Origin of the sequence: Enterobacter asburiae, from assembly GCF_008080435.1 — a bacterium.
In the GTDB taxonomy this organism is placed as follows: domain Bacteria; phylum Pseudomonadota; class Gammaproteobacteria; order Enterobacterales; family Enterobacteriaceae; genus Enterobacter; species Enterobacter asburiae_C.
Map to the genome: position 1 here is coordinate 571,340 of NZ_VRKN01000001.1, position 55,692 is coordinate 627,031.

The window sequence follows — 55,692 nt, forward strand, 5'->3', positions numbered from 1 at the left end:
TCCGGCAACTTTCTTGAACAGTTCGATTTCTTTCTTTTCGGCTTCTATGCCACCTACATCGCCCACACGTTCTTCCCGGCGAGCAGTGAATTTGCGTCGCTGATGATGACCTTCGCCGTCTTCGGCGCGGGCTTTTTGATGCGGCCCATCGGGGCCATTGTGCTTGGTGCGTATATCGACAAGGTGGGGCGCAGAAAGGGGCTGATCGTCACGCTTTCCATCATGGCGGCGGGGACGTTCCTGATTGTGCTTATCCCCTCTTATCAAAGCATCGGCCTGTGGGCGCCGCTGCTGGTGCTGACGGGCCGTCTGCTGCAGGGCTTTTCCGCCGGGGCAGAACTGGGCGGCGTCTCTGTTTATCTGGCTGAAATCGCCACGCCGGGCCGCAAAGGGTTTTACACCAGCTGGCAGTCCGGCAGCCAGCAGGTTGCGATTATGGTCGCGGCGGCAATGGGCTTTGCCCTAAATGCCCTGATGGAGGAGAGCGTCATTCGCGAATGGGGCTGGCGCATCCCGTTCCTGTTCGGCTGTTTAATCGTACCGTTTATCTTTTTCCTGCGCCGCAAGCTGGAGGAGACGGAAGAGTTCAGCGCGCGCCGCCAGCATCTGGAGATGCGTCAGGTCTTTAAAACGCTGCTTGGCAACTGGCAGGTGGTGGTCGCGGGCATGCTGATGGTGGCGATGACCACCACCGCGTTCTACCTGATCACCGTCTACGCCCCCACCTTTGGCAAAAAGGTGCTGATGCTCAGCGCCTCGGACAGCCTGCTGGTCACGCTGCTGGTGGCGATTTCTAACTTTATCTGGCTGCCGGTGGGCGGCGCGCTGTCGGATCGCTTCGGGCGCAAGCCGGTGCTGATTGCCATGGCCCTGCTGGCGCTGGCGACCAGCTACCCCGCCCTGACGCTGCTGGCGAGCGCCCCCAGCTTCTCGATGATGCTGAGCGTGCTGCTGTGGCTCTCCTTCCTCTACGGCCTGTATAACGGCGCGATGATCCCGGCCCTGACGGAGATTATGCCTGCTGAAGTGCGCGTGGCAGGGTTCTCTCTGGCTTACAGCCTGGCAACGGCGGTCTTTGGCGGCTTTACCCCGGTAATGTCCACCGCGCTGATTGAATATACCGGTGACAAAGCTTCGCCTGGCTACTGGATGAGTTTCGCTGCCGTGTGTGCCCTGCTGGCGACGCTCTACCTCTACCGCCGCCGCGCGGTATCGCTGCAAAACACCGTCAAGTCACAGGGGGCAGTATGAAACGCACTTATCGCTATACCGCCAGCGCGCTGGTGCTGACGTTCCTGAGCGTCAATGCCTGTGCCCAGGACGTGAAGGTCATGATTTCAGGCGGCTTCAAAGCCGCCCTTGAAAAGCTGGCCCCGGAATATGAACGCCGGACCGGGGATAAAATTGTGATCATCCCCGGCCCCTCAATGGGCACGACGCCGCAGGCGATCCCAAACCGACTGGCGCGCGGCGAAAAAGCCGACGTGGTGATTATGGTGGGCGATGCGCTGGAGAAGCTCGAAAAAGCCAGCCAGACCCAGCCGGGTTCACGAACTGAACTCGCGGACTCTCCCGTTGGCATGGTGGTGAAAAAAGGTGCGGATGTCCCTGATATCAGCAGCGAAGCGACTCTGCGTAACACGCTGCTGCAGGCCAGCTCCATCGCCTACTCTGACAGCGCCAGCGGCAGGTATGTCAGCCAGGCGTTGTTTAAAAAGCTGGGGATTGAAAAGGAAGTGGCGGGCAAAGCGACAATGGTCGAGCGTATTCCGGTCGCCTCAGAAGTGGCGAAAGGAAAATACGCCGTCGGTTTCCAGCAGGTCAGCGAGCTGCTGCCGGTTCAGGGCGTCACCTTTATCGGGAAAATCCCTGATAATCTGCAATACATCACACGCTTCGCGGGTGCGGTCACCCGCCATGCAGAACATCCCGCGGAGGGGAAAGCGCTGCTGGCCTATCTCGCTTCACCGCCCTCAAGGGCCGTCATCCAGGAGACGGGGATGATCCCCGTCACGTCCGGCGATACTGCTCGGTAATCTGTTTTTCCAGTTCAGCCGCAATATAGGACTGGATGCGCCCCCGGCGCCGGATAAGCCCCACGGTGCGTTTCACTTCCGGCGCCATCAGCGGCAGATGCGTCAGCAGCGTGTGCTCTGACGTCGGCATCGACATGGCGGGAACGGCAGCAATGCCGATCCCCGCCTCTACCATGCCGAGCATCGTGGTAACGTGGCGCGTTTCGCAGACGCTGGGGCGTTCAGGAATGATATTCCCTAGCATCCGATCGAGCAGGTTACGGTTACCTGATGTTTTATCGAGGGAGATATAATCCTGCTGATAAAATGCCTGCCACGTCAGATGACTCTTCTGCGCCAGCGGGTGATCCTTTCGGCACGCCGCAACATAGACATCCTCCACCAGCGGGAAAAATTCGATTTCAGACGGCAAGTTTCCCGCGAAGCAGATGCCAAAATCCGCCTGGCTTCGGGCCACGGCGTCAATCACATTCCCCGCGCTGCTGTCGATGAGCTTAATGCGAACGCGCGGATAGCGAGACTGAAAACGACGGATCACATCAGGCATAAAGTAACAGGCGGCGGAAGGTACCGTGGCAACCGCGATCAGCCCCGTCCGCTCTTCACTGACTTTATCAACATCCGCCAGCATTGACTCAACGTTGTCGAGCAGCTGCGCGGAGCGTTCAGCAAAGTTTTGCCCGTATAACGTTAAGGCCACGCGACGGGTAGTACGGTCAAACAGCCGGTTTCCCAGCGCCGCCTCCAGCTTTTCAATCCTGCGGCTCAATGCCGACTGGGAAAGGCAGATAGACTCGGCGGCAAGACGGAAGTTACCGTATTCCAGCAGCGCTCTGAAAGCGTAGAGATCGTTGAGGTCAAAATTGACAGGCATAGTATCTGGCACACCTTAGCGCGTTCTGAATACAGGAGGATTCATAATAGCGGCTTATGAATTAGCGGCAACCTCCGCAGGGGGGTCACCGCCGGTGTGCGCGTTGCAACCTCAATGGCTGTCGATATAAGACTCCGTAACCGAATCCACCAGCTCCATCTCTTCCCGGCTCAGCAGCATCTCGATATTCACCAGAATAATCATTCGACGGTCGAGAACCCCCAGTCCCAGCAGGTAGCGGGAAGAGAGTACAGAGGCCACGTCCGGCGTCGGTTTGATCTGCTCCGCATTCATTGACAGCACATCCTCCACGCCGTCGACCACGATCCCCACAACGCGATCGTTAAGATTGAGCACAATCACCACCGTGTTGTCATCCTGCGACGGGTTGGGAAGGTCAAAGCGCACCCGTAAATCGACAATCGGCACAATCACGCCGCGCAGGTTGGTCACACCGGTAATAAAATTCGGTGCGTTGGGAATGCGGGTCAGGCTATCGCAGCCGCGGATTTCCTGCACTTTCAAAATATCGATGCCGTACTCTTCGTTGCCCAGGCGGAATACCAGGTATTCCTGCGCGATAGCGTCGGTTGCGGCGAGTTTACTGGCGGTTGCTACAGTCATGCGTTTACCCCCTCCCTCCGGGGTTGTGGAGCGTTGAGCGTCGACAGCTCAACCACATCAAGGATCAGCGCCACGCTGCCATCCCCGAGGATGGTCGCTGCAGAGACGCCAGGAACTTTGCGGTAGTTATGTTCAAGGTTCTTGACCACCACCTGCTGCTGACCGATAAGCTGATCGACCCACAGCGCATAGCGACAGCCCGCGCTTTGCACAATAACCACGATGCCGTCGTCGGCAGGAGCATCACCCGCCACCGAGAGACGCTGACGCAGCAGCACCAGCGGCAGATATTCACCGCGCACCTGCAGCAGCCGCTCTTCGCCGACAAAGCGACACAGCATCTCTTCGGTTGGCCGCAGCGATTCCATCACCGCGCCCAGCGGCAGGACGTAAATCTCGTCTCCGGTTTTCACCAGCATGCCGTCGAGGATCGCCAGCGTCAGCGGCAGAATAATCCGGATGGTCGTCCCGGTACCCGGTGTCGAAAGCACATCCACGTGCCCGCCCATCGCCAGAATATTGCGTCGAACCACGTCCATGCCCACACCGCGCCCGGAGACGTCCGTCACGCTCTCAGCGGTGGAGAAACCGGCGGCGAAGATCAGCATCCACACGTCTTCATCGCTCATGGTGTCGCTGATGGTCATCCCCTGAGAACGGGCTTTCGCGAGGATTTTCTCCCGGTTCAGCCCCGCACCGTCGTCGCTCACTTCAATCACGATATTGCCGCCGTGGTGTTCGGCCGAGAGCGTCAGGTTGCCGGTCACCGGTTTGCCTTTTGCGACGCGCACCTCTTTCTCTTCGATGCCGTGGTCAAGGCTGTTACGCACCAGGTGAGTCAGCGGGTCGATAATGCGCTCGATCAGGCTCTTATCCAGTTCGGCTGACCCCCCTTTAAGGGTCAGTTCGACCTCTTTATTCAGGCGAGAGCCCAGATCGTGCACCAGCCGCGGGAAGCGGCTAAAGACGTAATCCATCGGCATCATGCGAATGGACATCACCGACTCCTGCAGCTCGCGGGTGTTACGCTCCATCTGCGCCACGCAGCCAGAAAACAGATCGTAGCTGGCAGGGTCAAGGGTGCGCGACAGCTGGGAGAGCATCGCCTGGGTGATAATCAGCTCGCCAACCTGGTTGATGATCTGATCGACTTTACTCACCGCCACGCGAATGCTGCCCGATTCCTGACCGGCCGCGCGCGCTGGCGAAGCGACGGCTTTAGGGGCAGCCACAGGTGCGCTTTCGGCCACCACGGTCGGCGGCAGTTCAGCGGGCGTGACCGCAATCTGAGTGGCATTCAGGACGAAACAGAGCACGGCGGTAATATCGTCCGCGGTGGCGCTGGTCAGCAGCGTCACCTTCATGCTTTCAGCCGTCGTTTCAACGTCAGCAATGCTGCCCATATGCGACAGCTCTTCCCGCAGCATCGTCTGTTCACGCGCGTCAACGTTCGAAAGCGTGACCAGAAGGCGCACCTCATCGGCGGCATTTTTCGCCTGAACCGGCGCAGGTTCGGGTTTTGCGACGGATTCAGGCTGCTGCCCTTCAAGGGCAATGGCTCTCAGGGCCTCGCAGATATAGCGGAAACTGGCTTCATCTGGCTCCTGCGACGACTGATAAGCCTCCAGTTGCGCTTGCATAATGTCCTTACATTCCAGAAAAAGATTAACGATGGTGCGGCTGAGCGCACGTTCTCCTGCTCGCGCCTGATCGAGCAGATTTTCAAGCAGATGGGTCGTCTCCTGAAGGGCGGTGAAGCCGAAGGTCGCCGCGCCGCCTTTCAGCGAATGCGCCGCACGAAAAATCGCGTTGAGCTGCTCCTGGTCCGGCGTCGTCACATCAAGCTGAAGCAGCTGCTGCTCCATTTCGGCCAGCAGTTCTTCCGCTTCGGTAAAGAAGATCTGCGAAAAATCATTCATGTCCATCGGTATAACCCTGCACGTTTTGCAGATTGATCTCACTCAACACGCTTTGCGCACGCTGAGCCTGGGTGTCCTCCAGGCGGATCTCCTGTTCTTTCGTTTTGCTCAGCACCAGGATGCTTATCCGGCGGTTAACCGCGCTCTCCGGGGGCGTATTTTCCAGCGGCATCCGGCTGGCGGTGCCAATCACGCGTAAGAAACGCTCATCGTGAAGTCCGGCCCGCACCAGCACCCGGCGCGCGGCGTTTGCGCGTCCGGCGGAGAGTTCCCAGTTGCTGTAACCCCCGTCGCCGCCCGCATAGGGCAGCGAGTCGGTATGTCCGGTCAGACTAAGTGCATTCGGAAGCTCCTGAAGCAGCGGCACCAGCGCCTGCAAAATGCCGTTCATGTAAGATTCCGGCAGCTCGCTGCCCACGCGGAACATCGGGCGATCCTGAGAATCGGTGATCTGGATCAGCAGGCCATCGTTGGTGAGGTTCAGCAGAATGTTGGATTTAAAGTTGTTCAGCCGCGGATCGGCTTCGATCATTTTTTGCAGCTTCTCTTTTGCCTGCTTCAGGCTTTCAACGCGCTTGTGTCGGTCCACCGCGTTGACCTGACTCTTCAGCACCTCACCCTGCTGCTTGAGAATGTCATCCCCACCGCCGGGAATGACGCTGTCGCTGAGGCTGGTTTTGTTGCCGTTTGCCATGGACGGTTTAAGCGGCATGCGGAAGTAATCGGCAATCAGCTCCCTTTCCATATCCGTCGACTGGGAAAGCAGCCACATGACCAGGAAGAAAGCCATCATTGCCGTCATAAAATCGGCATAGGCAATCTTCCACGTCCCACCGTGATGCGCGTGCTTTTTCTTTTTGCGCTTACGCGAAATGATGACAGGCGTGACGTTTTTCATGCAGCAGTGTCCGCCGATTTGGTTTTCAGCGTGGCGTTGGACTTCACTTCGCGGACATGCTCTTCCAGCTCTTCAAATGAAGGGCGCTCGCTGGTAAAGATGGTTTTACGTCCGAATTCGACGGCAATCTGCGGGGCATAGCCGTTCAGGCTGGAGAGCAGCGTGACTTTAATACACTGAAGAATTTTAACCTGATCGGAGCTTTTCTGACGCAGCAGGGTCGCCAGTGGCAGAACGAAGCCGTACGCGATCAGAATGCCGAGGAAGGTTCCCACCAGCGCGTGGCCAATCAACATGCCCAACTCCGCCGCCGGGCGGTCAGCCGCGCCCAGCGCGTTCACCACGCCCATGACCGCCGCCACAATACCGAAAGCCGGAAACGCATCCCCCACCGTATTGAGGCTATGGGCAGGGACTTCCAGCTCTTCTTCGCAGGTTTCGATCTCTTCATCCATCAGGGCTTCGATTTCATGGGAATTCATGCTGCCGCCGATCATCAGGCGGAAATAGTCGAGGATGAAGTTGGCGAGCATGGGGTCGCTCATCAGGCGGGGATAGGCGCTAAAAATATCGCTGTTTTGCGGATCTTCAATGTCTTTTTCCAGCGACATGAGTCCGTGCACGCGGCTTTGAGACAGCAGCAGAAACATCAGCGCCATCAGATCCATATAAACCGCTTTGTTATAACGCTTACCAATGAAGACTTTGACCAACGCTTTCCCGGTGGCCTTCAGGGATTTAACGTTGTTACCAACAATAAACGCCCCTACCCCGGCGCCGCCGATAATCAGCAATTCCAGCGGCTGGAACAGTGCCATCAGATTCCCGCCGGACAGAATAAAACCACCAAAAACGGTCAGGATGACAACAAGATAGCCAACAATAACTAACACACACTCTCCTTTTACTTTATCTGACCGATGCCGGTTCTCCCGGCATCAGGTAAACGCCATCTTGCGCACAGCCGTCATCGGGGTTACGCCGTCATAATTTCCGGCGAGACATAGCTTCCCAACAGCCCGGTGTTACTCACCTGGGACTTTTTCAGTGCACGCGACGGCGGACTGCACAAACTGCAGGTAAATGGGTTCTTAATAAATTCAGTGGTGACAACAAATCCACCGCCACAGACGTTGCAGGCTTTACGGGAAATAATGCCGCAGTCGATAAATCGTAATAATGTCCAGGCACGCGTCAGCCCCAGCACCGGTTTATCATCGGAACAGGAACTGCACTGCTCCAGATAAAGACGATAGGTTTTCATCAGCATTTCAATGGGACGCCCCTGTTCCGTATTTTTCAGATACAGGTAAATGTTGTAGAACATGGAAGAGTGAATATTCTGCTCCCACGACATAAACCAGTCTTCTGAAAACGGCAGCATCCCTTTCGGCGGTGGACAGCCGCGTAATTCTTTATATAAACGCAGAAGACGGCGACGACTGAGCGATGTTTCCGACTCCAGCACCTGCATTCTCGCCCCGAGTGAAATTAATCCCATGGCGATATTCACTTCTTCAATTTCCTGCAACAGACTTTTTTCACCGCACATATTATGCCTCCTGCGCTGCGACAGCATCTTCTTCGCTCAGCGCGTTCAGAAGATTCGTTGACAAAATAATACCGGTGTGGATCTGCTGCAGGGCTTCAATACGAGAATCCTTGGTCAGATTTTCAATAACCACTTCATCATCGACACGCAGACGACAAATAAGCTGATTAGTCGTTGCCAGCTTCATTAATTGCGGCAGCGAAAGTTCTTTCAGGTTATCAATGGTGCCTTCAGATAATCCGAGGCGAAAACCGGCCGCAAATTTATCCTGGCGAATCAGCTGCTGCGCCAACAGAAGATAAGACAGATTTATGTCATGAATATTTTGCAGGTACTCGTCGAAATTGGACACAGGTGAAAACTCCCAATGTTATTCAGCCAACGATTTGGCATGTCAGTTTAGAGATATAAAACAACCGAACTGATGCAGAGAGTCTTTTGGCATTGATATTCACTGAAGTAAGGTTTCCTTCCCCAGTAAATGAGAAACTGACCGTTCAATGCCAAAGGAGGCTGCATCACAAAACTGGCAAAATCATAAACACTAAGTATTTTCCGAACAAGTGGCGGAAATTTCCGCAAATCCTTCGATTACATACAACTCATTGTTTTGTAATTAAATTAACCATTATTAAACGTTGTTAAACCTTACGGTTAATGGTTAACGCTGCGCGATTTACCTCATTAAAGCTGTGAATGTTAATATGCTGTAATTATTTGCAATCGGCTTCCATGCGGCTTCTTAACCTTTTTACGGCCAGACTGTGTAACTGACTGACGCGCGTTTCAGTAATGTCCAGAATCAGGCCAATCTCTTTCATGTTCATATCCTGAAGATAATATAACTGCAGTAAAAGCTGCTCTCTTTCGGGAATAAACGCAAAATGCCGGGTGATCTGTGCGATCAGATCCTGCCGGATAGCATCATGAACAGGATTAAGCTGCTCGTTTTCGTCATCAATATTTTCCCAACTGTCGGCATAGTTCTCCTGTAACTCATCCACGGAATACATCTGGCTGCTGTTATTATCCGCGAGCATCTGCTGAAATTCTTTCAGCGATACGCCCATCCGCTGCGAAATATCGGACTCGGTGGCTTCGCCGCCTTTCTCCTGTTCGATCTGCTGGATAATGGCCACAATTTCACGCGAATGGGTTCTGACCCGGCGGGGTACCCAGTCACTTTCCCGCAATTCATCCAGAAGCGCCCATTTCACCCGCTGGGTTATCCAGGCGCTGAGCGCCACGCCTTTTTTCGGATCAAAGGTCTCTACTGCACTTAAAAAACCCATCGATCCGGCCTGAATTAAATCATCAAGTTCGACGCTGGCAGGAAGTCGCTTATGTAAACGCAATGCTTCCTGCCGCACAATATAATGATATTTCGACCAGACTACCGATTTATCTTCCAGCCCTTCGGCCGTATAAATACCATCCACGATTACATTCCACCTGACATTCTCTGTGAGAATTATCCGGTGAAACGGCGCATTCAAATAGTGCGATAAGCCTTTATAAAAATGCGCATTCTGTTACTTCATTTTAGCTGGCGTCCCGTTACATTATAAGACGCCATGAATGACGCTAATTAACAGAATTAAAACGTTTCCCACTGTGCAAGGGCATTTTCTTTCTGGTGCTGCGGCTTATTCGATACGGCGGCGACATTCACCACCGCACTTTCCTGATTGAGCCTGAACTGCGCGACCAGTTTTTCCAGCGCATCGGACTGGGCTTCCAGTTCACCCGCCGCCAGCGCAGCCTCTTCAACCATCGCCGCGTTCTGCTGGGTCACCAGATCCATTTCGTTAACCGCCTGCGAAATCTGGTTGATGCCCGCACTCTGCTCGTCCGATGCCGACGTGATTTCGCCCATGATCTGCGTCACCTGCGACACGGAGGTAACAATGTCCTGCATCACGGTGCTGGCCTGCCCTACCTGACGCGAACCGATATCAATATTGCTCACGCTGGTGTTGATAAGCTGGTTGATCTCTTTGGCCGCATCGGCGCTACGTTTTGCCAGGTTACGCACCTCTTCCGCGACGACCGCGAAGCCGCGTCCTTGTTCACCGGCACGCGCCGCTTCCACCGCCGCGTTCAGCGCCAGGATGTTGGTCTGGTTGGCGATGCTGTCAATCACGCCGTTAATGTCCGCAATCTGGCGTGAACTGGTGGTGATCTGCGCCATGATCTGCTCCAGGCTCTGCATCACTTCCCCGCCGTTATGCGCGTTGTGGCTTGCGCTTTCCGCCAGTTCCCGCGCCGCGTGGGCGTTGTCGGCGTTCTGGCGAACGGTGGTTTTGATCTGCTCCATGCTGGCTGCCGTTTCCTGGAGGGCTGCCGCCTGCTCTTCCGTACGGGAGGAGAGATCGTTATTGCCGTGAGCGATTTCCTGGGCGTTGGTATGGATGCGCTGGACGCTTTCACGGATCCCCAGAATGGTGCCGGTCAGGGAGGTACGCATGGTTTCCAGCTCGGTCAGCATATTGCCAATTTCATTCTGGCTCCCGCTTTCAATCTCCTGACTGAGATCGCCCGCCGCCACACGACGCAGCATCTCTACCGTGGTTTCCATACGACGCACAAGGGTATGACGCAGCCAGAAACGAATGGCGAACAGCAGACCGATGGCCAGAATCATCACCACAATCCCGACAGCCAGCATGATCTGGTAGCCGCGTTCGGAGGCAAGAATATAGCTCTCGCTCAGGCGGGCGCTGGCATCGCTGTACTGATCCACCTTGTTACGCAGCGCGGTGCGCAGCTCCATATCGTGTTCCAGCGACCCGGAATACCCTGCCGGGTTTTGCAGGTAGCCCAGTTTCACTTCAGCAACCTTATATACCTCGTTAAATGCCGTATTGACCTCGGCAGCCAGACGGCTCTCTTCCGGGGTATTAAACGGCGAGGCCATAAACGCATCCATATTGCGGCGCGCAATTTTCACCACGTTCTGCGTGTGTTTGGCAACATTTTCCGAGACCGGGTTACCCAGCGCCGCCTGCAGCATCAGTCCGTTGGTATTGGCCATCACCGCGCTGATGTTATAGGCCGCATCGCGCATATGATCGTTATTATCAGCGGCGACGACAATACGTTTAAAATTATTGTTATTGGAGACGGCATCATAAACAGAGTAAACGGTGACGCCGAACAGCATGAACGCGAACAGGCCAATAATCAGGCTGATTGCGCTGTAAATTTTGAGTTTCGTTAACATAGTTTTTACCCGCCGCGAACGGCGGGTTCCGGCAGGGGTTAATTGGAAGACATATTAAAGAGGTTCATCGACTGCATTTTTTTGTAGACGAACATCGAGGCATTAAAGGCCAGCTCTGACATCTGTGATTCAGACACCAGCGACACCAGCTTGCTGGTATCGGAGCCAATCGCGTTCTGCACTTTGACAATGGTGTCATTGATCAACACATCGCCGGACAGATCCAGCGCATCAAGCTGCTGCAGGTTGGTGCCGAGCTCGGCCTGCGCTTCGCCCAGACGGTTAATCCCCTCATCTATCTCCACAATGGCGGCACTGAGTGCGGCATCCAGGTTAGCCTCATAATCTGGATCGGCAGGATCGGCGGTTAACGCGGCGACGGCCGCATCGAGCACCGTAAAGATGTCACCGAAGACGGTATTACCCAGATGGCCAACCTGCATTTCAGTGCCGTCGGCCACGGTTTGTCTGCGGGCTTCATCGCCCCCCTGGTAAACGCCGGCGTCATCAAATGCAGGAGTCGCGGTTTGAAAACCTGAGAAAATATAGTTACCACTGGCGTCACGGTTATTGGCCAGGTCCAGCAGATTGGCACGGATGCCCTCGATCTCCTTCCCCAGTGCCCGACGATCCTCTGCGGAATACGTGTCACTTTTCGCCGCGACAATTTTTTCCTTCAGCGTGGTGGTTAATAAATTTCCCACGCCGTTGAGAATATTGTCCTGGTGCTCCAGCGCACCACGGGTGCGGGAACGCACGTTGCTATACATCTCCAGCTTTGCCAGCGCGTCCTGCTGCTTTACCGCGTCGGTTGCCGCCGCCGGGTCATCCGACGCTTTCAGCAACGTTTTGCCTGCCGACATCCGAAGGTAGACGTCGTTGCTCTGGCTCATGCGCTTCGTCATGGTCTCCGCGCTATTTTTATACATATACAGCGTACTTAATCGCATCATCGGTTCCTTATCGGATTGACAGCAGGGCGTCAAACATATCGGTAGCGGTTTTCAGCAGCTGCGCGTTGGCGTTGTAATACTGCTTGAACATATCCATGTTGATGTACTCTTCGTCCATATTGACGCCGGAGAGGGCCTGTTTGGTGTCGTACTTGGTCTGGAAGTCGGTTTCGGCGCTGGCCAGCGCCGATTTTGCGCTGCGCGCGTTGTCACCGATGGTTCCCACCAGGCTGGCATAGGCTTCGGTGAGCGTGTTATTACCGATCAGCTTCTCATCCTGGATTTTCAGCATCTCTTCCAGGTTTTTGTTGTCGCCAGGCCCACCGTCTCTATCACCTGCAGCGGCAAAATCCTGGGCGCTGGTGATGGCCCGGGTCATACCTTCCGCTGCACCCGCCATCGGGTTGAGGGTGAAGCTGTCGCCATTGGCAAATCCTCCCCCTGAAATATCGATCTCAATCCCGTCAAATTTCAGTTTTCCAGTAGTACCGGTATCGACAGGTACAGTGCGTCCATCTTCCCCCGTGACCGTCCAGCCCCCCGCGCCATCGCTGGTGACGGTGTAGTTTTCCGATTTCACATTTTTGTAGTCGGTGACGGCAATTGCCTCCAGCTTGCCGGTCCCAGCGTTCTTCGCATTGGCATAAGCTTTAATATCCGCCAGGGAGAAGAGATCTTCGCCAGGATCTCCTTCCGACGTAAAGCCTGCCCTATTCTGCTCGTTCATGCGGTTCGCCATCGTAAAGGCGATCTGATCCAGCTCCTGTCGGGCAACGGTCAGGTCTTCATTGCGGAATTTAAACAGCCCGCCCAGACGGCCTTTGGTAATGCTGCTCTCATCCAGCGGCGAGGCTTTGCCGTTGGCATCCACATAGGAAACGATGGTTTTATTCGGATCGGAGTCCGACGGGGAGGTTTGCAACGTATACGATTTGTCACCGGAGACCAGAGGACGACCGTCAGACAGCAGCACATCAACACGGCCGGTCGTTTGGTCTTCCGTAACGGTGATGCCGATATGCTCGCTCATCTTTTCCAGCAGCGCATCGCGCTGGTCGAGCAGATCGGCTGGCGGCGCTCCATTACCCTGCGCGCGCTCCAGCTGTTTATTCAGTTCAGCCAGCTGCTGGGTATAGCTGTTGATATCTTTGGCACTCAATTCAATCTGCGTATTCGTGCTCTTTTCCAGCGCGGTCAGGCGCTTAGCGCTGGCGTTAAAACGGTTTGCCAGCGTACCGAGAGAGTTATACACCGCCGCGCGTGCCGGGCCATCCGCCGGGTCACCGCTCAGCGTCGCCATCGCTTTAAACATGTCGTTTAACGAAACCGAGACGTTATCTGACTCATCTGCCAGCATGTTATCGATATCCGACAGTTGCTCCATACGCCCCGCAAGCGACGCGTAGTGAGAAAGCGAACCGCGCATTTCGTTATTGGCAAAGGCGCTGTACGCACGCTCCACACCACCGGCGCGGGCGCCGTAGCCGAAAAAGCCCTGCGCGGTAGACATGCCGCCCAGCTCGCCAATGATCAGGCTGCGACGGCTGTAGGTGCCGGACATCCCGTTGGTCAGGTTATCGCCCGTTACGCGTAATGCCGCCTGTGCAACGCTGAGGCCGCCTCTCGCCAGGTTAAATAAGTTATTCATAAGATCCGGATATTCCCTGTTTGCAGGCCCGGGTTCGCATCCGGGCCAGAAAGTTCATGTCTCTGCTTATTTCATCGGTGATGGCAAAATTTTCTAAAAAATTTTGTCGAGATCGTGTTTGTAGGCGTTTATGCCCTGCTGAATGTCGCCTTTCACCTTCTGAATAATGGTGATGAGCTTTTTGGCGTAGGCCGGATCGGTGGCGTAGCCGCCCGCCTGCAGCGCCTTCGCCCCCTGCTCCGGCGAAGCGGACTGCACCACGCCGCGATAGCGCGGGTTTTTGGTCAAAAGCGTCGCGTAGTCAGAAAGGGCATGTTCATAGGAGTCGTAGACGCGGAACGCGGCTTTCACCTTCTGCTTCACGCCGTTGATATATTCCGTGGTGGTGATCTGCGTGGTTTTGCCGCGCCAGTCTCCCGTCGCCTTAATGCCGAACAGGTTGTGGCTCGGGCTGCCGTCAGCCGCCGGGATTTCGCGTTTGCCCCAGCCCGATTCCAGCGCCGCCTGCGCCAGAATCAAATGCGGATGCAGCCCGCTCTGCTGCGCAGCCTCCTGTGCCGGACGCAGCAGGCGCGCAATAAAGGGATGCGCGCCTTCGGCGGGTTTCGCGAACGAGACGGGGGCAGGCAGGCGCAGCGGGCCCGTTGCCGGTGCGGCGGAAAGCCCCGGCCGCAGAAAATCACGCCCCGGCGTGCTCACCACCGGCTCATCGCTGTCACCACCCAGCTGGCGGACGATAAGATCGGCAAAGCCGAGCTGACCACTCCCGGCAATGTTTTGTGCGACCTGCTGGTCGTGCATGGCGGTGTACATTTCGGACGACTGGCTGCTCAGCAAATCATCTTTAAAGGTGGCATCGCGCATGCTCTTCATCATCATCTGCACGAAAATCCCCTCCATCTGCTTCGCCGCCGCCTTCAGTGCGCCGGGCGTTTGCCGCCCGGCCTCCCGCTTCAGCGTGTCCAGCGAGCGGACGTCAAACGCAGGCTGGTCGACTTTATCAAAGGCGTTCATCAGTTCACCTCCAGCTTCGCCCGCAGACAGCCGGCGTTTTTCATCGCCTGCAGGACCGACATTAGCTCGTTTGGCGTGGCGCCCAGGCTGTTCAGGGCGCGGATCACGGCGTTGAGATCGGTGCTGCTGCGCACGTGCTGTAGCGAGCCGCCGCTGTCGCGTACCGAAATATCGGTTTGCGGCACGACTACCGTTTCTCCGCCGCCAAACGGCGTATCCGGCTGGCTGATAATGTTGTTCTGCATCACCTCCACCGTCAGCGAGCCGTGAGCCACCGCGCAGGAATCCAGCGAGACGTGGCGGTTCATCACCACCGAGCCGGTGCGGGAGTTAACGATCACCTTCGCGTCCTGTACGCCGACCTTCAGCGGGATGTCCTGAATATTGGCGAGGAAGCGCACTCGGGACGGGCCGTCCGGCGGCGCGAACAGGCGCACGGTACGGGCATCCTCCGGCACCGCCGCCCCGCCGCTGTAGCGCTGATTAATGGCGTCGCTGATCTGCTGTGCCAGCGAGAAATCGGTCTCGTTAAGCTGCAGCCGCACGATGCTCTGGGTGGCGAAATCGTTCGGCACCTCCCGCTCGACGGTCGCCCCACCGCTGATGCGCCCGCCGTTAAGCTGGTTAACCTGCACGCGGCTGCCCCCCGCCTGCGCGCCTGCGCCGGAAATGAGAATGTTGCCCTGCGCAATGGCGTAGATCTGGTTATCCGCCCCTTTCAGCGGGGTCATTAACAGCGTACCGCCGCGCAGGCTTTTGGCGTTACCGACCGAGGAGACGACAATGTCCAGCTTGTCGCCAGGACGGGCAAACGCGGGCAGCTCAGCGGTTACCATCACCGCCGCGATGTTTTTCAGCTGCATATTGGTGCCCGCCGGAACGGTGATCCCCAGCTGGGAGAGCATGTTATTCAGGCTCTGGCCCGTGAACGGAGCCTGCATGGTCTGGTCGCCGGTACCGTCAAGGCCGACAATGAGGCCGTAGCCCATCAGGGAGTTCGAACGCACGCCCTGCACCGTGGCCAGATCGCGAATGCGTTCCGCGTGTACCGCTTTCGGTACCGCCAGCATCATGCCGTAGAGCAGAATGCTGAGAAAAAACAGGATAGATTCTTTTTTCATGGTCATATCAGAAAGGAGAAAGGTTCAGGAACAGACGCTGCAGCCAGCCCATGTTCTGCGCTTCGTTGATGTAGCCGTTGCCGACGTACTCAATGCGGGCATCCGCCACCTGGGTGGACGGTACGGTGTTACTGCCGCTGATGGTGCGCGGGTTCACCACCCCGGAGAAGCGGATAAACTCGGTGCCCTGGTTGATGGCGATCTGTTTTTCGCCCACCACGCCCAGGTTGCCGTTAGGCAGCAGCTCTTTGACGGTCACGGTGATGGTGCCGGTGAAGGTGTTGCGCGCCGCCGCACCGCCTTTGCCGGTAAAATCATTTTTCCCTTCGGCTTCAAAATCAGCCTTGCCGTCGCCGAGCCAGCTGTTGAGTTTGGTCGGTACCGCAATCAGCCCCATCCCGGCCGATCCATTACGGTTGGCACTGGCGGAGGAACTTTTGCTGGCGCTCACGTTCTCCTGCAGCAGGATCGTCAGCGTATCACCCACGTTACGCGGGCGGCGGTCTTCGAACATTGGCTGATAGCCGTAGTTCATTCCCTGCCCTGCCTGAAACAGTGAGCCGCCGGTCGCTGCCGGTGCCATCGGTAATGGTGTTGCCGTTGTCGGGCCTTCAACAAGGGGCTTTTGCATGATGTGCGCGCAGCCGCCAAGCAGCAGCGTACTCGCCAGCAGCGCGCCACGTAGCGCGACGGCCGGGTTTTGCATAAAAAGTATGTTCATTTCAGTGTCGATAAAAAGTCTGGCCGCGTGAACGGCCAGAGAGAGGACATTACAGCTGAGAGAGGCGCTGCAGCATCTGGTCAGATGCCGAGACCGCTTTGCTGTTGATTTCGTAAGCGCGCTGCACCTGAATCATGGTCACCAGCTCTTCCGCCACGTTGACGTTGGAGATTTCCACGTAGCTCTGCTTGAGCGTACCGGCGCTCTCCATGCCCGGATTCAGCTCGTTCGGCGCCCCGGAGGACTGCGTCTCTTTGTAGAGATTGCCGCCAACGCTTTCGAGCCCGGCGTTATTGACGAAGGTGGTCAGCGTCAGCTGACCAATCTGCTGCTCTTCCGCCTGACTCGGGATTTTCACGCTGACGATACCGTCGCTGCCAATCGTCAGTTTTTGCGCATCCTGAGGAATAACGATACCCGGCTGAATGGGATAGCCTTCGGCATTCACCAGCTGTCCATCCGGGCTTTTGCCGAAATGACCGTCACGGGTGTAGGCCGTGCTGCCGTCCGGCATCTGCACCTGGAAAAAACCTTCCCCTTCGATGGCCACGTCATACTCATCGCCGGTCTGATTCATGCCGCCCTGCGTGTGGACACGCTGCGTGGAAACCGGACGCACGCCGGTCCCGAGCTGCAACCCGCTCGGCAGGGTGTTCTGCTCCGTCGACTGTGCGCCAGGCTGGCGCATGTTCTGATAGAGCAGATCCTGGAACACGGCGCGCTGACGCTTAAAGCCGTTGGTGTTGACGTTCGCCAGGTTGTTGGAGATGACGTCCATATTGAGCTGCTGTGCTTCCAGCCCGGTTTTTGCGATCCATAAAGAACGAATCATGTTGTGACTCCTTGGCGCGGCGTTAGCTCACGCTTAATAGCTGGTTAGCCTTCTGGGCGTTCTCGTCGGCGGTGCGGATCACCTTCATGTTCATGTCGAAGCCGCGAGAGTTGGCAATCATCGCCGTCATGGCCTGCACCGGACTGACGTTGCTGCCTTCGATGGCCTCCGGCGTCAGACGCAGGGTTTCATCCTGCGCCAGCGCGTCGCCGCCCGCCGTGCGAAACAGCCCGTCGTCGCCGTGAATCAGGCTGTTCATGTCGGCATTGACCAGCTTCAGACGACCGACCGGTACCAGCGCCGTGGGGTCATCCCCCATGCCGAGCGCCGAGACGGTACCGTCGCTGCCGATGGTGACATGGGACTGCGGCGGCACTTCCAGCGGCCCGCCGTCGCCCATCAGGGGACGACCGTTGACGCTCAGCGCCCCGTCCTGATCCACCTCAATGGCGCCGTTGCGGGTGTAGCCTTCGCTGCCGTCGTCTATGGACACGGCCAGCCAGCCGTTCTGCGGCAGCGCCACGTCCAGACTGCGGCCGGTGTGGGTGATCGGCCCCATGGTGGTGTCATGAAACGGGGTCGACTCCGCCACCAGGGCGCGGGTACGCAGGGTCTCCCCTTCAATGGGCACCGAGCGGAACGCCGCCAGCTGGGAACGGAAACCTGCCGTAGAGCTGTTCGCCAGATTGTTTGAGGTGACCGCCTGGCGGTTGAGCGCCGCATTCGCGGCACTCATGGCGGTATAAATAGCGCGATCCATCATTCCGCCTTAGCGCAGGTTAACCAGCGTCTGCAGAACTTCAGACTGGGTTTTAATGGTTTGCGAGTTGGACTGATAGTTGCGCTGGTAGACGATCATGTTGACCATTTCGTCGCCCAGGTTAACGTTGGAGGACTCCAGCATCCCGCCGCTGATATCACCGAAGCTGCCGGTGCCGGAGGTGCCGAGGAACGGCTGGCCGGACTGCGCGGTTTCTGCCCACAGGTTGTTGCCCTGCTGCGCCAGACCGCCGACGTTAGCGAAATCTGCCAGCACCACCTGCGCCACGGTCTGACGCTTGCCGTTGCTGTAGATAGCGATCACTTCACCGGTGTCGCTCACTTCATAGTTGTTGAATTTACCCGGCGCCTGACCGTCGATTTCGTCCAGCATCACCTGGGTATCGCTGGCATTTTGGGTAATATCCAGATCCAGATTCATATTCAGCGGCGCAGACCCGTTGTAACCCAACCCTTTGATGTTCAATGACACCGGCGCGGTAAGCTTGCCGTCGGTACCAAATCTAATCGTCGCTGTGGTCCATTCATCATCTGGTGCAGCGCCTGGTGCGGTCGAATCCTGGGCATGCACCTCCCACTCCCCATCACCGGTATGCACGTAGTACACCTTGATAGCATGCTTATTACCCAGGCTGTCGGTGGCGGTCACTTCACTCACATAGTTGTAGGTATCTGCATCGTCAGCATCAAAGTCTTCGGTGATAATTTTGTCATCGGACTTCAGGTTGCCGGTCACGGACCCTTTCGTCGATGCCGCTGGCGGCATATCGTCCTTTGGAATGCGGATCGGCCCCACCTGAGCGCCAGGGTTAATCACCCCGTCCGTCGCCTGATAGCCCGTTAAAAACATGCCGTTTGTTTTGTTGACGATAAACCCGTTCTTGTCCTGCTCGAACTGGCCGTTACGGCCATAGAAGACACTACCCGCTTCGTCGACCATACGGAAAAAGCCCCGTTCAGAGATCCCCATATCCAGTGCGGAGCTGCCGTTCATCAAGCCGCCGTCACCAAAATTCTGGTCAACGCCCGCAACCTGTACCCCCATCCCCGTTGAACCGGCAAAAATGTCGGCGAAGGAGACAGAGCCTGCTTTAAACCCTACCGTCTGAGAGTTGGCGATGTTATTACCCACCACATCCAGCGCTTTTGCAGCGGCACTGAGACCGCTAAGACCTTGTGAAAAACCCATAATTAATTTCCAGAAGTAAGATTATTTTTGAATAACGAACACTTTGCTCATCGGGATTGGATCGTGTTCCGAGAGATGCAGAATCGGCCCGCTCGGATCCATCGTGACGCCCTGTACCTGCTCCTGAACCAGACCAATCACTTCCGGCTTATCACCTTCCGGGTTCGAGGCTTCAAAGCTGATGGTGTATTCCCCGTCGCGCGGCGGCGCAGCCGGTTTGAACTCTTTGAGATCGTCAAGATTGAAGGTATTCATCCCCTGCTTAACGTTCTTCAGCTGGGCGGTGTAGGCATTCCCTTCGCTGTCTTCCAGCGTGACCGTCACCGTCTCGGCATCGCCCGTCAGCGCAAAGTTGAAATCATCCGAATTGCCCGGGATCTCCACCCCTTCCTGCATGATGCCGATACCCGATTCACCGAAGGAGACCTTCGCCTCGCCCTCAATCAGCACGCTGCGCCCTACCCAGGAGGAGGCGCTCATGCTGCCGAGCTGAATCATCATGGCCTGCACGCCCGCCACCGAGGTGTTGAGCTTCTCGACCCCGGCCGCCATGTTGAACTGCGCCAGTTGGGAAGTGAGCTGGTTGTTGTCCATGGGGTTGGTGGGATCCTGGTTTTTCATCTGTGCCACCAGCAGGGTCATAAACTGGTTTGACAGATCGGCCGCACTGCTGCCCGTGCCGTTGCTGCCGGAGCCGTTGTTGTTGTTAATCGAAGAGACCGCCATACGCGTCCTTACTGACCAAGGGTTAATGTTTTCAGCATCAGGCTCTTGGCGGAATTCATCACTTCCACGTTGGCCTGGTAGCTGCGGGAGGCCGAAATGGTATTCACCATCTCGTTCATGACGTTGACGTTTGGCATCCGCACGTAGCCCTGTTCGTCGGCCATGGGATTACCCGGCTCGTAGACCAGACGATCCGGCGCGCTGCTTTCCACCACGTCAGTCACCTGTACACCGCCGATCTCCTGGCCGACCGTGTTGTCGACGCTGAAGACGACCTGACGAGCGCGATACGGCTGACCGTCCGGCCCCGCCACGCTGTCGGCGTTCGCCATATTGCTGGCGCTGACGTTGAGGCGTCGGGACTGGGCGGCCATCGCCGACCCTGAAATATCAAATACGCTAAAAAGCGACATCGCTTATTACCCCTGACTGAGCACAGTCATCATTTTCTTAATATCCGCGCCCAGGAACGTCAGTCCTGACTGATATTTCACGGCGTTATCCGCAAAATTGACGCGCTCACGATCCATATCCACGGTATTACCGTCGGCACTCGGTTGATCCGGTATGCGATAAAGCAGCTGACTGTCGTCCAGCGGCATCGCTTTTCCTTCAATATGTCGGTTTGACGTTAATGACAGGGATACGGGAGATTTCGCCTGAGCATTATTTTCCATAGCGCTTTTTAACTGCTGAGGAAAATCGATATCTCGCGCCTGGTAGCCAGGCGTGTCGGCATTCGCGATATTCGAAGCCAGAATATCCTGACGGCGCGAAAGTAAACCTAACGCTTGCTGTTGAAAGCGAAAGGCGTCATCGAGTTTATTCATGACGTGAGGCTCCTGCCTTGCATAATTTTAAACTGCGATAGTGTAGTCAGCGCGGATGAATTATCACACTGCAAAGACCCGTCACAAATAAGCCTATTTAGGGAAATAGAAAGAGATAATATTTCGTTAAAAAAACGATGAATTTAAATGCCGTCAAAAGTGTCATTATTTAAGACAATAAAACCCCTGCCACTGCGTATATAATTTCGCCATCTCAATTTTTTCTATAAAGGCAATACGATGAAGTTTCCGTTATTCCGCGCGGCGGTTGCCGTATTACTCTGTTCGGCCACGGCTGCCGCCAGCGTACCGTCAACCCCTACGGCAAAGCAGCGCCTGATGCTGAAGCTCGATGCAGTGATTAAGCAGCCAGAAGACGGTAACGACATCGTACGCACCGCCACCCTGCTTGCCACCCCCACCCAACTGGCATCGGTGTGTGATAACCCGGAACTGAGCCTGGTGGGACGCGACAGCCGTCTCACCGGCAAGCGCACGGTGCTGGCCCAGTGCGGCGCCCGTCGTCACTTCCTGCCGGTACGCATCAGCGCCCAGGGCACGTGGTGGATTGCCAGCCAGAGCCTGCCCGGCGGCGCGATTGTCCAGCGCAGCGACATCGAGCCGGTGACCGGGATGCTGGACAACCAGCCTGGCGGCTTAATCTTCAACGCTGACGAGATCGTCGGCCAGCGCCTGACGCGCGCCATTACGGCCGGAAAACCGCTTCTGGAAAACCAGCTCCGCCAGCAGTGGCGGCTGCGCGCCGGGCAGACGGTTGACCTGGTCACCACCGGCGCGGGCTTTCGTATCCGCAGCCAGGGGAAGGCGCTGAACAACGCCGCCATTGATGACACGCTGAAGGTCAAAACCGCGGGCGGGCGCACCGTGAGCGGAAAAGTGGATGCCGACGGCCAGGTCCTGATTATTTCGCAACAATAAATTTTAGGTTTTCTGTGAACCACCGATGAAAGAAACATAGGTCACATAAAACGATTACCTGCGAGGACAACCATGAGCATTAACAGCAGCCAGAACACCGCCCCGATTGCGAAAATCGCCCCGACGCACGAGGTGCGCCACCGTAATCAGGCACAGGAAAACGGCGTTGTAGAAAAACACACCCAAAAGAGCGACACCACCGACGTTACCCTGAGCGCCCTGACGAAAAAGATCCAGACCGACGACAGCCGCGACGTGGATCACGTGCGCGTTGCCGAACTTCGCGCCGCGCTTGCGGCAGGTACCCTGCGCATTGAGCCTGAGAAAATTGCTCAGGCCATGGTGCAGGACATGTTCCAGTTTTAATTGTTGGCAGAACCGTTATGGATAAGCTTTACCCAATACTCACGCAGATGAAAACGTCTCTGGATGAACTGGAGGCGATCATGATTGAAGAGGTCAATCAGCTCAACCGTGCGCAGATCAACCCGGTTTCGCTGCAGGTGCTGGCCGATAACAAAAGCCAGCTGCTGTCGACCATTCAGTATTACGACGACATGCGCCGCCAGCAGGAGCAGCAGTGCTCAACGGAGGCCCCTTATTCTGGCCTGGGTAAGCTGTTTTCAAGCTGGCAGCAGGTCAGCGAAAAAGTGCGCAATTCCAGGGCGCTGAACCAGCAGGTGGAATCCCTGTTGCAGAGCCATATGAAAAAAAATCAGCATATTCAGAAAGCCATCGACCACGTGGGCAACGTGAATTCGCTTTACGGTCCGGCGGGGGAATCCAGCGTGATGCCTTCCGGTCGTAAATACAACATCAGTATCTGATCGTTCCTGTCTGCGTTGTCCTCTTTTGCCCGCCTTTGGCGGGCTTTTTTTTATCGTAATCCCCTCTCCCCAAAGTGTACGGTCCGGGTCGCCAAGGCGGCGGCGATTGAGCCGCCATGGCACGTTCACTGGTCATGTCGTTACAGAGTAGCAAGGAACGTAAAGTGAACGGAATCACCTCCAGAGCCGTATGTTCCCCCTCACCCCAGCCCTCTCCCTCAAGGGAGAGGGGGTCGTCCGTGCTGGCATTAGTCTCAGCCCCAAAAGGGAGAAGGATGAGAAGACGGTTCGGAACAGTCCCCTCTCCCTTTTGGGGAGAGGGTTAGGGTGAGGGGAAGATTTTTAAACCGCGGTATACGCTTTTGCGGAGGCGCTGGATTTGCGCAGGGAGGAAAGTTCGGTGCTGATCGCGTTCAGGCGGTTCTGAATCTCTCCGGTCAATAACGCATCGTGCTCTAACAGTTTTGCCAGCCGGGCGCTGACCTGCTTTTTATTGCGCTGCGCCAGCTGAGGCAAGTCGATCTCACACAGGGTTCTCATCCCCATGGAATAGGCGACAGATTCGTCCAGAAACGCGTCCCACTCCCCGTCTTCGGCCTGCTGGCGCAGTTTGGCATTGCTCGCCAGCAGCTCCTCAATGAGCATCATCACGTCGTTATCCATGTTTCACCTGCTTTTGCTGTGAGCTGATAAGCTGCCAGGTTTCCGACATGTCGGTCATCAGCGAGATAAGATGCGGCAGATGTTCACCCGATTTATTCAGGTTCGCCTCCAGCAGCGTGCGGGAGATGTATTCGTACAGGCTCTCCAGCTCTTCTGCAATCTTCCCGCCTTTTTCGTGATCCAGCCCGGCGCGCAGGCCGTTGTCGATAATGTTAATGGCGCGGGAGATCATCTCGCCGCGGCGCGCGATATTGCCGGTCTGGAAGTAGATTTCGGCACGCTTCATGGCGTTAATCGCCCCGTCATAGAGCAGGACGATCAGCTGGTGCGGCGTTGCGCCGCTTATCTGACTGTCCAGAGAGACAGCGGTGTAGGCACTGTTGCCCGTTTTGGTGTACATCGTCAAATCCTGCCGGGCAGCGACCTGCCCGGATTGTTAAGAATTCATTAACTCCGCCAGCGACTGCTGCAGACGGGTACTCATGTTATTCATATCGTTCATCGCCTTATCGAGACGCTGATACTCTTTTTCCCGGCGCAGCATGGTCTCTTCAATACGTCTTTCGACGGCGGTGATCTGCTTGCCGATGCGCTTTTCCTGTTCACGCAGGGATTCCAGCGCGGTTTCGATCACGCCGTCCTCCTTCTTGACCGCGTCTTTATCGCCAAGATAGGTATTGAAGATCCCTTCCATGCGATCCTTAATTCCCTCTTTGCCAGCCTTACCGAGGAACAACGCCTCCACCGCTTTCGTGTTGTCCTTCAGGGCGGCATCAAGCTTTTTGTTGTCGATCGTAAGCGTGCCCAGCGTGCCGGTACGTTCATCGCCGATTTTGCCATCAAAGGTCACGGTAATACCGATACTCCCCAGAGACTGGATCACCTCATCGGCATCAGGGTATTGACCGCTAACGGTGGCTTTCAACTGGCTCGTCAAACGACGCAAGGTACCGTCGCTAAACAACGAACCGTTGGTCGGATCGGGCTGAGCAATTGCGTCCGAACTGCTGTCACGGTCGGGAGCAGTGTATTTGGTGGCACTGGCCACCGTGCTGAGGTAGCTGTTGTAGTTCTTGACGAACTCTTCAATCAGCGTTTTCACCTTTGAGGTATCTTCGGTGATGGTGAGGGATTCGGTTTTGTAGCTGGCTGGGTCTGTGGGATCAGTAAGTTCCGATACTTCTCGCAGTTCGAGCGTCACGCCAGTGATCAAATCATTTATGGTATTAGAACTTCGGATGATGGGATCCGGTTTCCCATTCAGAAAAATTTCGGCATTTTGGGGAGGCGTTTCATCAACCGCATTTTCGAGCTTATTCTTTAAATCAGCGTTGCCTTCCACTGTGATAGCCATTTCACCGGCGTCACCGGTTTTTTTAGACGTCAGCACCAGCTTGTGCTCCCTGTCCCCAATGGTTATCACTTCCGCAACGACATCGCCTTTCTGCTCATTGATCTTTTTGGCAATCTGATCGAGCGAGGTTTCGTCACTCGCTAAGTTCAATTCCAGTGGTTTTTCACCTTCTTTCAGGGTGATTTTGACTTTTGCGCTACTGGAACCAATCAGGCCATCACGCGAAGTATTCTCCACCGCAAGCTGATGGGCTTTCGCCAGTTGTTTAACCGCAATGGAATAGCTATTGGGAATAGCCCCTTTTCCTGCCGTCGCCTTAAAGGTTTTGTTGTCGCTGACGCTGACGCCGTTAAACCCTTCCTCTTCCAGCTTGCCGAGATTATCTTTTAGCGTGCTGAGCGAGCTGGAAATAGAGCCCCAGGCAGAAATCTGCCCTTTATAGGTGCTCTGTTTCTGCAGATACGGGTTTAATTTTTGGGAAATGCCCTTGCGCTCGTCCGCCAGCCACTGGTCAAACGGCAGCCCGGAGCCGACGCCTAAAAAGTTAGTTGCAGCCATAATCATTGTTCCTGTTGAAATAAGTTAGCCTGACACTCTTTCTATCGGGTAATAGAGAAGGAAGTTTAATTTTTCATATATACGGCAACAACGCTGCGGCATGCACAAATCATTTTTATGCGCTTATTAGCCGATTGCTATGGGCTATTTGTTTAAATGCGCACATAACTGCACGCAATTCATGGCTTGATAAAAAAAATTAAAAAATAATTTAGCCAATATTATTTCCTCCCGATGAAGTAAGTATGCGCATCAACGAACGCATATTACTTACAGTCGTTACAACTTAGAAGGATATAACAATGGCACAGGTCATTAATACCAACGCGCTGAGCCTGATGGCTCAGAACAACCTGAACAAATCTCAGAGCCAGCTGGGTACGGCAATTCAGCGTCTCTCTTCCGGTATGCGTATCAACAGCGCAAAAGACGATGCGGCAGGTCTGGCGATTTCTAACCGCTTCACTTCCTCTATCCGCGGTATGACCCAGGCGGCGCGTAACGCCAACGACGGTATCTCCCTGGCGCAGACCACCGAAGGCGCGCTGGAAGAAGTGACCGAAAACATGCAGCGTATCCGTGAGCTGACGGTGCAGGCGAAAAACGGCACCAACTCCGCAAGCGACCTGGACTCCATCAAGAAAGAGATCGGTACCCGTCTGGAAGAAATTGGCCGCGTAGCGGAAACCACTAACTTCAACGGCGTCAAAGTGTTCGACGGCTCTAAAGAAAATATCACCATTCAGATCGGTGATAAGGACGAAGATACTATCGATATCAAGCTGAGCAAGCTGGATATGGAAACGTTGGGTCTGGACGAGTTCATGGCCGACTTTGCGGGTATTGGTATTACAGTGAGTGGCGCGGGCATTACCGAAGCGAGCCAGTTTGAAGGTCAGGGGAAAGATGCTCCTGCCGATACAGAGTTTGAAGCTACCAAACTTGGTGTTCCTGGTGCTGACGCTTCAACAGCGAAATATAAAATGGTATCAGCAGATCGTGACAAAATCATTGCCGCAGCGGACGATGTTACTGGTACCGCTGCACAGAAGAAAGTCATCACTTACGAAGAAGAGGGAACGATCCGCTTCTTCGTTGCCAATGAAACAACAAATGAAGTACAGGAAGTTACACTTGACTTAAAAATCACTGCTGGTCCTCCTGAAAAAGTTGAATTCAACACCGATCCAGCTAAAGGTGATTTACTGGGCGCCGCAGATGCAGACATGCTTCTGAAGGGCCCAACTAGCCTCGGCGACACTAAGCGTATTAGAGCAGGCGATACCATCAACGCTGACGGCGCAGATATTACCCTTGATAAAGCTATGCTGGAGGCTATTTCTACAGACGTGTTCGGCGCTGACCTCGCGACCTCTGGAATGAAAATGTACTCCGTATCGGGTGCAGCGGCAGACACCTTCTACGCAATGGATAACACTGGTAAGGTTATGGAGTTCCAGCTGGATAACACCGGAGCAGTAACCGGTGTACCTGCTGAAGCCCGTAATGCAGATGCTGATTTCATCGCGAAAGAATCCAGCCGACTGGCTTCCGAAGACCTGCTGGAACGACTGGATAATGCACTGACCACCGTTGCAGACTTCCGTGCCGACCTGGGTGCCGTTCAGAACCGTTTCAGCTCCATCATTGCGAACCTGAACACCAACATCATCAACACCACCGAAGCGCGCTCCCGTATTCAGGACGCCGACTTCTCTGTTGAAGTGTCTGCCATGAGCCGTGCAAACATCCTGCAGCAGGCAGGTGTGTCCGTACTGGCTCAGGCCAACCAGGTTCCGCAGAACGTGCTGTCCCTGCTGCGTTAATCCGTAACAAACCACCTTACATTATCATTACGCGCGTGCCTCACGCGCGGTTGCCCTCCCTGGTGGAGGGCTTTTTTACGTCTGCGGTTTTCTCAGCGTGATGTGAGGTAAGGCTCCTTCACGAACTCTGCAATCAGATACACCATATCGTGCAGTAATCCCCTTAACGATTGAGCCACACTCTGTGGAAGGGTATTCCCCAGTATCGCCTGCGCCAGAGCTTGCGCATAATTAACCGATGTGGCCGTATCCTGCCAGCTATCAGGCATACAGGACTTCGTGGCTTCACCTGCAATAAGTTGTTCTATCAAATGCGGTGGCAGGTCGTCGTCACACAGTCGTTCCAGCACCCCAAGGGCATGGAGTAAGCGTCCGCATAATGCATTGCGTTCGTTCATATCAGCCACCTCAAACAGATCGGCAGTGGCCGGGAGTGGTAGCCCGATGAGGTGTTGAATAAAGTTATCGTGTGAAGATGAATGAGAGAGAGTGGACAGGATTGCGAGGCGCCTTCCAGATCCTCGCCGGGTGGCGGCGATTGAGCTGCCATGGCACGTCCACTGGTCATGTCGTTACTGAGTAGCAAGGGACATAAAGTGAACGGAATGACCACCAGAGCCGTATGTTCCCCCTCACCCCAGCCCTCTCCCTCAAGGGAGAGGGGGTCGTCCGTGCCGGCATTATTTTGTGGGGAACCCGTAGGCCCGTGCAAGCGCAGCGCCGCCGGGCAATTCTCACAGAGGATACCGAATCAAACCTTAAACCGCTTCACCACGCTTTCCAGCTCTGCGGCCTGCTCCTCCATCGCCCTCGCCGTCGTCGACACGTCCGCCACCAGCGTGGCGTTCTGCTGGGTCGCGCCTTCAAGCTGACAGACCGCCACGTTAACCTGCTCAATACCGACGCTCTGCTCGCGGCTGGCGGTTTTGACCTGCTCCATCAGGGCAGAAACCTCGTGTACGGAGCCCACCAGCGTATTCATGGTTTCCCCTGCCTGCTGCACCAGACGGCTACCGTCCTGCACGCCCGTTACCGCGTCGTTAATCAGCTGGCGGATCTCTTTCGCAGAGCTGGCAGAGCGCAGGGCCAGGCTTCGCACCTCGGATGCCACCACGGCGAAGCCGCGTCCCTGCTCGCCTGCGCGCGCGGCTTCAACCGCCGCATTCAGGGCCAGGATATTGGTCTGATACGCAATACCGTCGATCACCCCGACGATGTCGGTAACGCGTAACGATGACGCTTCGATATGATTCATCTTCTCCACCGCGGCATTCATCAGCGTCGCACCCTGTTGCGCCACCGTGGCCGCCTGCGTGGCAAGCCTGTCGGCATGTTCCGCGTTGTCCGCGTTATTACCCACGATGCCGGCAATCTGTTCCATCGACGCCGCCGTCTGCGTCAGGGAGGCGGACTGCTCTTCGGTGCGTGACGAAAGCGCCACATTGCCGTTTGCAATCTCATGGGATGCCGCCGCAATCGTGCGCGTGCTCGCCCCCACCTGCTGTAACAACCCCTGCAGATAACGCATAAACGTATTCACGCTGACGGCGATGGCGTTCAGTTCCCGGGTGCGGCTCTCCGGCAGACGGAGGGTCAGATCGGCCCCGCCAGCAGATAGCGTGGCAAGACGATCGCTCACGGTCAGGAGATTGCGCATCATAAAACGCACGGTCAGGATCATTGCGCCACCCAGTAACAGCAGCAGCGGGATCTGTACCGTCCCCAGGCGCACCAGGATAGAGCGGGACTGCTGGGTTAGCAGGTGACTTGGGGTGTCGGTTGCCACAAACCACGGGCTGCCGGCAATGGGAGAGACAAAGATGGTGTGTTCGCCATCGTCGGCGTCGTAGGTCTGCTCGCTGTAGCCGCCGCTGGACTGCGCCAGCATCGCCTGCAGAATGGCGATCTCGTGTCCGGGCAGGTCATTAATATTTGTCAGTTGCGGCGTGGTGTCGGTGGCGCGGCTGTAACCAATAATTTTGCCATTGGCCTCGACAATCAGCACGCCGCCCTGCAGAGGCTCCGCTATCTTGCGCGCAAGCTCATTAAAGAAGCCCAGCGTGACGTCCAGCGTTGCCACGCCCCACAGCTGACCGTCGCGCCAGAGAGGCATCGCACAGTTGGTTCTCGGCTGCGGGCTGGCGGCGTCCATATAGGCATCAGCCCAGACGCACTCTCCTTTTGCAGCACGCATTCCTGCCTTAAACCACGGTTGTTGCCAGTACGCGGGCGCATCCGGCTGATTCCACGTGGTGTTCAGCTGGAGCTGGTTCTGCTTGTCTCTGGCATAAAAGGTGCTGTGTTTCTCGATTCCCGGCTCGCGCATTCCCGGCAGCGGCCATACGCCGCCGCCAAAAAGGGTGCTGTCACCGTTCTGGTTAACCAGCGCGGGAAGCAGACGGTCTATTTGCGCGCTGTCGAGCTGCGCCACGGTCTCCGTCAGCCCGCGCTGTTGAGCCTGTACGCGCGACATCAGCTGCGTCACGGCGGCGGTTTGCTCGTTGATTTGATAGTGCACGCGCTGGTACTCGTCTTTCAGCAAGGCAGGCGCAATGAAATGCATTACAACCCACAGGGTCAGGGCAGTCAGTAAGATAAAGAAAGCAGAGACCAGCAATATGGCTCTGCTTTGAAGGGACGAAAACATAATAATGAACTCTGTAATAATGTATTAAACGGACGGGCTGCCCGCGCGCTGAAGTAAGGTATTCGCGACCGTATAGACCTCTTCAATCAGCACGCTGTTGTTATGTGCCACCGACGGTGCGCCGCTCTGCGCCTGCATCATGGCGTCTTCAATCAACGCCCGTAGCTCTTTTGAGGAGCGTGCACAGCGGCTGGCCAGGTTACGCGACTCCACGGCAAAGACGCCCTCTTCGTGATGCAACGAATAGCTGTATGCCCGGCTGGCAAGCTGAACCAGCGCCCCGCTGCTGTCGGCAATGCTTAACGCCGCGTCGTGCAGGGTGTTCATCGCCTGGACCACGCCCGTAGCACTTTCGCTCAGGGTTGCCAGCAGGTTCGCGTTGGCCTCCGGGATCCATAACAAGCGTTCGTTCTCCTGGGCAATGGCGGTGGCGGCACGGGCAATCACGCTGACCTGCTCCCCCACCTCCTGCATCAGCGGCGGCAGAAAGGCCCCGTGTTCAGATTTCAGCTGTGACGGGAGTTCTTCGTTAAGGCGGGATAGGTGCAGGTTGAGGCTGCGCAGCAGCGTCAGGGTGGAGACCAGCAGCAGCGCGGCCAGCGGCCACGGTTTATGCAGGAGAATGCCAGGACGTTCACCCATGCGGCGGGTCGGGACGTCAATGGCCAGCAGCCAGGTGGTGGCGGCAATGGGGATCACCACCAGAGTATGCTCGCCGCTGGCGCTGCGAAAACAGGTATGACGCAGCCCCTCGCCCGACTGCGACAGCAGCGAGCGCAGCGGCACCGCCATCGGCAGGTCGGTATCGTTCAGCGACTGCACGTTCGGCGCCCCGGCGGCATCGCCAATGATGCGGCCGGTATCTTCCACAATCCAGACGCGACCGCCGAGACGCTCCCCCATCTCTTTGACCAGCGCATTGAAGAACTGTCGGCTGGACCCGCTCTCCTCCGCGATATCCGTGTCGCCGGGGGCACTTTTATCCAGCGCAAAGCTTTTGAGGGTGACCACGCTTTCGGTCATTGAGCGCTGCTGCGCTTCAACCCGATCGAGCTGCTCCCGCAGCTGAGAGGCCAGGGCATCGACCTGCGAGCGCAGACGCTGCCCCTCGGTGCGAATAAACCAGGGCATTAACCCGGACTGCACCAGAATAAGTAAGGTAATAAAAATAATGACCAGTATGACGGTAAAAACCATGACTTTAGCGCCTGTTCTTTTACGGCAGCACAACGCTGCCACTACAGGACGCTATTTTATTATGCAGGGGTCAGGAAATATGCTCTTCAAACCGTTGATAACCGCGCACTTCTGTTATCCCTCAACAAAAACAATCTTGCGCACGTTCTGCCAGCGTTTAACCAGCCAGCCATCGAGGCTGTAGAGCGTTCCGCCCCAGGTGATGAGCAGCAGGCACAGCACCATATACAGCGTCTCGGGCAGATAAAAGAGCCAGCTCAGCCACGCCATCAGATTCAGCCCCTGAGGAATGGTGTAGATACCGATCGTCACCAGCGCCACGGTGCTGATAATGCACAAAATCAGCGCGCTCAGGCGGGTGAACAGCCCCAGCGTCAGCAGCAAGCCCATGGTGCATTCCAGGAAAGCCACCACCACCGCCATGAGCGCCGGGAACGGGATCCCCGCGTCGGTCATGGTATCCACCATCAGCAGCTGGTTTTCGGGCACAAATAATTTATTAAACCCGGCAGTAAAGAAAAATATGCCGAGCACCAGGCGACAGAGTAAAACCGGAAACATGGCCGGGGCATCAGACGTGTGTAAAAAACCTTTTAGCGTTAACATCAATCTTCCTTGTTAATAAAGACAGTAGAGCAAATTCAATAAGTTGTATTTTAATCAGTATAAATTGCCCTCCCCCGTTGGCAACCGTTCGTACGGCCTCCTCCACAAAATTAATAACTTTATTTACATTAATTTATATTAAGTCGATGTGTTTATTGCGTGTCATTATCAATAACAGACGATAAATAACCTTATTTAATCTGTGGTCGTTATTACTTTATAGTTGCAAAAAGATGAAGTAAGACATAAAAAGCATGTCGCTCTGGTCATCCGCTAGCAATAAAGTGTGTTCGTAACTATTAATTACAAGAGCCAGAAGCGATATCCATTACACCAGAAGAATCATATAATTATGCTTAACAACATCGCGATTGGAACGTCAGTGACGCTGGATCTTCAGGCGCGCATCCTTGCCCGCCAGGACGGAGAAGAAACGGTCACCCTGCCGCAAAGTGCCTGTCTGTGTCTCGCCGCTCTGGTCGAGGCACAGGGCGAGGTGCTTTCACAGGAACAGCTGATGGAGATTGGCTGGCGTAGCGCGGGCGTCGAAGTGACCGAAAACAGCGTGCGTGTGATGATCACCAAACTGCGTCGCGCCCTGGCGCAGCTGGACGTACAGGAGAGCATCACCCTGGTCGCCGTCACGCGCAGCGGCTACCGCCTGCTGGTGCGGGAAGCTGACAGTGAGCCGCCTGCGCTGGAGAAGCCGCAGCCTGAACCGGCAAACGCGTCTCCCGTTACCCCTCCCCGCCCCCGCACCGGGTTAAAACCGAAGGTGTTCGCCGCCCTGGGCGGTCTGCTTACCGGCCTGGTTATCGCCCTGGTGCTGCGCAGCGTGTTGGATTTCAGCCCCCAGCCGCTGCACTTCGTGCGCTGGAGTGGCCCCGGCATCCCACCGGGGTCAGAGGTGATGGTGCAAAGTGACAAGCAGTCACAGCGGGACCTGATTACCGCCACGCTGCAAACCTATACCCGCCACGTGCTGGACAGGCGTCCCGGCGAAAAGCCCGCCGCCGTGCTGTACGTGACCACCGGGTCAGAAAAAATGAGTAAGTTCCAGGGACTTATTGCCTGCCAACAACCCTTTAAGGATGCCGGGAATGACTGCGAATCGTTCTATTTTCGCCATTATTAAATCACCGCTGACCCTGCTGTTTATCGGCGGGCTGGCGGTCGGGCTCGGGGGGATCGCGCTGTACGACTTTTCCACCGCGCCGCATAAAAAGGTCTGCGTTGCGCCGACCTCTTACTACACCATTGAGGACGACAACAACGCCACGCTGACACGCGGGATCTACCGCTCTTATCGCGACGGTCTGTTCAATGGTCACACGACCTACATTGGCGGCATCAGCCACTTTAAAGACGGCATACTGGCGGGACGTCCGACGTCGGTGAACCGCGAGGTACGCTATGACGTGGATTTCTCCGGCAAGCGTGTTCATCTGAACGTCACCAGCCAGCATCGCAAGCTGGGCGATCAAAGCACCGACCAGGACGTCAGGGATTATATCTTCCCGCAGATCGCGCCGGGTGAAGTGGCAACGAGTACCCTTTATCTGCTGGACGACAAAGTGCTGGCATCCGGGACGGAGACCGTCGCCCGCATCGCCTGCATGAACTGAACGGCTATACCAGCGCCTGAATCAGACCCTCCAGGGTGTCAAACCCGAGGGTCATCAGGCGTTCAAAGAACGGAGCCAGCGTCTCGGCGATCAGGAACAGGGCCAGCATGCCAAAGGTGAGCGTCAGCGGGAAGCCAATCACGAAGATGGAAAGCTGCGGCGTCAGGCGGTTTAACAGCCCGAGAATAAAGTTAATGCACAGCAGCAGGGCAATGACCGGTAGACCCAGTAATAACCCCTGACTGAAGATCATCCCCGCATGGGTCACCAGATAGAGAAACCCTCCCGCATGCAGCGGTGTGCCATCAACCGGCAGCGCCTGAAACGTCTCCGCCAGCAGCGCCAGCAGCCAGAGATGACCGTTGAACGCCAGGAACAGCAGGGTCACCAGCAGGTTAAGAAAGCGGGAAATCACCGGGCTGTTGCCCGCACCGGGGTCAAAGAAGGTGGCGAACGATAATCCCATCTGCATGCCGATAATTTCGCCAGACATGCGCACGGCGGCAAACAGCAGTTGCAGCGTCAGCCCCATCGCCGCGCCGATAATCACCTGCTTCGCCAGCACCCAGACGCCTTCCCAGGAATAAAGGCCCACCTGTGCATCGGGCAGCGTACCACCAATCAGGATCGCCGTCAGCAGCGCCAGACAGGCGCGCAGCCGGGCATTCACCGCCTTCTCACCGAATATCGGCGCGACGTGCAGCAGCGCGCCGATGCGTACCATAATAAAAAAATAGTGGCTGACCAGCCCGTAGAGCTGGTCGAGAGGAAGTCCGAAGGCCATCAGCCGATCACGAAAGGAATGCTGGCGAATACCGCACGGGTGTATTCAATAAAAATTTTCATCATCCACGGCCCCAGCGCAACCGCGACGCCGACGATCATCAAAATCTTTGGAATAAAGGTCATGGTCATTTCGTTGACCTGGGTGGCAGCCTGCAAAATACTGATGATCAGACCGGTGACCAGCGCGGCCACCAGCAGCGGGGCTGACACCATCAGCCCTACCTTGATCGCCTGCATGCCAATCACCATTACGCTTTCAGGGGTCATGGGCGTCTCCTAACTGTAAAAGCTCTGGGCCAGCGATCCGACCAGCAGCTGCCAGCCATCCACCAGCACAAACAGCATCAGTTTGAACGGCAGCGCGATGGTCGTGGGCGGCACCATCATCATCCCCAGCGCCATCAGGATGCTCGCCACCACCAGATCGATGATCAGGAACGGGATAAAAATGGTAAAGCCGATCTGGAACGCGGTTTTCAGCTCGCTGGTGATAAACGCAGGCACCAGAATGCTCAGCGGCACCTCTTCCGGCGAGGCGATGTCCGGCGTTTTCGCAATGCGGGCAAACATCGCCAGATCGTTTTCACGCGTCTGGTCGAGCATAAAGGCGCGCAGCGGTTTCACCCCTTCCGTCAGGGCAACCTCCATCGTGATTTTGTTTTCCTGCAGCGGCTGCCAGGCTTTTTCATAGATCTGGCTGAACACCGGGGACATCACAAAAAAGGTTAAAAATAGCGACAGCCCGACCAGCACCTGATTGGGTGGCGCGGTGGGGGTGCCGAGGGCGTTACGCATCAGACCCAGCACGATGATGATGCGGGTAAACCCGGTCATCATCAGCAGGACGGCAGGAATAAAGGTAAACCCGCTCAGCAAGAGCAGGGTTTGCACCGGCAGCGTCCAGCCGCCCTCGCCCGTTGGCTGGCCGAGCGTGATGTCGCCGTTGGCCGCCAGCGCACCGGCGGCAGGCAGCATCAGGAAGAACGCCAGCAGCAGACGACGGCTCACCGTTCACCTCCTGGACGATACTTCTGGCGCAGTTTTTCCAGCATCAGCGGAAAGCTCGCCGCCGGAGCGGACACCTGCGGCGCGTTCTCCGGGCGAGCCTGCGTCGCAAGGCAGGTGATTTGCGTGGCGGTTACGCCCAGCACCAGACGCTGCTCGCCGACGTCGACCAGCACCAGACGTTCACGCGGGCCAAGAGACTGCGTCGCCACCAGGGTCATGTTTCCCTGCGCGTCGTTAAGACGACGGGCAAGACCGCTGCGGCGGGCGGCCCAGGCCATCACCACCAGCAGCAGAACAATCAGCGCCAGCGCGCCGGTGACCGTCATCAGCACCGAGCCGGTAGCCGGGAGGGAGTCCGTCGCGTTCATTAGCGGCTCAGACGATGCATGCGCTCGGACGGCGTAATAATGTCCGTAATGCGGATGCCAAATTTATCGGAGACCACCACCACTTCGCCCTGCGCTATCAGATAGCCGTTGATCAGAATATCCAGCGGTTCCCCCGCCAGCCCGTCCAGCGAAACCACCGAGCCCTGGCTTAAGCGCAGCAGCTCTTTGATGGTCATCTTGGTGCGCCCCAGCTCCACGGTCATTTTCACCGGGATGTCGAGGATCAGGTTCATTTCGTCAGAGAATTGGGGTGCAGCCATTGTGTCGGTAATTCCCGCCGCGTGCTGTTCGGTCATTGCATCACCCCAAAGATTATCGATGGACTGATCGTCAGAACCCGATGAGGTGTTCATATCGCTCATGGGGAAATTACTCCTTGTTTAATGATAGTAATGAAGGCTGAATCATCTGCTCGACCTTCAGGGCATATTGATTGTTAACGGCGCCGTATCTGGCCGTGAAGACCGGAACGCCCCCCACGCTGGCGTCGATAAATTCCTGCTTGTCCAGGGCGATCACATCGCCTTTTTTCATCTGCATGACGCTGGACAGCCGGGTGTCGACATCGGCAAAGCGTGCGGTCAGCTCCAGTTCGGTTTCACGCATCTGGCTTGCCAGCAGGCCGCGCCAGTGGGAGTCCTCATGCCGTGAGTTATCCATCGGCGGGTTACTCAGCAACTCGCGCAGCGGCTCAATGGTGCTGAAGGGAATACAGATATTGAACTCCCCACGGTGTGAGCCAATCTCCACCGAGAACGGCGTGGTCACCACCACGTCGTTCGGTGACGAGGTGATATTGGTGAACTTCACCTGCATTTCTGAACGGATATACTCCGTTTTGATTTTATAGATTGCGCTCCAGGCAAATTCATATGCCTCGCGCGCCATCGACAGCATGCGGTGGATCACGCGCTGTTCGGTGGGCGTAAATTCCCGGCCGTCGGCTTTGGTCGGAAAACGACCATCACCGCCAAACAGGTTATCCACGGCCATAAACACCAGCCCCGGCGAGAACGCCATCAGCGAGGTGCCGCGCAGCGGGTTAAGGTGCAGCAGGTTCAGGTTTGTCGGTACCGGCAGGTTGCGCGCAAACTCGTGATACGGCTGGATCTTGATATTTCCCGCCGTAATATCCGGGCTACGACGCAGCAGGTTAAACAGCCCCATGCGGAACTGACGGGCAAAACGTTCGTTAATAATCTCCAGCGAATGCAGACGTTCGCGGATCACCCGGCGCTGCGTATGCGGGTCGTAGGGTTTTATCCCGGCGTCCGCCCGGCTGTTCTGGAGATCGCTACTGCTCTCAGCATCGGCGTTCAGTAAACGGTCGATCTCATCCTGAGATAAAAAGCTGTCAGCCATAATAATTACCGCAGAATAAATTCATTAATAAGGACGTCAGTGACGCGAATGGACTGGTCAAAGGCCAGTGGTTTATTCAGCTCATTCTGAATCGAATTAATCAGGCGACGTTTTCCCTCATCGGACGATAATGCTTCATAGGTCTGATGGGTCAGCAACATAAATAAACGGCTGCGATATTCAGGTAAATATTTCTCCAGTACGGTAAGGGACTGAGATTCCTCAACCCGTATAGAGAGTCCCAGATAAAGCACGCGATCCGATTCATTCGCCGTCGGCTTCAGGCTGACGGTGAAGGTATTCATCGAGGCGTATAACGGCTCGATCGGCGCGGCGGGCTTCACGGCAGGGGTTTCACCTTCCGCGATCGTCTCTGCCGGTTTCGCAAATTTCATTTCCCAGAACAGGTAACCGGAAATCCCGCACGCCGCAACGGCAGTCAAAAACATGAACGTCATCAGAAGCGAGCGAGATCCTCCACCGCTGGCGACCTTTTTATTTTTATTACTCATTGAACGTATACCTGATAAATAAGCGAGGGCGGCGCGCCACCCTCATGTCAATATGGCGGACATTGTAGTCCATTTGATCACCCTGATAATCAGGCGATAAAATTTCATTCCTGAAGCTAATTCACCACTTCAGGCAAAAGTATTAATTCCGTAAATATTTCCCGGCGTGGTGGTTAATAATGTCGGGACGATATCGTCGTCATCCGGCTGGGTGTCGCCCTCGTGCTGAGCCTGCTGCTCGCCCGGCGCGTTGTCCCCCTGACCACCCGGCGCAGCGTGCTGTTGTCCTTCCGCGCTGACGTTCGCCTGGCCGAGCTGAATGCCCGACTCCGCCATCGCGGCGCGCAGCTGCGGCATTGCCTGCTCCATGGCGTGGCGAATATGGGCATGTTCGCTGACGATATGAATATGCGCCTGATCCTGCTGTACGCGCAGGGAGATCTGCAGGGAACCTAACTCTTCGGGATGTAAACGGATCTCCGCGCTGTGCAGGCCGTTGCGGCTAAACAGCGCAATATGCTGGCTGACCGACTGCTTCCACTCCGGCGTTTCTGGCGGGTGGTTGACGGTGACCACCTGGTGTGGCGCGTGCGCAACGCTGGTGCGCACGGCAGCCGGCAGCGCCACGGCATTCGCCGGTGAGGTGGCGGACATCTCTGGCATGGCGACCGTCTCCGTCGCGACCGGTGCAGGCTGCGCCAGAGCAGAGGTTGTCACCGTCGGCGGTTTCTCTGTCGCACTGAGCGGTGCTAACGTTTTACCGCCCTGCGCGTCGGGTTTGCCGTCCGGCGCAGGCTTACCGGGCTCTGGCCGTGCCGCAGTCTCCGCGCCCGTCACGCTGCGGGTCACCAGCTGTTGAAGTAGCCACTGCGGGCTTTCCTCGACTTCACCTTCACTGAGTGCGACGCCCGTCAGCGCCTCAGCCAGCCCCGGTGTCGCCACAAGCAGCGCGTCGCTGCCCGCGTCATCGCCCTCGTCGGTCATCTCCGCCAGCTGTCCCGGCAGCATACCGATCGGATGCGCCGCCTCCGGCAGGGCGACCAGCGCCTGCGGATCCAGACCGGTAAACAGCTGTGCCAGTTTACCCTCCAGCGCCAGATCGAAATCCTCGTCAGCAAGCAAGCCCGCTTTCGGTTTGCCCTGTGTTCCACCCAGTAGCAGGGTGGCAATATCAATGTTCATAGCCTTTCTCTCTTCTGCCCGGCGCGCTGAGCAAATTCATCCATCAGTTTTTGTTCGTGTCGGCTCTGAACCAACGCCTGCGCCGTCTCCCGGCGGTTAATCAATGTTTCAAACGCATTCAGACGTTGCTTGTTTTGCACCCAGTTTTGTTTGACCTTGTCGACCGCCTGTTCACAGGCGTCGACGTGGCCTTGCTGCTGCTTCACGACCTGTTTCAGCGATAAAATAAACGACTGGTGATTGACCAGATCCGCCACCGACATGCCGTTGCCCATCATTCCCTGGCGCAGGGACTGCTGATACTCCTGCTCGTAGTGCTGGAGCTGTTCATGCTGGGCGACCGCCTGCTGAAGCTGCTGCTGAACGCCACCCAGTGCGCGGGTGGTTTCCGTCAGCGTTTCTTCTGCCATGTCGCGCAGCAGGGTCATAGGGTTGTTTACCTTCATGGCGCCTCCGGATTAGTCCCTGATGTCCGGGAATAGCCCGGACAGCGCGCTTACGGCGTCGTCATAACCGCTGCGTTCGTGGATCGCCTGGTGGAGGAAGGCCTCCAGCGTCGGGTAGCTGTCGATCGCCTGATCAAGCAGCGCGTCGCTGCCTTTGGCGTAAGCCCCGACGCTCACCAGATCGCGGTTACGCTGATACGCAGAAAGCAGCTGTTTGAAGCGTTGCACCTTGCGGTACTGAGCATGCGGGATCAGTTCGGTCATGGCTCGGCTGACAGAGGCTTCAATGTCGATAGCCGGATAGTGCCCCGCCTCGGCGAGACGACGTGACAGCACGATATGCCCGTCGAGGATCGCCCGCGCCGAATCGGCAATCGGATCCTGCTGGTCGTCCCCCTCCGTCAGTACGGTATAAAACGCGGTGATGGAGCCGCCCCCTTTCACCCCGTTACCGGTCCGTTCAACCAGCGCAGGCAGACGGGCAAAGACCGACGGCGGATACCCTTTCGTTGCAGGGGGCTCCCCAATCGCCAGCGCCACTTCACGCTGCGCCATGGCATACCGCGTCAGGGAATCCATGATCAGCAGCACGTTCAGGCCGCGCTCGCGAAAATCTTCGGCAATGCGGGTGGCATAGACCGCCCCCTGCATGCGCAAAACCGGCGAGACGTCGGCCGGAGCAGCCACCACCACCGCACGCGCCAGCCCCTGCTCGCCGAGGATATTCTCAATAAAATCTTTTACTTCACGGCCACGCTCGCCAATCAGCCCCACCACGATCGCATCGGCGGTGGTAAAGCGCGCCATCATGCCCAGCAGCACGCTTTTGCCGACGCCGGAGCCCGCAAACAGGCCCATTCGCTGGCCGCGCCCCACGGTCAACAGACCGTTGATGGCGCGCACGCCCACATCCAGCACGGTTTTAATCGGGTCACGGTGGAGCGGATTGAGCGTCGGGGTAAAGAGACCCGCGGCCGGTTTACCCGGTGCCGGGCGGCCATCCAGAGGACGCCCCTGGGCGTCGAGCACGCGGCCCAGCAGATGCGGGCCAACGGGAAGCTGTTTGCCGGAAGCGCTGGCGGTTTGCAGGGCATAGATTCGCGCCCCCGGCAGGATGCCGTCCACGTGTTCCAGCGGCATCAGAAACAGCGTCTGACCATTGAAGCCGACCACTTCGCTTTCAACCGGCATAATGCCCTGCTCCGTCTGGCGCTCAACGATGCAGAGCGCGCCAATCGGCAGCTTCAGCCCGACGGCTTCCATCACCAGCCCCGTGGCGCGTGTCAGCTTGCCGTACTGGCGAAAATCAGGCACCTGAGCCAGCTTCTCTTCCACCCGGTCAAGGACGGAGAGCCATTTTTTTAGCTGCTCGCTCATTGCGAAAGCTCCTCGCGCGCCAGGTGACAGAGCGCCTGCCAGCGCGTGTCCATGCTGGCATCCACCTCCGCGTCAGGCGACACCACGCGGCAGCCGCCCGCAGCGAGCTGTGCGTCGCGATGCAGCTCCCAGCCCATCGCCGTCAGCGTGTCGCCGAGCGCCTGCTCAACCGTGGCAAACGCCGCCGGACTGACATACAGCTTAAAGGTGCCGTGCAGCAGCACATCCTGCTGCATCAGGGTACGGATCTGGCTCACCAGCCCCTGATTGTCCGCCACGCTGGCGCTACCGTAGAGCTGCTGCACGGCGGTGAGCGCGAACTGTACCAGACGGCCGGGGATCAGGCTTTCGAGGTTCTCCAGCGCAAGCCTGAAGTGGGCGACCCACTGTTCCGCTTCACGCAGAAGCGCCTGCTGCTCCAGCCGCACCTGTTCGAGTCCCTGCGCAAAACCCGCCTCGCGTCCTTCTTTAAGACCCGCTTCGTGGCCCTGCCTGCGTCCCTCTTCCTGGCCCTGCTGCTGCCCCTGCGCAAAACCCTGCTGCTCCGCCTGTTTACGCAGGCGCGCCAGCTCGGCTTTCAGCTGTGCCTCGGACTGGGCGTTATCCAGCGTCGGCAGCGGGGTTTCAGGGGCTTCTCCCAGCAGATTTTCCGGCTGCCAGCTGTGCCACTCGTGGGTGTTGCTTTCCTTAAACGTAGGCATCGTCGCTGCCTCCAATCAGGATCTCGCCGGATTCGGCCAGGCGACGCACCACGTTGAGGATCGTCTTCTGCTCGGCTTCGACCTGCGACAGACGCACCGGGCCACGCGAGGCCAGATCGTCGGTCATCAGTTCGGCCTGACGACGGGACATATTGCGGAAGAACTTCATGCGCAGCGGCTCGTCGGCCCCCTTCAGGGCGATGATCAGCGTCTCGCTCTCGATCTCCTGCAGCAGGCGCTGGATGCTGCGGTCTTCCACATCCACCAGATTTTCGAACAGGAACATCTCGTCGATGATCTTCTGCGCCAGCTCGCCGTCGAACTCGCGTACCGCTTCGATGGCCGCCTCTTCCTGATGAGACTTCATCAGGTTGAGGATCTCTGCCGCCGGACGCACGCCGCCCATCTTGCTGCGCTTCAGGTTCTGGCCGTGGAGCAGGTTGTTCAGCACTTCCGTCAGCTCCTGCAGCGCGGCAGGCTGTACGCCGCCAAAGGTGGCGATACGCAGCATAATGTCGTTACGCTCGCGGTCGTCAAATTTGCCCAGCACGTCCGCCGCCTGGTTACGCTTCAGGTGGACCAGGATGGTAGCGATGATCTGCGGATGCTCCTCGCGGATCAGATCAAATACCGCCTGCGGATCCATAAAGTTGAGCGTTTCAATGCCGTTGGTACCCTGATGGGTGTCCAGCAGATCTTCCAGCAGCGACGAGGCGCGCTCTTCGCCCAGCGCCTTCACCAGCACGCTGCGCAGATAATCGTTGGTATTGAGGCTCAGCGCCGCGTATTCGCTGGAGTCTTTCTTAAACTCCTCCAGCACGCTCGCCATCTGGTCATGAGTAAAGCCCGCCATATTCACCATCGAGGCGCTGATCTGCTTCACTTCGTGGGCATTGAGGTGCTTGAACACCTCTGCGGCCAGGACATCACCCAGCGTCAGCATGACGATGGCGCTTTTTTCTGAGGCATTCATTATTTAGTCTCCTTACTCATCCACTGACGGATTACCAGGGCAATAACACGAGGCTCCTGCTCCGCCAGCTCACGCAGCTGCTGACCATTGAGTTCGGTATCCACACGCTGCTGGGCGCGATCGCGGGTGTTTTTCTCGGAAGCGCGTTTTTTCGCGGCCCGCTCTTCTTCGCGTGCCTCTTTTTCCATCTCCAGACGACGCAGCGTGGTCTCCTGATGACGGCTCCAGGCGGGCTGCACCAGCTTGCGCCACATCACCCAGGCGATAATCGCAATCACCAGATAACGGGCGATGGACATCAGCAGGGCATAGAAACGATCCTGCTCCCAGAACGGCGGTACAGGCTCTTCCACCACGCCGTTGAACGCGGAGTTGAGGATGTTGACGCTGTCGCCGCGCGTGGCGTTATAGCCAATGGCCTCTTTCACCAGGGCATTGATGCGGGTCAGTTCTGCCTCGCTAATCGGTCCCGGTTTGCCCTCTTCCCCCTGCGGCAGGTGGTTGATGACCACGGCGACGGACAGACGCTGAATGCGGCCCGCGTTGGATTTGGTATGGGTCAGCGTGCGGTCCACTTCGAAGTTGGTGGTTTCATCGCTGCGATTGTTATACGGCTGTGCGGGCTCACGGCTGGCACTGCTCCCGGAGGTGGTCTCTTTTTTCTCCTCCGCCGGGGTATTTAACGGCTGGGTGATCGGCGCTGTGGCTGGCGCTGGCGGCGTATTGCTCAGCGCCCCCGGAACGCCGCTGGCTCCCCGGCGGTTGCCCTGCTCAGAGAGGCTGGCCTGACGGCTGCGGATCGCCATTTTTTCCGGCTCGCTGTTCGGCTGATACTGCTCCAGCGTCTGCTCCTGCTCGGTGAAGTCAATCTGTGCCGTCACCTGCGCGCGAATGTTTTCATTGCCCACCAGCGGGGCCAGAATGCGCTGAATACGCTGCTGGTAGTCGCTTTCGATTTCGTTGGTGTATTTCAGGTGCGCCGTTTGCAAACCGCGCACGCCGCTTTGGGTCAGCAGGTTACCGCGCTGATCGACAATGGTCACACTCTCAGCCGAGAGCCCGGTGACCGCGCTGGAGATAAGATGGGTGATTGCCACCACCTGGCTGTCATCCAGGGAGCGCCCCTGCAGCAGATTAACGGTCACCGACGCGGTCGGTTTTTTCTGCTCGCGGACAAACATTGACGGTTTCGGCGTGGCCAGGTGCACACGTGCGCTCTGGATCGGGCCGAGATTTTCAATCGTACGCGCCAGCTCGCCTTCCAGCGCGCGCTGGTAGTTGACCTGCTCCGTAAACTGGCTGACGCCAAACTTTTCCTGGTCCAGCAGTTCAAACCCCACCGAACCGCCTTTTGGCAGCCCCTGCTGGGCCAGCTTCATGCGCACTTCATGCACCTGGGAGCCCGGTACCATGATCGCGCCGCCCGGCGTATCGATACGGTATGGGACGTTAAGCTGCGAGAGTTGGGCAACAATGGCACCGCCCTCTTCATCACTGATATTGCTGAACAGCACCCGGTAATCCGGCTCCTTCGCCCAGAACATTAACGCGATGATGACGGAAAGCGCCGCAGCGCCGCAAATCACCAGCAAAAGCTTCGGGCTGCCGCGAAGTGAGGACAGTAGCGATTTCATTCGCTCTGCCGGATTGTTCGTTAACTCATTTAGTGTGGCACTCATGCCGTATTCCTGTATGAAATAGCACGCATCAAGGATGCGCGTCAGCTCACGAAATTCGCGAGAGTGTTGTCGACGATTTCAAAATATAAGAATTTTTCAGGCGGGCATTATCGTCTGAATGACGTTTTTTTTAAGGACAAATAAGCTCAAAGTTCTGTCGGCTTATTGGATTTTCTGACGTTTTTATTCACGTGTTAAGCTGTCGACGTTTAAAAGATGTGCAAAGAATAGCGGTTTTTATCTTATTTAAAGGTAACTGAAAAATGTCAGCAACATTAATGCGTGGCGTACTTGATCAAATTCAGACTCAGGCGCAGCAGGTCAGCGGCCCGTCTAACCGGCTGCAGACGTCTCGCGGCGACGCCCCTTCCTTTTCGGATGTGTTATTTAACAGCATCAACGAAATAAATAAAACACAGGTTGAGGCGAAGAACAAGACCCAGCAATGGATGTCCGGCAGTAGCGATATCGGCCTGAATGACGTCATGCTGGCGATGCAGAAATCTTCTATTTCATTCAGTTTTGGTATGCAGGCGAGAAATAAAATGATCGGTGCCTATCAGGAAATAATGAATACTCCGGTTTAAGGTCCGCCCCCCCTCTATGAGTGAAATTAATAGCATTCCTGCACGTTTATCCCTGAATTCACTTTCATTGTCTGACGGCGAATTACAGCGGATTGGGAAATTAATCTATACGCGTGCCGGAATTGTCGTCAATGCCCAAAAACGAGAGATGATTTTTAATCGTCTTTCTCGTCGCGTGCGCATGCTGGCCTTTTCCAGCTTCAGCGATTACATCAACCTGCTTGAATCGCAAACGGAGCACCCGGAGTGGCAGAACTTTATCAACGCTCTGACCACCAACCTGACCTCCTTTTTTCGCGAGTCTTATCATTTTCCGATCCTCGCAGAACATGCGCGCCAGCACGGGAGCGGGTATCGCGTCTGGTGTACCGCCGCCTCTACGGGGGAAGAGCCGTGCTCTATCGCCATGACGCTGCATGACCAGCTGGGTCCCTCCGTTGCCGGGCCGCGCATCTGGGCGTCGGATATTGACACCGAGGTGCTGGCAAAAGCAGAGGCGGGGATTTATCGGCTGAGCGACCTGGATTCGCTGACGCTGGCGCAAAAGCGCCACTTTTTCCTGCGTGGCGCAGGCGACAACAGCGAATGGGTGAAAGCCCGGCGGGAACTGCTGTCGGCTATCCACTATCAGCAGCTTAATTTGCTGGATGAGAAGTGGTCCCTCCCGGGGCCGTTCAACGCCATCTTTTGTCGCAACGTAATGATTTACTTCGATGCAGCCACGCAGCAGCGTCTGTTGCAGCGTTTTGCGCGCCTGCTCAAGCCGGGCGGCCTGCTGTTTGTGGGTCACTCTGAACATTTTAGCCATGCCCATATTCCGCTGCGCCTGCGCGGGCAGTCGGTGTATGAACTGACGGAGACAACACGGTGAGCCCGATTCGCGTGCTGGCGGTCGATGATTCTGCACTTATGCGTAACATGCTGAGCGCAGTGGTTAATCAGCAGCCTGATATGGAAATGGTCGGCACAGCGCCGGACGCGTTTATCGCGCGCGAGCTGATTAAACAGCTGGACCCGGACGTGGTGACGCTGGATGTCGACATGCCCCGCATGGACGGGCTGGAGTTTCTCTCCCGCCTGATGCGTCTGCGCCCGATGCCGGTGATCATGATCTCCTCCCTGACCACGCGTGGTTCAAAGGCCACCCTTGCCGCACTGGAGCACGGTGCGGTCGATTTTCTGGCCAAACCGGAGCATCGCGGCGCGGGAAACATTGAAAGCTGGAGCCAGCAGGTCGTGGAGAAGATCCGCGTCGCGGCCCGCGCAAAGCTACTCCAGCGTAAGCAGAACGACACACCCGTCCTGGCGGGTATTCCCGTGCGCCAGCAGAGCATCATCGCCATTGGCTCGTCGACTGGCGGCACGGAGGCCCTGCGTCGGGTGCTGATGCCGTTACCGGTAAGCACGCCGGGGATCGTTATCGCCCAGCATATGCCCGCGGGTTTTACCTACTCGTTCGCCCAGCGCCTTGACTCACTGTGCCAGATTGCGGTGCGTGAAGCGCAGGATGGCGAACCGGTTCTGCCGGGAACCGCCCTCATCGCGCCGGGGGATCGGCATATGGAGATCATCGGCCATGACAATAGCTACCGGATCAGACTCAGCGATGCCCCGGCGGTCAACCGCCACCGCCCCTCTGTTGACGTGCTGTTCGATTCGGTCGCACGCCAGGCCAGTAAACATGCGAGCGCAGCCATTCTGACCGGCATGGGCGCGGACGGCGCACGGGGGCTGCTGCACCTGCGGCAAACCGGCGCTTTCACCCTCGCACAAAGCGAAGCGACCTGCGTGGTCTTCGGCATGCCCCGCGAAGCCATCGCCCTGGGGGCGGCGAAAAAGGTCATTGATCTTGACGATATCAGCCAGTGCTTGCTGGACAGTTTTCATTATAAAAAACAACCCCAAACCGACTCACGACGTTAAGGAGATTCACCCATGTCGGATAAAAATTTGCGTTTTCTGGTGGTGGACGATTTCGCCACCATGCGACGCATCGTACGAAACCTGCTGCAGGATCTGGGCTACAAACACATTGACGAAGCGGAAGACGGCGCTGACGCACTCAACAAGCTGCGTGCAGACAAATTCGACTTCGTGGTCAGCGACTGGAACATGCCGAATGTGGATGGCCTGGAGCTGCTAAAAACCATCCGCACCGATGCCGCCATGGCAACACTGCCGGTCCTGATGGTCACCGCAGAAGCGAAGAAAGAGAACATCATTGCGGCAGCGCAGGCAGGTGCCAATGGTTACATCGTGAAGCCCTTCACCGCCGCGACGCTGGAAGAGAAGCTGGGCAAAATTTTTGAAAAACTCGGGTAACCCTTATGAACACCCCGTTAAACATGCAGGCGGATAACGCCAAAGAGATTTTTGTCCGCATTGGACAGCTGACCCGCCTGCTGCGCGACAGCATGGCCAATCTTGGGCTGGAACAAGCGATTATGGAAGTGGCGGATGCCTTTCCCAATACCCGCGACCGCCTGAACTATGTGGTTGGCAAGACGTCTGATGCTGCCGATCGTGCGTTGACCAGCGTCGAAGTGGCGCGCCCGTTACAGGAAGGGATGAGCGAAAGCGCTTCCCGCCTCAGCGAGCGCTGGGATGCCTGGTTTGAAAACCCGCAGCCGCTGGATGATGCCCGTGAGCTGGTGAAAGCAACACGCGGTTTCCTGCGTGAAGTACCGGATGTCACGCAGCAGACCAACCGCCAGCTGACCGAAATCATGATGGCCCAGGACTTTCAGGATCTGACGGGTCAGGTGTTGCAGAGCCTGATGCACGTCATTGAAACGGTTGAGAAAGAACTGATCAGCGTGCTGGTGGAGAACATGAACGAGCGCGACATGGATGCCCTACCCGATGATGCGCACCTGAAGAACGGCCCGCAAATTGATACCAGCGCCGAAGGCATTGTCGCCTCTCAGGAACAAGTGGACGATCTGCTGGAGTCACTCGGCTTCTAATCACGCCGGGCTAATGCCATGTCAGAACAAAACGACAGCGAAAAAACAGAAGACCCCACACCCCACCGAAAGCAAAAAGCACGCGAAGAGGGACAGGTTCCCCGATCCCGTGAGCTGACGAGCGTTGCCATGCTGCTGGCGGGCTGGGGGCTGCTGGTGGCGGGCGGCGGGTATCTGGCTAAACAGCTGCAGCATCTGCTGCATAACGGGTTGACCTTCGATCGTCTGCTGGTCAGCGACCCTCAGCAGATGTTGCACCACGCCGCCTCGCTGCTGGGGATCGCTTTTCTGGCGATCCTGCCGTTCGTTGGCGGCCTGTTTCTTACCGCCGTTGCTACGCCGTCGATCATTGGCGGTCTGAACATCAGCGCCAAAGCGGTCAAATTTAACCTGAAAAAGCTCAACCCCCTCAGCGGAATCAAGCGCCTCTTCTCCGGGCAGATGGTGTCGGAGATGGTGAAGAGCATTCTGAAGGTGACGCTGGCAGGGATCGGCGGCGGGCTGTTTTTGTGGCTGAACAAAGCCCGGTTTATCAGCCTGGTGTTTGAGCCGCTGGGAATGGCGCTTGGCCATATCAGCGCCCTGCTGCTGGGCTGCATGCTGGTCATTATTTTATCGCTGATCCCGATGGTGGCCTTCGACGTGTTTTACCAGCTCTGGAGCAACTTTAAAAAGCTGCGCATGAGCCTGAAGGAAATCAAAGACGAATTCAAAAATCAGGAAGGCGACCCGCAGATCAAAGGTCGCATCCGGCAGCTGCAGCGACAGATGGCGCAGCAGCGCATGATGACCGATGTCCCCACCGCCGATGTGGTGGTGAATAACCCGACCCACTATTCCGTGGCCCTTAAGTACCAGGAAGGGGCGATGGGTGCACCGATGGTGGTTGCCAGCGGTAGCGGGCTGATTGCCCTGCGCATCCGCGAACTGGCTGAAGAGAGCCGGGTTCCCATGCTTGAGGCGCCGCCGCTGGCACGCGCCCTGTATCGCCATTGTGACCCGGGCAGCCCGGTCCCCGCCGAGCTCTATAGCGCGGTGGCAGAGGTCCTGGCCTGGGTATATGGCCTTAAGCGCTGGCGTAAAGGCTACGGCTTGCGCCCGTTAACCCCTAAAGATCTTCCTGTTCCGGCAGGAATGGATTTTGCACAAGAGAGTAAAGAGTGATGGCCAATATCGCCACCCGATTACGTTTACCCAACATGAAGGAAACCCAGTGGCAGGTTCTGGCCGGCCCGGTGCTGATCATGACCATCCTGGCGATGATGATCCTGCCGCTGCCGACCTTTGTGCTGGACCTGCTGTTTACCTTCAACATCGTACTGTCGATCATGATTTTGCTGGTCGCCATGTTTACGCAAAATACGCTGGAGTTTTCGGCGTTTCCAACGGTGTTGCTGTTCTCCACCCTGCTGCGTCTGGCGCTGAACGTCGCCTCCACGCGCGTGATCCTGATGAACGGGCATACCGGCTCGGAAGCGGCGGGTCAGGTAGTGGAAGCCTTTGGTCACTTCCTGGTGGGCGGAAATTTTGCCATCGGGATCATTGTGTTCATCATCCTGATCATCATTAACTTTATGGTGATCACCAAGGGTGCCGGGCGTATTGCAGAAGTGGGCGCACGCTTTTCTCTCGACGGCATGCCGGGTAAACAGATGGCGATTGACGCCGACCTGAATGCCGGACTGATCGGCGAAGAAGAGGCGAAACGTCGCCGTAAGGAGGTGACGCAGGAGGCCGATTTCTACGGTTCGATGGACGGTGCCAGTAAGTTCGTGCGCGGCGATGCTATCGCCGGGCTGCTGATTATGGCGATCAATATCATCGGCGGTCTGGTGATCGGCGTGATGCAGCACGACATGTCAGCGGGCGTGGCGGGTGAAACCTATACCCTGCTGACCATCGGTGATGGTCTGGTGGCACAGATCCCGGGGCTGGTGATTTCGACCGCTGCCGGTGTGGTGGTGACACGCGTCGCCAACGATCAGGACGTGGGCGAGCAGATGGTCGGTCAGCTGTTTACCTCCCCGCGCGTGATTGTGCTGGCGGCTGGCGTCATTGGCCTGCTGGGCCTGATCCCCGGTATGCCTAACTTTGTTTTCCTGCTGTTTACCGCGGCCCTGCTGGCCATCGCCTGGTGGCTGCGCGGCCGCGAAGGCGATGCGAAGAAAAGCACAGGCGTGCAGGCCGATGCCGATGCCGTGGAAGATGACGTGGCGCAGGTCAACGAGGCGACCTGGTCCGACGTACAAATGGAAGATACGCTGGGCCTGGAAGTGGGTTACCGCCTGATCCCGATGGTGGATCACGAGCAGCAGGGTCAGCTGCTGACCCGCGTGCGCGGTATCCGCAAGAAATTCGCCCAGCAGATGGGCTTCCTTCCCCCTGCGGTGCATATTCGGGACAACCTTGATCTGGCACCGACGCACTACCGCATCCTGCTTAAAGGGGTCAATATTGGTCACGGTGAAGTGCAGCCGGATCGCTGGATGGCGATCAACCCTGGCTGCGCAGAGGGCGAAGTCCCCGGCACGCCGTGTACCGAGCCGACCTTTGGTCTGCCGGCACTGTGGATAGATGAAGTTCACCGTGAACTGGCGCAGACGCTGGGTTACACGGTTGTTGACCCGAGTTCCGTGGTGGCAACGCATCTTAACCATCTCATCAGCACCCATACCGAAGAGCTGTTTGGCCGTCAGGAGGCTCAGCAGTTGCTCGATCAGATCACGAAGCAGTCCCCTAAGCTGGTTGAAGATTTGATCCCCGCGGTGATCAGCCTGACCACGCTACACAAGGTGCTGCAGAACCTGCTTGCCGAGCGCGTACCGATCCGCGACATGCGCACCATCATCGATACGCTGGCGGAGTTTGCCACCGCCCAGAGCGATGCCGATGAACTGACCACCCGCGTGCGTGCGCGCCTTTCCCGCGCCATTACCCAACAGTGGTTCCCGGGCGACGGCGATATTCAACTGATTGGGCTGGATTTGTCGCTGGAACAACTGCTGGTCCAGGCCACCCAGAGCGGCAGCGCCATCGAACCGGGCATTGCGGAGAACCTGATGAAGCAGACCGAACAGGCGCTGCAGCATCAGGAGGGATTAGGCGCGCCACCGGTGCTGCTGGTTAATCCGGCCCTGCGCTTGATGCTGTCGCGCTACCTGCGCCGCATTTTCCCGCAGATGGCGGTGCTGTCCAGCCAGGAGATCAATACCTCGCGCAACGTGCGGATGACGTATCTGATTGGAGGTAAATGATGATGAAAATAGGGCTTTGGCTGCTGCTGGTTTCGCCACTGGCCCTCGCGGCGGACGGTTCCTGGAGCGGCCAGAGCTTTGGCGGCACGATGACGCGCGGTCAGCAGGTATTGAAAAGCAAACCGGTAAAAAGCCCTTCTCCCCTGCCCGCGAGCGCTGTGGCATCACGTGTGAACTGGAAGATCACGCCCCATGGTCTTACCCCTGCCGGGTTTCGCATTCGCCTGTGCAGCGCGACACGTTGCGTGGCCTTACCCGGTTATGCCGGGGAACTGGCGCTGCCAGCTGGCATGCCGGCTGGCGGGCCGTTTCGTTTCGAGTATTATTCCATCGCGGGTGGTCGCCTCGACGCCCCGCTGACGGTACTGAGTAATCAGCTAACGGTGAGTTATCGTTACCGGGATTAATGGCGTGCTTTATCGGCGAACCGGTAAAGCACGCTTCACGCCTTAGAAAATAAACCCTGTTTTATCATCCCCACAGGATACAGCCATTGACAATAGAATCACCCTGCATAGCCAATGTACCATCCCATACATAAATCTCCCCGTCGCCCTTAAAAGAATATTCTTGCCCGGGCACCGGACTTTATTGATAAATTATGTCCTCGTCATGTTAGCAATAAGTTCAATATTTCAGATTTGAAATATTGACTCACAAATGCTTCCGATTCAGCGGATACGTCATTTCGTAAAAAATATATTCATTGCCATCCATCAATATACGCTCACAAATGCGCGTTCATTAGCGCAATGAAATATTGCCTTCCCACATACTCCTGCCAGAATAGTCTTTCACGCTGCCTGAAATATTTATTCCCCCTTTACGGAGAAGAGTAATGCGTTATCTCGCTATTGTTTTCACCTCATTTTTCATGTGCGGTTCTTCACTGGCTGCTTCTGTCACTGCCACCAGCATTCCCGATCTCGCCGATGCGATAAATCAGCGTTTCGAGGTGATGAAAGATGTGGCGGGGTATAAATTGATAAAGGGCCTGCCTGTGGAGGATTTGCCCAGGGAAGAAAAGGTGCTCAAACAGACCCAGCGTTTTGCCGAGGAGGCCAAGCTGGATCCTCTCAGTATTGAAGGCTATATTCATGCTCAAATGATGGTCAGCAAAGCCATTCAATATCGCTATCTGGATAGCTGGCGCATAAAACCCGAGAGCCACTGGCAGCCAAAATCCCTGCCGTCAGTCAGGGAGCATATCCTCGAGCTGGATAACCGTATTCTCGACCTGATTAGTCAGCAACTGCTGGCAGGCGGCGGTTTTAGCCATCAACAGACCGACATGCTCCGCCAGCTGCTCGACGGCAGGCAGATCTCCGCATGGGAAAAAACGCTGTTGATTGACAATATTGTTCGAATTACGCGTCGATAATAAGGCCACCTTGTCGCCTTATTATCAAACCGGTCAGATTTAAAATATTACCAGCGGATGGCTGATTATTTTGTTAATTCAGCTTCCGCTTCCTGCAGCTCAGCTTTGGCTTCCTCAAGCTTCGCCTGTTTTTTCGCAATCTTATCAGGGCGTCCTGATGCATTTGCCTCCTGAAGCTCCAGCTCCCGTTCGGTAATTTCCTGCTGCTTTTTACGCACCTGAGCCTCACGCTCTTTTTTCAGCGACGCATCAGTGCAGGTTGCAACCACTTCTGCATACGCTTTTTTTAACCCATCAACGCGATAGTCATTTCCATGGGTTTCGGCGTAGCGGATTTGTTGTTCAATGTTATGCTGTTTTGCCGCACACCCCGTTAACGCACGTTCTGCGTTTGCCGAAAGAGGCAATGCCAGGAGCATCGCTAACGTTAAAACTGATTTTTTATTCATCATTTTTGGTCTCCGTATTTATGACTTGATTCGCTTTAACTCTTTATTTCGGAGACTTAACGAATAACTAAAATTTTTGCTTAAGCAAGTGTGACTACTGTCGTTGAAGCGATATGGGATAAGTGCTTGAATAGCGGTGGAGCTCCGGCATCTTTCTGTTTTAGTGGTTGCCTTCATGCCGGGTTATTTGGCATGTTAGCAGGACTTCACCTTACCATTTTGTTCACGTGCGAGTAACGAGCAAAGCGATGATTAAGTGGCCCTGGAAATCGAATGAGGCTGGCCGGGATATGGCGCTGCCATGGGATGACGCGCTGACGATCCCTGTTCTGGCTAATCTTAAGCCGGATGAACAAGCGAAACTGGTTCAGCTGGCGGATCGTTTTTTACAGCAAAAACGCCTGGTTCCGCTGCAGGGTTTCGAACTCGATCCCCTGAAAAACGCGCGCATCGCCCTGCTTTTCTGTCTACCGGTGCTTGAACTCGGCATTGAGTGGCTGGACGGTTTCCACGAAGTGCTTATCTATCCCGCGCCGTTCGTGGTGGATGACGAATGGCAGGACGATATCGGGCTGGTGCACAACCAGCGCGTGGTGCAGTCCGGACAAAGCTGGCAGCAAGGGCCGATTATCCTGAACTGGCTCGACATTCAGGACTCCTTCGATGCGTCCGGTTTTAATCTGATTATTCATGAAGTGGCACATAAGCTTGATACCCGCAACGGCGATCGCGCCAGCGGCGTACCGCTGATCCCACTTCGCGAGGTGGCGGGTTGGGAGCACGATCTGCACGCGGCGATGGATAATATCCAGGATGAAATAGACCTGGTAGGCGAAAGCGCGGCCAGCATTGACGCCTATGCGGCAACCGACCCGGCTGAATGCTTCGCGGTGCTCTCGGAGTATTTCTTCAGTGCGCCCGAGCTCTTCGCGCCCCGTTTCCCGGCGCTGTGGCAGCGGTTCTGCCAGTTTTATCAGCAGGATCCCCTGCAGCGTCTACGGCAAAATGAGGAGTCTGGCGGTCATTCCTCCCGCCAGATCCATTAAGGTTTTTCAGCAGGGGGACGCTCGGTTGACCGTACCCCTATGCTCAACGCTAAAAACAGCAATGCCATTCCCCATGCGGCCACCGTCAAAGACTGCTCGCCGTAAAAGCGCGTCACCACGGGCACCAGCAGCGCGCTGACGCCGTAGCCTAACGTATGGCTGGTGGCGATGACGCCCGCCCCTTTCCCGGTGGTCAGCCGATCGTTCAGCAGCAGCTGATAGCCCGGTGTGGCCATCGCCGCCCCGAGTGAAGTGATAACAATCCCCACGTAGAACAGCGCTAAACCCGCGACAGACATCAGCCCAAGCCCTGCCACCATCAACACCGCCGCGATGCAGAGTAACGTCACCGGGGTGAAATGCTGCGGGCGGACCACCAGAAACTGCGCCGCGAGCGTGGCCAGCGCGGCCAGGCTCAGCAGAAACGCAACATGATGGCTGATATCCCGGGCATTGCCCTCCAGCAGGGGGCTAAGATGCGGTGACAGGCCAAGCTGCATCAGGCTTACCAGCGCCGCCAGCAGCAGCGCCAGCATCAGGAACGGCAGCATGGAGGCCTGCAGGCGGGTCGACTGGTGCGCCACCGGCGGCAGCGGCGGGTCCGCGACTTCGCGAAGCACCAGCAGCAGGGCGATTAACGGCGCAATCGCCATCAGCCAGAGCGGCGCCACCGGGCTGACGCTGAGCATCATCGCCGCCAGCGGCGGTCCAAGCAAACGTCCGCAGCTGAGGCCGGAACTTATCGTCGCCAGCGCCGCCATTCTTTTCTCCAGCCCTGCACGCTGAATAGCCCACGTCTGGGCCGCAGGCACCAGCCCTGAGACCGTCAGTCCGTAGAGCAGGCGTGAGAAGATCAGCCCCGCAAGCCCCCAGACCGTATCCAGCCTTCCGGCCGCCATCGCCCAGACCACCAGCGCCATGACGACGAAACTGGCCAGATAACCGCTCAGCGAGGCCACCATCACGGCCTTACACCCCCGCCGCTCGCTCTGGCGTCCCCACCAGGGCGATGCCGGTAAAAAGAGCATGGATCCAAACATCAACAGTCCGGCCCAGACCGAGAGTGACAGCCCGGTCAGGGTCACCAGCTGCGGGAGCATCACCAGCAGGCCGTTTTGCCCGATACCTAATAAACCTGCACATAACGCCAGGGGCCAGTTGGCTTTTGAGGTGACGTTTTCGGTCAATATTTCAGAGTCAGTGCGCATGAGAATGTGAACATAGTGTCAATAAATGTGTGGAAATCATGAAGTTTATGAAAACAAATATTGCAAAAATGGTTGCGACTGTAAACAGAATGAATATCATAACGAGAATTATTATCAATCATGGAATGAGGTACATCTATGCGTGCTCTGCCCCGCTCTGCCGGTACAGACGTTGCAGCCCAGTGTTTTTTAAACGCCCTGTTGCGCGAAACGAAGGACTGGCGCTATCTCCCCGCTACCGCTGCGGATGCGTTACCGGACATTCATATTCCGCTGTCCCACACCCAGGCGCTTCGGGTTCCGGTACGCTATTTCTCTCCCACCCAGCATCATCAGTACCGTTTCCCGGCAACGCTTATTCAAAGCAACAGTGATGACGGTGACGCCGTCACATTTGATCAACTGGTTGATTTAATTCTTGAAAAGCCGACAGTAAAAGGCTCGCTGGATGCCGATACGCTGGCGCGTTTTAAGCAGCGCGTCCTCGAAAGCCATGCGCACACCTGGCAGGCGATCGATCTGCGCCACAGCTGGGCAACCCTGCGAGATAAGCCGTTGACGTTTGCCGACGCGGAACAGGCGCTGCTGGTCGGCCACGCGTTTCACCCTGCACCGAAGTCGCACGAGCCGTTCAACGAAACCGAGGCGCGTCGCTATCTGCCCGATTTCGCCTCCCGCTTCCCGCTGCGCTGGTTTGCCGTTGAGAGCGCGCTCGTTGCCGGCGACAGCCTGAACGTCTCCCTGCGTGAACGTCTGCTGCGTTTCGCGGCCCAGAGCGCGCCTGAACTGCTCGGCCACTTCACCGACACCCGCTGGCTGCTGCCGATGCATCCGTGGCAGGCCGATTATCTGCTGGAGCAGGACTGGTGCCAGCGTCTGGCGGAAAACGGTTCATTGCAGGACCTGGGCGAAGCAGGCGCGCAGTGGCTGCCTACCAGCTCCTCCCGCTCGCTGTACAGCGAAACCAACAGCGACATGATTAAGTTCTCCCTCAGCGTGCGCCTGACCAACTCCGTGCGCACGCTGTCGGTGAAAGAAGTTAAGCGCGGTATGCGCCTGGCGCGCCTGGCGAAAACGGAACGCTGGCAAGAATTACAGTCACGCTACCCGACCATGCGCGTGATGCAGGAAGACGGCTGGGCGGGGCTGCGTGACGAAAGCGGCGGTATTCAGGAAGAGAGCCTGATGGCCCTGCGCGTCAACC

General features: G+C 56.8%; 61 protein-coding genes (2 of these 61 only partly in view). 19 read left to right on the plus strand and 42 right to left on the minus strand.

All coding sequences use genetic code 11. The annotated features are described in order from the left end of the window. A protein-coding gene (locus FU672_RS02715; RefSeq protein ID WP_148242031.1) for an MFS transporter crosses the window boundary here: on the plus strand, positions 1 to 1,251 show its 3' portion. Its footprint begins 63 nt before the window's first position; the window shows 1,251 of its 1,314 coding nt (coding positions 64-1,314); the start codon falls outside the window, past its left edge; its stop codon occupies positions 1,249 to 1,251. Continuing rightward, positions 1,248 to 2,036 carry a substrate-binding domain-containing protein gene (locus FU672_RS02720; protein ID WP_148242032.1) on the plus strand — a complete coding sequence of 263 codons (789 nt, stop codon included), beginning with the start codon at positions 1,248 to 1,250 and terminating at the stop codon, positions 2,034 to 2,036. Before FU672_RS02715 ends, FU672_RS02720 begins: the two co-directional genes overlap by 4 nt. Here FU672_RS02720 and psrA read toward each other — a convergent pair. The 20 genes from psrA to flgB form a co-directional block, all read right to left on the minus strand. After that, entirely contained in the window at positions 2,011 to 2,910 is a 900-nt protein-coding gene (psrA, locus tag FU672_RS02725; RefSeq protein WP_148242033.1) for an L-proline-binding transcription factor PsrA, read from the minus strand. The two genes, FU672_RS02720 and psrA, sit on opposite strands and share 26 nt — an antisense overlap. Before the next feature lie 111 nt (positions 2,911 to 3,021). Next, on the minus strand, positions 3,022 to 3,534 hold the full coding sequence (locus FU672_RS02730) for a chemotaxis protein CheW (RefSeq protein WP_148242034.1): 513 nt from the start codon (positions 3,532 to 3,534) through the stop codon (positions 3,022 to 3,024). Then, positions 3,531 to 5,459: a chemotaxis protein CheA gene (gene cheA / locus FU672_RS02735; protein ID WP_148242035.1), complete on the minus strand. Its 1,929-nt coding sequence runs from the start codon at positions 5,457 to 5,459 to the stop codon at positions 3,531 to 3,533. Before cheA ends, FU672_RS02730 begins: the two co-directional genes overlap by 4 nt. After that, the gene (gene motB / locus FU672_RS02740) at positions 5,446 to 6,351 is read right to left on the minus strand and encodes a flagellar motor protein MotB (RefSeq protein WP_148242036.1); all 906 of its coding nucleotides are present in this window, start codon (positions 6,349 to 6,351) and stop codon (positions 5,446 to 5,448) included. The genes cheA and motB overlap by 14 nt, the downstream gene beginning before the upstream one ends. Next, complete coding sequence (motA, locus tag FU672_RS02745) at positions 6,348 to 7,244, minus strand: flagellar motor stator protein MotA (protein WP_148242037.1); 897 nt, start codon at positions 7,242 to 7,244, stop codon at positions 6,348 to 6,350. Before motA ends, motB begins: the two co-directional genes overlap by 4 nt. A gap of 83 nt (positions 7,245 to 7,327) precedes the next feature. After that, positions 7,328 to 7,903 (minus strand): flagellar transcriptional regulator FlhC, encoded by a 576-nt coding sequence (gene flhC / locus FU672_RS02750; RefSeq protein ID WP_148242038.1) that lies wholly within the window; start codon positions 7,901 to 7,903, stop codon positions 7,328 to 7,330. Position 7,904: 1 nt separating this feature from the next. Beyond that, positions 7,905 to 8,255, minus strand: coding sequence for a flagellar transcriptional regulator FlhD (gene flhD, locus FU672_RS02755; protein ID WP_148242039.1), 351 nt, complete (start codon positions 8,253 to 8,255; stop codon positions 7,905 to 7,907). A 361-nt stretch (positions 8,256 to 8,616) separates the two neighbouring features. Beyond that, positions 8,617 to 9,342 (minus strand): RNA polymerase sigma factor FliA, encoded by a 726-nt coding sequence (gene fliA, locus FU672_RS02760; protein ID WP_148242126.1) that lies wholly within the window; start codon positions 9,340 to 9,342, stop codon positions 8,617 to 8,619. A 158-nt stretch (positions 9,343 to 9,500) separates the two neighbouring features. Beyond that, a complete protein-coding gene (locus FU672_RS02765; RefSeq protein WP_148242040.1) occupies positions 9,501 to 11,126 on the minus strand; it encodes a methyl-accepting chemotaxis protein in 1,626 nt (541 codons plus the stop codon). Positions 11,127 to 11,164: 38 nt separating this feature from the next. Continuing rightward, the gene (flgL, locus tag FU672_RS02770) at positions 11,165 to 12,076 is read right to left on the minus strand and encodes a flagellar hook-associated protein FlgL (protein WP_148242127.1); all 912 of its coding nucleotides are present in this window, start codon (positions 12,074 to 12,076) and stop codon (positions 11,165 to 11,167) included. A 10-nt stretch (positions 12,077 to 12,086) separates the two neighbouring features. Then, the gene (flgK, locus tag FU672_RS02775) at positions 12,087 to 13,727 is read right to left on the minus strand and encodes a flagellar hook-associated protein FlgK (RefSeq protein WP_148242041.1); all 1,641 of its coding nucleotides are present in this window, start codon (positions 13,725 to 13,727) and stop codon (positions 12,087 to 12,089) included. 93 nt (positions 13,728 to 13,820) lie between these two features. After that, positions 13,821 to 14,741, minus strand: coding sequence for a flagellar assembly peptidoglycan hydrolase FlgJ (gene flgJ / locus FU672_RS02780; RefSeq protein WP_148242042.1), 921 nt, complete (start codon positions 14,739 to 14,741; stop codon positions 13,821 to 13,823). Further along, complete coding sequence (locus FU672_RS02785; protein WP_148242043.1) at positions 14,741 to 15,868, minus strand: flagellar basal body P-ring protein FlgI; 1,128 nt, start codon at positions 15,866 to 15,868, stop codon at positions 14,741 to 14,743. The genes flgJ and FU672_RS02785 overlap by 1 nt, the downstream gene beginning before the upstream one ends. A 1-nt stretch (position 15,869) precedes the next feature. Further along, entirely contained in the window at positions 15,870 to 16,583 is a 714-nt protein-coding gene (locus FU672_RS02790) for a flagellar basal body L-ring protein FlgH (protein ID WP_148242044.1), read from the minus strand. A gap of 49 nt (positions 16,584 to 16,632) precedes the next feature. Next, positions 16,633 to 17,415 (minus strand): flagellar basal-body rod protein FlgG, encoded by a 783-nt coding sequence (gene flgG / locus FU672_RS02795; protein WP_148242045.1) that lies wholly within the window; start codon positions 17,413 to 17,415, stop codon positions 16,633 to 16,635. Between the two features lie 22 nt (positions 17,416 to 17,437). Continuing rightward, entirely contained in the window at positions 17,438 to 18,175 is a 738-nt protein-coding gene (locus FU672_RS02800) for a flagellar basal body rod protein FlgF (protein ID WP_148242128.1), read from the minus strand. Between the two features lie 9 nt (positions 18,176 to 18,184). Next, a complete protein-coding gene (gene flgE / locus FU672_RS02805) occupies positions 18,185 to 19,384 on the minus strand; it encodes a flagellar hook protein FlgE (RefSeq protein ID WP_148242046.1) in 1,200 nt (399 codons plus the stop codon). A gap of 21 nt (positions 19,385 to 19,405) precedes the next feature. Continuing rightward, positions 19,406 to 20,110, minus strand: coding sequence for a flagellar hook assembly protein FlgD (locus tag FU672_RS02810; protein ID WP_148242047.1), 705 nt, complete (start codon positions 20,108 to 20,110; stop codon positions 19,406 to 19,408). Positions 20,111 to 20,118: 8 nt separating this feature from the next. Beyond that, positions 20,119 to 20,523: a flagellar basal body rod protein FlgC gene (gene flgC, locus FU672_RS02815; protein WP_148242048.1), complete on the minus strand. Its 405-nt coding sequence runs from the start codon at positions 20,521 to 20,523 to the stop codon at positions 20,119 to 20,121. A 6-nt stretch (positions 20,524 to 20,529) separates the two neighbouring features. Continuing rightward, positions 20,530 to 20,940: a flagellar basal body rod protein FlgB gene (gene flgB, locus FU672_RS02820; protein ID WP_148242049.1), complete on the minus strand. Its 411-nt coding sequence runs from the start codon at positions 20,938 to 20,940 to the stop codon at positions 20,530 to 20,532. 240 nt (positions 20,941 to 21,180) lie between these two features. Here flgB and flgA point away from each other — a divergent pair, with 240 nt between their 5' ends. From flgA to FU672_RS02835, 3 genes are all read left to right on the plus strand, one after another. Continuing rightward, on the plus strand, positions 21,181 to 21,879 hold the full coding sequence (gene flgA / locus FU672_RS02825; RefSeq protein ID WP_148242050.1) for a flagellar basal body P-ring formation chaperone FlgA: 699 nt from the start codon (positions 21,181 to 21,183) through the stop codon (positions 21,877 to 21,879). Between the two features lie 72 nt (positions 21,880 to 21,951). Then, positions 21,952 to 22,245 (plus strand): flagellar biosynthesis anti-sigma factor FlgM, encoded by a 294-nt coding sequence (flgM, locus tag FU672_RS02830; RefSeq protein WP_148242051.1) that lies wholly within the window; start codon positions 21,952 to 21,954, stop codon positions 22,243 to 22,245. Positions 22,246 to 22,262: 17 nt separating this feature from the next. Next, positions 22,263 to 22,706 carry a flagella synthesis protein FlgN gene (locus FU672_RS02835; protein ID WP_148242052.1) on the plus strand — a complete coding sequence of 148 codons (444 nt, stop codon included), beginning with the start codon at positions 22,263 to 22,265 and terminating at the stop codon, positions 22,704 to 22,706. Between the two features lie 342 nt (positions 22,707 to 23,048). Here the strand turns inward: FU672_RS02835 and fliT are convergent, their stop codons facing one another. From fliT to fliD, 3 genes are read right to left on the minus strand one after another with little or no spacing between them, the layout of a single operon-like run. Beyond that, positions 23,049 to 23,369 carry a flagellar protein FliT gene (fliT, locus tag FU672_RS02840; protein WP_148242053.1) on the minus strand — a complete coding sequence of 107 codons (321 nt, stop codon included), beginning with the start codon at positions 23,367 to 23,369 and terminating at the stop codon, positions 23,049 to 23,051. Continuing rightward, positions 23,362 to 23,769, minus strand: a complete 408-nt coding sequence (gene fliS, locus FU672_RS02845; RefSeq protein WP_148242054.1) for a flagellar export chaperone FliS — start codon at positions 23,767 to 23,769, stop codon at positions 23,362 to 23,364. The genes fliT and fliS overlap by 8 nt, the downstream gene beginning before the upstream one ends. A 36-nt stretch (positions 23,770 to 23,805) precedes the next feature. Continuing rightward, entirely contained in the window at positions 23,806 to 25,281 is a 1,476-nt protein-coding gene (gene fliD, locus FU672_RS02850; RefSeq protein ID WP_148242055.1) for a flagellar filament capping protein FliD, read from the minus strand. Between the two features lie 302 nt (positions 25,282 to 25,583). Between fliD and FU672_RS02855 the strand changes: the two genes are divergently transcribed. After that, on the plus strand, positions 25,584 to 27,107 hold the full coding sequence (locus tag FU672_RS02855) for a flagellin N-terminal helical domain-containing protein (RefSeq protein ID WP_148242056.1): 1,524 nt from the start codon (positions 25,584 to 25,586) through the stop codon (positions 27,105 to 27,107). 92 nt (positions 27,108 to 27,199) lie between these two features. On the opposite strand, the gene FU672_RS02860 is transcribed toward FU672_RS02855, so the two are convergent. The 4 genes from FU672_RS02860 to FU672_RS02875 all read right to left on the minus strand — a co-directional run bounded on the left by FU672_RS02860 (position 27,200) and on the right by FU672_RS02875 (position 31,557). Continuing rightward, positions 27,200 to 27,505, minus strand: coding sequence for a hypothetical protein (locus FU672_RS02860; protein ID WP_316043717.1), 306 nt, complete (start codon positions 27,503 to 27,505; stop codon positions 27,200 to 27,202). Between the two features lie 353 nt (positions 27,506 to 27,858). Continuing rightward, positions 27,859 to 29,754 carry a methyl-accepting chemotaxis protein gene (locus tag FU672_RS02865; RefSeq protein WP_148242058.1) on the minus strand — a complete coding sequence of 632 codons (1,896 nt, stop codon included), beginning with the start codon at positions 29,752 to 29,754 and terminating at the stop codon, positions 27,859 to 27,861. 24 nt (positions 29,755 to 29,778) lie between these two features. Then, positions 29,779 to 30,951 carry a methyl-accepting chemotaxis protein gene (locus FU672_RS02870; protein ID WP_148242059.1) on the minus strand — a complete coding sequence of 391 codons (1,173 nt, stop codon included), beginning with the start codon at positions 30,949 to 30,951 and terminating at the stop codon, positions 29,779 to 29,781. 114 nt (positions 30,952 to 31,065) lie between these two features. Further along, positions 31,066 to 31,557 (minus strand): DoxX family protein, encoded by a 492-nt coding sequence (locus tag FU672_RS02875; RefSeq protein WP_148242060.1) that lies wholly within the window; start codon positions 31,555 to 31,557, stop codon positions 31,066 to 31,068. A gap of 352 nt (positions 31,558 to 31,909) precedes the next feature. Here FU672_RS02875 and FU672_RS02880 point away from each other — a divergent pair, with 352 nt between their 5' ends. Together FU672_RS02880 and FU672_RS02885 are read left to right on the plus strand one after the other, a co-directional pair. Further along, positions 31,910 to 32,692, plus strand: a complete 783-nt coding sequence (locus FU672_RS02880) for a winged helix-turn-helix domain-containing protein (RefSeq protein ID WP_148242061.1) — start codon at positions 31,910 to 31,912, stop codon at positions 32,690 to 32,692. Continuing rightward, positions 32,658 to 33,182 (plus strand): hypothetical protein, encoded by a 525-nt coding sequence (locus tag FU672_RS02885; protein WP_148242062.1) that lies wholly within the window; start codon positions 32,658 to 32,660, stop codon positions 33,180 to 33,182. Before FU672_RS02880 ends, FU672_RS02885 begins: the two co-directional genes overlap by 35 nt. A gap of 4 nt (positions 33,183 to 33,186) precedes the next feature. On the opposite strand, the gene fliR is transcribed toward FU672_RS02885, so the two are convergent. The 13 genes from fliR to fliF form a co-directional block, all read right to left on the minus strand. After that, positions 33,187 to 33,966: a flagellar biosynthetic protein FliR gene (gene fliR / locus FU672_RS02890; RefSeq protein ID WP_148242063.1), complete on the minus strand. Its 780-nt coding sequence runs from the start codon at positions 33,964 to 33,966 to the stop codon at positions 33,187 to 33,189. After that, positions 33,966 to 34,235, minus strand: a complete 270-nt coding sequence (gene fliQ / locus FU672_RS02895; RefSeq protein WP_013097797.1) for a flagellar biosynthesis protein FliQ — start codon at positions 34,233 to 34,235, stop codon at positions 33,966 to 33,968. The genes fliR and fliQ overlap by 1 nt, the downstream gene beginning before the upstream one ends. Before the next feature lie 9 nt (positions 34,236 to 34,244). Beyond that, entirely contained in the window at positions 34,245 to 34,943 is a 699-nt protein-coding gene (gene fliP / locus FU672_RS02900) for a flagellar type III secretion system pore protein FliP (RefSeq protein ID WP_148242129.1), read from the minus strand. A 29-nt stretch (positions 34,944 to 34,972) separates the two neighbouring features. After that, entirely contained in the window at positions 34,973 to 35,344 is a 372-nt protein-coding gene (gene fliO / locus FU672_RS02905) for a flagellar biosynthetic protein FliO (RefSeq protein ID WP_148242064.1), read from the minus strand. After that, on the minus strand, positions 35,344 to 35,727 hold the full coding sequence (gene fliN, locus FU672_RS02910) for a flagellar motor switch protein FliN (RefSeq protein ID WP_046888408.1): 384 nt from the start codon (positions 35,725 to 35,727) through the stop codon (positions 35,344 to 35,346). The genes fliO and fliN overlap by 1 nt, the downstream gene beginning before the upstream one ends. Positions 35,728 to 35,734: 7 nt before the next feature. Further along, on the minus strand, positions 35,735 to 36,727 hold the full coding sequence (fliM, locus tag FU672_RS02915; RefSeq protein ID WP_148242065.1) for a flagellar motor switch protein FliM: 993 nt from the start codon (positions 36,725 to 36,727) through the stop codon (positions 35,735 to 35,737). Positions 36,728 to 36,732: 5 nt separating this feature from the next. After that, positions 36,733 to 37,239 (minus strand): flagellar basal body-associated FliL family protein, encoded by a 507-nt coding sequence (locus tag FU672_RS02920; protein ID WP_148242066.1) that lies wholly within the window; start codon positions 37,237 to 37,239, stop codon positions 36,733 to 36,735. A gap of 129 nt (positions 37,240 to 37,368) precedes the next feature. Then, positions 37,369 to 38,421, minus strand: a complete 1,053-nt coding sequence (locus FU672_RS02925) for a flagellar hook-length control protein FliK (protein WP_148242067.1) — start codon at positions 38,419 to 38,421, stop codon at positions 37,369 to 37,371. After that, complete coding sequence (gene fliJ / locus FU672_RS02930; RefSeq protein ID WP_148242068.1) at positions 38,418 to 38,867, minus strand: flagellar export protein FliJ; 450 nt, start codon at positions 38,865 to 38,867, stop codon at positions 38,418 to 38,420. Before fliJ ends, FU672_RS02925 begins: the two co-directional genes overlap by 4 nt. A 12-nt stretch (positions 38,868 to 38,879) precedes the next feature. Next, positions 38,880 to 40,244: a flagellar protein export ATPase FliI gene (fliI, locus tag FU672_RS02935; RefSeq protein ID WP_148242069.1), complete on the minus strand. Its 1,365-nt coding sequence runs from the start codon at positions 40,242 to 40,244 to the stop codon at positions 38,880 to 38,882. Beyond that, a complete protein-coding gene (locus FU672_RS02940) occupies positions 40,241 to 40,945 on the minus strand; it encodes a flagellar assembly protein FliH (protein WP_148242070.1) in 705 nt (234 codons plus the stop codon). The genes fliI and FU672_RS02940 overlap by 4 nt, the downstream gene beginning before the upstream one ends. Continuing rightward, positions 40,932 to 41,918, minus strand: coding sequence for a flagellar motor switch protein FliG (gene fliG, locus FU672_RS02945; protein ID WP_148242071.1), 987 nt, complete (start codon positions 41,916 to 41,918; stop codon positions 40,932 to 40,934). The genes FU672_RS02940 and fliG overlap by 14 nt, the downstream gene beginning before the upstream one ends. Further along, positions 41,918 to 43,597, minus strand: a complete 1,680-nt coding sequence (fliF, locus tag FU672_RS02950; protein ID WP_148242072.1) for a flagellar basal-body MS-ring/collar protein FliF — start codon at positions 43,595 to 43,597, stop codon at positions 41,918 to 41,920. The genes fliG and fliF overlap by 1 nt, the downstream gene beginning before the upstream one ends. Before the next feature lie 263 nt (positions 43,598 to 43,860). Between fliF and fliE the strand changes: the two genes are divergently transcribed. The 9 genes from fliE to aroQ all read left to right on the plus strand — a co-directional run bounded on the left by fliE (position 43,861) and on the right by aroQ (position 51,785). Further along, positions 43,861 to 44,184, plus strand: coding sequence for a flagellar hook-basal body complex protein FliE (gene fliE, locus FU672_RS02955; protein WP_148242073.1), 324 nt, complete (start codon positions 43,861 to 43,863; stop codon positions 44,182 to 44,184). Positions 44,185 to 44,200: 16 nt separating this feature from the next. Next, positions 44,201 to 45,055 (plus strand): CheR family methyltransferase, encoded by an 855-nt coding sequence (locus FU672_RS02960; protein WP_148242074.1) that lies wholly within the window; start codon positions 44,201 to 44,203, stop codon positions 45,053 to 45,055. Further along, positions 45,052 to 46,107: a protein-glutamate methylesterase/protein-glutamine glutaminase gene (locus FU672_RS02965; RefSeq protein ID WP_148242075.1), complete on the plus strand. Its 1,056-nt coding sequence runs from the start codon at positions 45,052 to 45,054 to the stop codon at positions 46,105 to 46,107. Before FU672_RS02960 ends, FU672_RS02965 begins: the two co-directional genes overlap by 4 nt. Positions 46,108 to 46,119: 12 nt before the next feature. After that, positions 46,120 to 46,506, plus strand: coding sequence for a chemotaxis response regulator CheY (gene cheY, locus FU672_RS02970; RefSeq protein ID WP_148242076.1), 387 nt, complete (start codon positions 46,120 to 46,122; stop codon positions 46,504 to 46,506). Between the two features lie 5 nt (positions 46,507 to 46,511). Beyond that, entirely contained in the window at positions 46,512 to 47,150 is a 639-nt protein-coding gene (cheZ, locus tag FU672_RS02975; protein WP_148242077.1) for a protein phosphatase CheZ, read from the plus strand. Positions 47,151 to 47,168: 18 nt separating this feature from the next. Further along, entirely contained in the window at positions 47,169 to 48,314 is a 1,146-nt protein-coding gene (gene flhB / locus FU672_RS02980; protein ID WP_148242078.1) for a flagellar biosynthesis protein FlhB, read from the plus strand. Then, a complete protein-coding gene (gene flhA, locus FU672_RS02985) occupies positions 48,314 to 50,404 on the plus strand; it encodes a flagellar biosynthesis protein FlhA (protein WP_148242130.1) in 2,091 nt (696 codons plus the stop codon). The genes flhB and flhA overlap by 1 nt, the downstream gene beginning before the upstream one ends. Next, positions 50,404 to 50,811 (plus strand): flagellar protein FlhE, encoded by a 408-nt coding sequence (locus FU672_RS02990; RefSeq protein WP_148242131.1) that lies wholly within the window; start codon positions 50,404 to 50,406, stop codon positions 50,809 to 50,811. Before flhA ends, FU672_RS02990 begins: the two co-directional genes overlap by 1 nt. A 431-nt stretch (positions 50,812 to 51,242) precedes the next feature. After that, the gene (aroQ, locus tag FU672_RS02995; protein WP_148242079.1) at positions 51,243 to 51,785 is read left to right on the plus strand and encodes a gamma subclass chorismate mutase AroQ; all 543 of its coding nucleotides are present in this window, start codon (positions 51,243 to 51,245) and stop codon (positions 51,783 to 51,785) included. A gap of 65 nt (positions 51,786 to 51,850) precedes the next feature. Here aroQ and FU672_RS03000 read toward each other — a convergent pair whose 3' ends face one another. Continuing rightward, positions 51,851 to 52,237 (minus strand): DUF1090 domain-containing protein, encoded by a 387-nt coding sequence (locus tag FU672_RS03000; protein ID WP_148242080.1) that lies wholly within the window; start codon positions 52,235 to 52,237, stop codon positions 51,851 to 51,853. 245 nt (positions 52,238 to 52,482) lie between these two features. Here FU672_RS03000 and mtfA point away from each other — a divergent pair, with 245 nt between their 5' ends. Then, positions 52,483 to 53,280 carry a DgsA anti-repressor MtfA gene (gene mtfA / locus FU672_RS03005; RefSeq protein WP_148242081.1) on the plus strand — a complete coding sequence of 266 codons (798 nt, stop codon included), beginning with the start codon at positions 52,483 to 52,485 and terminating at the stop codon, positions 53,278 to 53,280. Here the strand turns inward: mtfA and FU672_RS03010 are convergent. After that, complete coding sequence (locus FU672_RS03010; RefSeq protein ID WP_148242082.1) at positions 53,277 to 54,488, minus strand: MFS transporter; 1,212 nt, start codon at positions 54,486 to 54,488, stop codon at positions 53,277 to 53,279. The genes mtfA and FU672_RS03010 overlap by 4 nt on opposite strands. Before the next feature lie 138 nt (positions 54,489 to 54,626). Between FU672_RS03010 and FU672_RS03015 the strand changes: the two genes are divergently transcribed. After that, a protein-coding gene (locus tag FU672_RS03015) for an IucA/IucC family protein (protein WP_148242083.1) crosses the window boundary here: on the plus strand, positions 54,627 to 55,692 show its 5' portion. It continues 677 nt past the right edge of the window; the window shows 1,066 of its 1,743 coding nt (coding positions 1-1,066); its start codon is at positions 54,627 to 54,629; its stop codon lies off the right edge, out of view.

Bases quoted from the DNA above. Each gene is read 5' to 3' on its own strand.
- FU672_RS02720 (WP_148242032.1), top strand. From the start codon at position 1,248: ATGAAACGCACTTATCGCTATACCGCCAGCGCGCTGGTGCTGACGTTC.
- psrA (WP_148242033.1), bottom strand. From the start codon at position 2,910: ATGCCTGTCAATTTTGACCTCAACGATCTCTACGCTTTCAGAGCGCTG.
- FU672_RS02730 (WP_148242034.1), bottom strand. From the start codon at position 3,534: ATGACTGTAGCAACCGCCAGTAAACTCGCCGCAACCGACGCTATCGCG.
- cheA (WP_148242035.1), bottom strand. From the start codon at position 5,459: ATGGACATGAATGATTTTTCGCAGATCTTCTTTACCGAAGCGGAAGAA.
- motB (WP_148242036.1), bottom strand. From the start codon at position 6,351: ATGAAAAACGTCACGCCTGTCATCATTTCGCGTAAGCGCAAAAAGAAA.
- flhC (WP_148242038.1), bottom strand. From the start codon at position 7,903: ATGTGCGGTGAAAAAAGTCTGTTGCAGGAAATTGAAGAAGTGAATATC.
- FU672_RS02765 (WP_148242040.1), bottom strand. From the start codon at position 11,126: ATGTTAACGAAACTCAAAATTTACAGCGCAATCAGCCTGATTATTGGC.
- flgL (WP_148242127.1), bottom strand. From the start codon at position 12,076: ATGCGATTAAGTACGCTGTATATGTATAAAAATAGCGCGGAGACCATG.
- flgK (WP_148242041.1), bottom strand. From the start codon at position 13,727: ATGAATAACTTATTTAACCTGGCGAGAGGCGGCCTCAGCGTTGCACAG.
- flgJ (WP_148242042.1), bottom strand. From the start codon at position 14,741: ATGAACGCCTTTGATAAAGTCGACCAGCCTGCGTTTGACGTCCGCTCG.
- FU672_RS02785 (WP_148242043.1), bottom strand. From the start codon at position 15,868: ATGACCATGAAAAAAGAATCTATCCTGTTTTTTCTCAGCATTCTGCTC.
- FU672_RS02790 (WP_148242044.1), bottom strand. From the start codon at position 16,583: ATGAACATACTTTTTATGCAAAACCCGGCCGTCGCGCTACGTGGCGCG.
- flgG (WP_148242045.1), bottom strand. From the start codon at position 17,415: ATGATTCGTTCTTTATGGATCGCAAAAACCGGGCTGGAAGCACAGCAG.
- FU672_RS02800 (WP_148242128.1), bottom strand. From the start codon at position 18,175: ATGGATCGCGCTATTTATACCGCCATGAGTGCCGCGAATGCGGCGCTC.
- flgE (WP_148242046.1), bottom strand. From the start codon at position 19,384: ATGGGTTTTTCACAAGGTCTTAGCGGTCTCAGTGCCGCTGCAAAAGCG.
- FU672_RS02810 (WP_148242047.1), bottom strand. From the start codon at position 20,110: ATGGCGGTCTCTTCGATTAACAACAACAACGGCTCCGGCAGCAACGGC.
- flgC (WP_148242048.1), bottom strand. From the start codon at position 20,523: ATGTCGCTTTTTAGCGTATTTGATATTTCAGGGTCGGCGATGGCCGCC.
- flgB (WP_148242049.1), bottom strand. From the start codon at position 20,940: ATGAATAAACTCGATGACGCCTTTCGCTTTCAACAGCAAGCGTTAGGT.
- flgA (WP_148242050.1), top strand. From the start codon at position 21,181: ATGAAGTTTCCGTTATTCCGCGCGGCGGTTGCCGTATTACTCTGTTCG.
- flgM (WP_148242051.1), top strand. From the start codon at position 21,952: ATGAGCATTAACAGCAGCCAGAACACCGCCCCGATTGCGAAAATCGCC.
- FU672_RS02835 (WP_148242052.1), top strand. From the start codon at position 22,263: ATGGATAAGCTTTACCCAATACTCACGCAGATGAAAACGTCTCTGGAT.
- fliT (WP_148242053.1), bottom strand. From the start codon at position 23,369: ATGGATAACGACGTGATGATGCTCATTGAGGAGCTGCTGGCGAGCAAT.
- fliS (WP_148242054.1), bottom strand. From the start codon at position 23,769: ATGTACACCAAAACGGGCAACAGTGCCTACACCGCTGTCTCTCTGGAC.
- fliD (WP_148242055.1), bottom strand. From the start codon at position 25,281: ATGGCTGCAACTAACTTTTTAGGCGTCGGCTCCGGGCTGCCGTTTGAC.
- FU672_RS02855 (WP_148242056.1), top strand. From the start codon at position 25,584: ATGGCACAGGTCATTAATACCAACGCGCTGAGCCTGATGGCTCAGAAC.
- FU672_RS02860 (WP_316043717.1), bottom strand. From the start codon at position 27,505: ATGAACGAACGCAATGCATTATGCGGACGCTTACTCCATGCCCTTGGG.
- FU672_RS02865 (WP_148242058.1), bottom strand. From the start codon at position 29,754: ATGTTTTCGTCCCTTCAAAGCAGAGCCATATTGCTGGTCTCTGCTTTC.
- FU672_RS02870 (WP_148242059.1), bottom strand. From the start codon at position 30,951: ATGGTTTTTACCGTCATACTGGTCATTATTTTTATTACCTTACTTATT.
- FU672_RS02875 (WP_148242060.1), bottom strand. From the start codon at position 31,557: ATGTTAACGCTAAAAGGTTTTTTACACACGTCTGATGCCCCGGCCATG.
- FU672_RS02880 (WP_148242061.1), top strand. From the start codon at position 31,910: ATGCTTAACAACATCGCGATTGGAACGTCAGTGACGCTGGATCTTCAG.
- FU672_RS02885 (WP_148242062.1), top strand. From the start codon at position 32,658: ATGACTGCGAATCGTTCTATTTTCGCCATTATTAAATCACCGCTGACC.
- fliR (WP_148242063.1), bottom strand. From the start codon at position 33,966: ATGGCCTTCGGACTTCCTCTCGACCAGCTCTACGGGCTGGTCAGCCAC.
- fliQ (WP_013097797.1), bottom strand. From the start codon at position 34,235: ATGACCCCTGAAAGCGTAATGGTGATTGGCATGCAGGCGATCAAGGTA.
- fliP (WP_148242129.1), bottom strand. From the start codon at position 34,943: ATGCTGCCTGCCGCCGGTGCGCTGGCGGCCAACGGCGACATCACGCTC.
- fliO (WP_148242064.1), bottom strand. From the start codon at position 35,344: ATGAACGCGACGGACTCCCTCCCGGCTACCGGCTCGGTGCTGATGACG.
- fliN (WP_046888408.1), bottom strand. From the start codon at position 35,727: ATGAGCGATATGAACACCTCATCGGGTTCTGACGATCAGTCCATCGAT.
- fliM (WP_148242065.1), bottom strand. From the start codon at position 36,727: ATGGCTGACAGCTTTTTATCTCAGGATGAGATCGACCGTTTACTGAAC.
- FU672_RS02920 (WP_148242066.1), bottom strand. From the start codon at position 37,239: ATGAGTAATAAAAATAAAAAGGTCGCCAGCGGTGGAGGATCTCGCTCG.
- FU672_RS02925 (WP_148242067.1), bottom strand. From the start codon at position 38,421: ATGAACATTGATATTGCCACCCTGCTACTGGGTGGAACACAGGGCAAA.
- fliJ (WP_148242068.1), bottom strand. From the start codon at position 38,867: ATGAAGGTAAACAACCCTATGACCCTGCTGCGCGACATGGCAGAAGAA.
- fliI (WP_148242069.1), bottom strand. From the start codon at position 40,244: ATGAGCGAGCAGCTAAAAAAATGGCTCTCCGTCCTTGACCGGGTGGAA.
- FU672_RS02940 (WP_148242070.1), bottom strand. From the start codon at position 40,945: ATGCCTACGTTTAAGGAAAGCAACACCCACGAGTGGCACAGCTGGCAG.
- fliG (WP_148242071.1), bottom strand. From the start codon at position 41,918: ATGAATGCCTCAGAAAAAAGCGCCATCGTCATGCTGACGCTGGGTGAT.
- fliF (WP_148242072.1), bottom strand. From the start codon at position 43,597: ATGAGTGCCACACTAAATGAGTTAACGAACAATCCGGCAGAGCGAATG.
- fliE (WP_148242073.1), top strand. From the start codon at position 43,861: ATGTCAGCAACATTAATGCGTGGCGTACTTGATCAAATTCAGACTCAG.
- FU672_RS02960 (WP_148242074.1), top strand. From the start codon at position 44,201: ATGAGTGAAATTAATAGCATTCCTGCACGTTTATCCCTGAATTCACTT.
- cheY (WP_148242076.1), top strand. From the start codon at position 46,120: ATGTCGGATAAAAATTTGCGTTTTCTGGTGGTGGACGATTTCGCCACC.
- cheZ (WP_148242077.1), top strand. From the start codon at position 46,512: ATGAACACCCCGTTAAACATGCAGGCGGATAACGCCAAAGAGATTTTT.
- flhB (WP_148242078.1), top strand. From the start codon at position 47,169: ATGTCAGAACAAAACGACAGCGAAAAAACAGAAGACCCCACACCCCAC.
- flhA (WP_148242130.1), top strand. From the start codon at position 48,314: ATGGCCAATATCGCCACCCGATTACGTTTACCCAACATGAAGGAAACC.
- FU672_RS02990 (WP_148242131.1), top strand. From the start codon at position 50,404: ATGATGAAAATAGGGCTTTGGCTGCTGCTGGTTTCGCCACTGGCCCTC.
- aroQ (WP_148242079.1), top strand. From the start codon at position 51,243: ATGCGTTATCTCGCTATTGTTTTCACCTCATTTTTCATGTGCGGTTCT.
- FU672_RS03000 (WP_148242080.1), bottom strand. From the start codon at position 52,237: ATGATGAATAAAAAATCAGTTTTAACGTTAGCGATGCTCCTGGCATTG.
- mtfA (WP_148242081.1), top strand. From the start codon at position 52,483: ATGATTAAGTGGCCCTGGAAATCGAATGAGGCTGGCCGGGATATGGCG.
- FU672_RS03010 (WP_148242082.1), bottom strand. From the start codon at position 54,488: ATGCGCACTGACTCTGAAATATTGACCGAAAACGTCACCTCAAAAGCC.